The sequence below is a fragment of the Legionella drozanskii LLAP-1 genome (assembly GCF_001467585.1).
Classification (GTDB): Bacteria; Pseudomonadota; Gammaproteobacteria; order Legionellales; family Legionellaceae; genus Tatlockia; species Tatlockia drozanskii.
Map to the genome: position 1 here is coordinate 664904 of NZ_LNXY01000020.1, position 57671 is coordinate 722574.

A 57671-nucleotide genomic window follows, 5' to 3' on the forward strand; every position below is an offset into this window, starting at 1 on the left:
ATTTTAATGGAAATCTCATCAATGTCATGGTGTTATTTTTGGGGGATAGGTCAGAGCAATGGGCTAATAAAAATCAGATCCAGTTGGTTTTTATTCAACCAGGAAATCCACAGCAAAATGCTTATATTGAACGCTATAACCGAACGGTTCGATATGATTGGCTAAGCCAATATTTATTTGAATCTATTGCAGAAGTTCAACTTCATGCAACACAATGGCTATGGACATACAACAATGAACGTCCTAATACTGCTATTGGAGGGATTCCTCCAAGGCAAAAATTGGCTCTAGCGGCCTAATCCTCTACTTTTAGATTCAGTTAAAAATGGGGGGATTACCCAAATACTGGTTTATTTGTGTTTTAATTTTAATGATGTTGTGTTTAATAGGGATGTTTCTACGATCTCGTCAAAGATTACCATGATTGCTACACCCCTATTTCTGCTTAAATTATTCATTAATATATTACTATGCATTTCATAATAGATTTAAAAATTCCTTGTCACTTAAATACTTCTTTTGCAACCAACATGGCATTATTTGCAGAAGGAAATCCTGCATAAATAGCCAGCTGCTCGATTAATGCAATAATTTCTCTTTTGGTAGCGCCAACATTCAGTGCTGCTTCTATATGAGCTTTAATTTGTGCTGACAGACCATTCTGACTGACTAGACTTGCAATAATGGTGAGTTCCCTCGTTTTCAAATCAAGCGCGTTATCTTGCATAATATCGCCAAACACCCATTCAATACCCATGGTTGTCAATTTTGGAGATATTTCCCCTACGTTATCCATAAGCGCTTTACCCGTATGCTTACCATGTAGTTTGTTTAGAAGGGTCATTCCCGTTTCGTATTGTGTTGTCATTTTTTTCTCCGAATGATAAATAACAAACACATTATAATTTACACTGATTCAATATATAATATTTAAGAATATCAAAATACTATTGCATTAAATGCAATAATAGGAGTAATGGAATTGCTGGAAGACATAGAGGTATTTTGTTTGATTGCCAAACATAAAAGCTTTTCAAAAGCTGCACTTGAATTACATATCTCCCCATCCATTGCTACAAGACGTCTTGCAAGACTTGAGAAAAAACTGGATGTTCGTTTAATGAATCGAACTACTCGTCTAGTAACGCTGACGGAAGCAGGCCAACTTTATTATGATGAGGTCAGGACGCTTTTAGAAGCCTTGGAACTTTCCCATAAAAATATCAAAAGCTTAAAAAAAGAGATTAATGGTGTTTTAAAAATCGGGCTTCCTGTTTCCATTAGTCATTTTTATGTTACTCCCCAATTGCATGAGTTTTTAAACAGGTTCCCTGGACTTAAAATTCATATTGTGCACGGAAATCATCTACTGGGTTTACTAGGCAATGGCTTTGACCTGGTGATGCATTGTGGTGAATTACCTGACTCCAGTTTTCATTTTAAAAAATTAGGGATGTGGGAAAAAATAATTTGTGCTTCTCCCCGATATTTAGAAAAAAATGGAGTACCACTTCATCCAAATGATCTTAAACATCATAATTGTCTGGATCATGTTGATAATTATGATTTCACATGGCTGTTTCAAGAAAAAGGAAAGGTAAAAAAGATTCCCATTACTGGGAATGCCCGTATAAACTCTAGCATCGATTTATGCAATCTGGCGGTAAGTGGTTTGGGCATAGTTTATTTACCAGCCTTTACCGTGAAGCAAAAACTCGAAACCGATGAACTTGTTTCAATTCTAGATTGTTATCGACCACCTTCACTGCCGATGTATTTGGTTTATCCAACCGATCAATATTTGAGTCAAAAAGCACGGGTTTTTATAGATTTTATGACTAAGCTGCTCTAAATTACCTATAGATAGAAACACAGGATGTATTTTCAAATAGCCGCAAATACATCTGTGTTTTTTTTGGAAATAAGCCTGACGTAGCTCATTAATCTTATACTAGGTTGAAAGACGAGTCTGAAGATCTTTATTGAATTTCTCAAAAGCAACCAGAGTATTTTTAGCAATAAATGGCCATAATAATGGCAACAATATTCCGGTAAATGTTTCACCATGAATCAATTCAACCCGGTTAGCATCCAACATACGCAATTTAAAATAATGTTCACCTACAAAAAAATATTGGCTATTAAATAATTTGCCCATCCATTTGAGTTCAGATTCAGCTTCAAATGTAATAATAGTTGGCTTAAATTGCATGGTTTTGCTTTTTTTTATCTGAATGGATACTAGTAAGTTTGCTCCCAGCATGGGGCTACCTTCAATATTAATTACAGGACTCATTCATGATAAAGAGAAAAATTTGTCAACGCAGCCCATGCATCTTTGATTGAACCATTAAGAATGATTCTCGTCTTAATTGCTTTCATACAACATCCCCTTTATTAAGTACCTATCGCAGATCATAAAACAGCTTGGTTGCGCTCATTAAAAGAATCACTCAAGAAATAAAATTAAACTTATCCAATAAGCCTACCACCAATGATCTTTCCATGAATTTTTACACTCTTATCACAATAGACTTCCCCATTACCTGAATTAAAAATGATATCACCCGCAATGACAGTGTTATTAATTAACTTAACACGCTGCACAATATTTTTGCTTGGTAATTCTTTGATAATGAGATTTTTTGTTTTGCAATTATCAAAAACAGATTTATCAGAAAGAATTTCAATAGGATTTAATAATTCTGAATCTTTGGCATCCAAATTTCCCCTGAATTTTGCATTTCCGGCTAATTTTGTTCCATTTAAGGTGGTGGTGCCATTTACCGTTAAATCAGATTCAAAACTTACATCTTGTGTTATCAATCGACCGTTTACAGTCATATTGTTTTGAACAATTACATCTTTATTTAATATTGCCTGCCCATTTATGCATAGATTTCTACTTATTTGAGTATTTTTTACATTATATGATCCATTAATAACTTCATCGTAGTTATTCATATCGTCCTTTTTTACGTACTCTTTTACTTTCATGATATTTTGAAAATAGTCAGTAATCATTTCTATCATAGTGCATCTCCTGTAGCTTTATATGTAACTGTAAAACTCTGCGTTTGATTTGCTTTAATTAGGCGATTAATTAATTGAATACAACCGTAAAGTATTCCCATCATGATTCCAAAACGTAAACCAGTAGCGCCAAAATGCAATGGAAAAGCAAAAAAGATCGCAAGAGGAAGGCCAATGACCCAACATGAAACCAGCCCTGTCCACATACTGGTTTTGGTATCTCCATAGCCTCGAAGTAAGCCGCCAGATATGTTTCTTATTGAATCAAAAAATTGTGTGAAGGCTGCAATAATCAGCAATTCTTTCGCGATCAAGGATATTTCATGGAGAGAAGGATTATTAATATCCAAGTAAAATGAAATAAAATAATCTGAAAAAAGCCAATACGATAAGCCCATGATTAGCATCAAAAGCGCGCCAAATAGTATCGTTGTCTTGCAAATAATAGATTTGTTTAATTTTGAATCTTTTCCCATGTTATGACTGATGAGAATTGAACCTGCCTGGGAAATACCCATTATTATCATGATTGATACCATGGAGCATTGAAGTGTAATTTGTTGCCCAGCCAAAGCGTCGGTACCAATGACTCCCATTAAATAGGTTATCGTAGAAAAGGCTAAGAGTTCCGTTGAATATTGAATGGAAATCGGAAAGCCGACTTTAAAAAGTACCTTACAATATCCAAGATTGAAAAAAGAATTCATCCTAATCTTATATTTATGAAATTCAGGGTTTGATGAAACATAAATTAATACTAAGGCCAGAAGAATAAACGCTGTAATCGATGAAGCCAACCCTGCTCCAAAAAAACCTAAGGGTTTTATGGAGTCATGCCCAAAGATAAGGAAGTAACTTATTATACTATTTATTAATGCCCCAATAATTGTGAAGTAGAGAGTAACTTTTGTTTTTGCTAAACCTAAAAAAAACTGTGTAAAAACAGCACCAATCAGGCTAGGAAACAAACCATAAGCAAGACCTTGGAAATAGTCCCCTGTCATTTGGCTTACTTTTATGGGTTGGTGAAGAAACTGTAAAATAGGGGCTATGTTTAAGTAAATAACCATTAGAGGAATACTAATAATAAAGGCTATAGTAATACCTGAAGAAATAATATCACCGATTTCGTGATCACGACCTCCTCCTTTGCTATGCCCAATCAGGATAATTACGGAATATAAAATGGATATAACCATCATAATTAAAAACCCATAAGTACTGGTAATTATCGCTCCTGCTGCAAGAGCGTCTGAATTGATTTTAGCAAGTAAGAACATGCTAATCAGGCTTGAGGAAGCACTGATTAAGTTTGAAAAAATTATTGGTATTGCCAAAAATAATATTTCTTTAAAAGTTATTTTATATTGAGTCATATTCAGCTCACATTTTTATCTTAGGTAACACTTCATTAATGAATAGCGAGAGGGAATTCATCATGGATTTCAATTTTTGTCCTCCAAAATCAATTTGCCATAAAATCTGATCTACCTTTGTCACTGCGGCTATTTCACTTATTTTTTTAGCGACAAAATCAGGGGTGCCAATAACTGCCTGATTAGTATTCCTCATGTTTTGGGGTGTATTTTGACGTAAGGCATATGACATGCCTGTATATCCAGGGTAGTTTGTAGATGATGAGTTGTTCCAGGAGTCCGCTGCATCAGCCCAAACTCGTATGTACTCCGATAGATAATTATCCCCATTTATTTCTGCTTCACACTGATCATTAGCCACAAATAAAGGCAAACTAAGTGCTATTTGAGATTTATTGTTTACTTCGTTTGGAATAAATTCTTCACGATAAATATCTAATTTATCGACTAAATCACTTAATCCCGTTAGAGGGGGAGTCACCAATAAATTAAAACCTTGCTCTCCTAGCCAGGCAAAGCTCTGTCAGGAATTAACCGCAGCGCCCCATAATGGTGGATATGGATTCTGGGTTGGTCTTGGTAATGAGTTTGCTTGATTAAAATTGAAAAAATTTGAATTAATGTTAACGTTTTTTTCAATCCATAATTGTTTCACAGCTGAGATAGTTTCTTGATATTTTTCGCGGCTTGAATCCATATCAACTTCAAAGGCAGAAAATTCATAAGGAAGATAGGCTCTTGCGAAACCGACATCTAAACGACCAGAACTTATTGCATCTAACATAGCAGCATTTGCTGCAATTTGAAGTGGATGATTAAACACCGGAAGAATGCAGCCGGACATTAGCCTGATATTATTTGTTATAGCTGCCACACTGGCTAAAAACATTAATGGACTTGGACAATAACCACCATATGAATGCAGATAATGTTCAGTCATTTTAATTGTTTTAAAACCTGCCTCGTCAGCCATCTTTGAAAGCATGAGTGCACTCTGAAAATACTCAGCAGCGGTATAACTCTCTTCGGCAATATCTGGTAAAAACGATAATCCATAGTCCATTGCAACACACCCTTATTAGAGAATTGTAAAAATAAAAAACGTTAAATGCGATAAAATTAAAGGCACGATCGATGGGCTCTCCAAGTATATTAACCCATGAGTTATTCCCATAACAGTTGCGCCAATGACAGGAAACATCGCGCTTGTTTTAGATGGCATATGTAGTGTTTGCATATAAATAAACAGAAAAATCGAAACCATTAAAGCAATTTTGGCTCCTTAGGGTATAAAGATATGCGTCAGCACTACTCTAAAAATAACCTCTTCTGATCCAATTTGTAGCGTGATAATTAATAAAGCCAGATAAAACGGTAAAACTTTAATCGTATGTTTGTGATGACGAATCCATCCGGCGTTCGCTACAGCCATCCAACCATCTAAGGATTTTGGTGCTTTTTCAGGCGCAATCATTTCCAAGGCTTTCATACCAACAGAACATAGTAGTATAGAGACACCAACTGAACCAATGCCAATTAATATCCCATATAAACAAGTTAGGAAAGTTGTGTTTCTAAAAATTGAGACCAAGTCGATTTTATAAAGTGCTACGAGTAAAAGACAAAAAAATACATGGCACAAAGCTACAACTGATAGTTCAATAACACCTACTATCTGGTTAAGAGGGTATCGCTCAATTACTGAATTTTTCATAGCAATAGTTGGTGAAAATCGGAAAATTATTTTTTTTCCATAATTATAAAAAGAAAGGAGTATGACCGTTGTTAATATTAATTGAAAAGCCATGCTGCTCGTCAATATCGGAATCAAATCAAGCATAAGATTCCCTTATTTTTTTGACCGCTAGTAAATTAAAAGTTGTATGAATTGCAATTGCCATACAAATACAACCTAAGAATAAAAATGAAATTAAACAGATAAATCCTAATACAAATTTTGTGAGTACATGCAAGTAACCCAAATTAATATGGCAAAATGCAAAAGCCAGATTTACTAAAAAGAGGCAACTAATAGCCGCTATAAAATTAGATAAATCCAAACAAAGAATTGTAATGGGGATGAGCCGAAAGTGTCCAGATTTTTCATATCGGTACCAAAACTGGTACCAAAAAATTGATTACTAGCTATAGTTTAGTCGCAACCCCTTGATTTAACTGGTCGGGACGGAAGGATTTGAACCTTCGACCACTAGCACCCCATGCTGTTTCCTGACGTTTTCAAATGATTCCATAAATTTCCAAATAATGGCTTCATCCATTGATATATAAAGCTTATATCTATATCATCGTTTCCAATTATTACCAAATGATTTCATGTCGATCCAAAATAATTTGGATCGTTATTTGGATCGACTTGGATCGAAGAGAATTAAGTTAATATGAAGAAAACTATATTTAGAGATCCTTACATCAACGGATTAAAATCCAAAGACAAGACTTATCGTGAAACTGAAGGAAATGGCTTTTATATTCGAGTAACGCCTCAAGGGAAGAAAGCTTGGCTATATCGTTATTACTACTCAGAAAAGGATCACAGCATCACCCTAGGCTATTACCCTACAATGACCCTAGATCAAGCAAGAGCAGCATACCAAACGCTCTATGACCTTTGGCAATCAGGTGTAGATCCTAAAGCTCATTTGGCCAAACTTGATGATGCTAAAACTAACACCGTTAAAAAACTTGTCCTAGGATGGTACGAAAATTACATCGAAAAGGAGCGCAAACAACCTCAACAGATCAAGCAACTCATCGATGCGGATATTATGCCGTTGCTTGGGGATATTGAATTAGCCAAACTCTCCCCTGCCCTAGTAACAACCGCGCTTGATAAAATTGTAAAACGAGGTGCGCGAGTCCATGCTAATAAAGTTTTGTCAGCATTAAAACAGGCCTTTAACTATGGGGTAAGACGTGGAGCTTTAAAAGAAAATCCAGCCATATTATTACAAGGACGGGATATTGGCGGCATTGAAAAACCAAGAGATCGCTACTTAACAACAGATGAGATTAAAACCTTGTTATTATTTTTAGACAGCTATAATAGCCGCATGTCACTACAAACAAAACTTGCCATAAAAATTATCTTACATACAGGCATTCGCTCCGGTGAACTGCGGCTCGCTACGTGGTCTGAAATTGATTATCAAAACTCACTCTGGACGATACCCAAAGAACATACGAAGCAAGATGAAATAATGCGGATCCATTTAACCGAACCTGTGAAAACAATGTTTAGGGAGCTTCAATACAGCTGCAAATCTGATTTTGTATTATCTGCCAAGGAAGACGTACCACTAAGTCCCAAAGCGCTCTCAAGAGCCATTAACCGTATTCAAGAGCGCGTAGGCATCCCTCACTGGACAGCACACGACTTAAGACGTAGCTTTTGCACACAGCTTGGCGAAGCACTACATATTGATCCAGTGGTTATTGAAAAATGCCTAGGCCATAAAATGCCTAAGATTATGGCTACTTATAATAGAAATGAGATGCTTGTTCAGCGTAAAGAAGCATTAATTAAATGGAGTCATTACCTTGAGAATTTATTACAAGACAATGTAGTACCAATTTCCATTAAGCAAACAGCGATGTAGTAAAAAGATGTGATCCTGACAATTTGTCACGAACTGAAATATAGATAATTAATTGGAAGGAATTATGGAGCAGAAATCTCAAATTATTATTTACCAAACAGAAAATGGACATACCAAAATTGATGTTCGTTTGGAAAATGAAACTGTTTGGCTGTCACAAAAACACATGGCCGAGTTATTTCAGAGCAGTAAACAAAACATCAGCCATCACATCAGTAGTATTTTTGATGAAGGAGAATTATATCCAGAGGCAACTGTCAAAAATTATTTGACAGTTCAAACTGAAGGTAAGCGCAATGTTACTCGTGATATTGAATTTTACAATCTGGATATGGTCATTTCTGTTGGGTACCGAGTAAAATCTCATGTGGCTACGCGTTTCAGACAATGGGCTACGCAACGAATTCATGAATATATCATTAAAGGCTTTGTGTTAGACGATGAACGACTAAAAAATCCAGATCAACCGTTTGACTATTTCGAAGAATTAATTCGCCGCATTCAGGATATCCGCACTTCAGAAAAACGTTTTTATAGGAAAATCACTGATATTTACGCTACCAGTGTAGACTATGATCCAACGCTAGATATCAGCATAAAATTCTTTACAACTGTTCAAAATAAACTGCATTGGGCTATTACAGGCCAAACAGCAGCGGAGATTGTCAAAACAAGAGCAAACAGCTCTAAACCTAATATGGGACTCACGAATTGGCGAGGCAATGTACCAAGAAAACAGGATGTAAGCATTGCTAAAAATTACCTAAATGAAGCCGAATTAACCGCGTTAAATAACTTAGTTGAACAATATCTTGTATTTGCTGAAGGCCAAGCAATGCGTCGCATTCCAATGACGATGGCTGATTGGATAAAAAAATTAGATGGGTTTTTGACCTTAAATGATCGTGAAATATTATCTCATGCTGGAAAGATTTCGCATGACTTAGCCAAGCAATTTTCTGAACAAGAATACGAATTATTTCATCAAAAACAAATAGAGGCTTCAGCAGATGGTGATAGCGACTTTGAGAAAACGATTAAAACAATTGCACATGCAAAAAAGGACAAATCCGAATAATAGTAAAAATATTGATTGCCGAATAATACCTACATGGCAATTAAAGGAAGAAAAAATTAGGAATAAAAAGGGATAAGATTAGGAATAAATCCATCAAAAACCATTAAAAATAAAAGAGTTAAATATTATAAAAACAATTAACTTAAGGAAAAATTCCTTATTCACTCTAGATGAACTATTTCCATTTTAGAAACAGTTCAAAATGAGAGCGTAAAAATTAATGAATGAACTAAAAATAGCACAAGTTCCATTTTGGAACTTGTGAGTGAAAACATAATTAAGCTTAAAAAAGATAATACGTAGTTGCCGTCCGTACACAAATAGAGGACGCTCAACCGTATCGATGAGCGTAAAAAAGACTCCTAAAAATCAAAATTTGCTGTCATGCAGATAAAGGGCAGGGACAATTTGTCCCTATCCTTTCATATAGCAATTTACTTCATCATCAGCTCAATAAGTTACAGCTAAAGTCAATTAGTCTTGCTAAAGATCAGTAAGTGTTTTTTTATATTTAGAAGTGCCTATAAAATTAACTCTTAAGGATTGACAATAAGTAACTTAAATCGTATTTTTTCTAAAAATCTTAATTAATGGAATATTTAATGAAAAAAATCATACTATCGTTAGCTTTATTCGGGGCAATGACAAATGTTAGTGCTGAAATGGTTGCACCAGGAGTTGAGATGACTTCGCATCAAACTTGGACAACCGGAAATGCTTCAGGACATGTAGAGGATAGCAACGATGTTTTTTTTTCTTCAGCAAGTGCTCGAGCATCAGTGAGTTCTTTTTATGGGAAAATTTATCAAAATATATACATGAATGGACACCACTCCTTTTCAATGCAGAATACATCAAAGGTAACAAAACAGTTCAATGTTGCGATGAAGTTGTGCGCAGACAGTAGTAACTGTATATATGATTCTAGATCCTACAATGTAAATTCAGGTGGTTCATATTACAATGATACCAACTTATATTTAACATCTTCATTTTCTAATGTAGGAACTTACAGTTTGACAGCTAATACAACTATATCTGGAGAATCATCTTCCAGCGATACCAGTAGTGCTAGTATATATGTTAGCAAATAATCAGAGAGTGACTGTTCTAGCTATAAAAACTTTACAAATTGACGCGTAGATGTAGGATAAAATCACGAATAAAGACCTTTAAAATCAATAATAAAACATATAGATTGTTAATCTCAACTGTTGCAAGAATTGCAACAGTTCAAATATATAGATAATTCGGAATTTCCGAATTATCTATTCAACAATATCGCTGCATCGTGTAATTCCTTAGCCAAGCTATCCCGACGGGGAGAACAAAGGGTTTCATCACCTCTGCTTGGCACCCTCTGTGATGATTTTACTTTGATGGAGTAATAAGTATGATTAATGAGTCGTTGCCTGAGTTTAAGAAAAAAATAAGTTTATGTCTCAAAAAATGTGCTCCGACCCCATATGATATCAATTTAGAACGATTAGCAGATTTATTTCCATTAACCATAAGAGAGATTGCTTGGCTAATTGCCATTTGCGAGAACGATTACTCCTATCCCAATATTCCGTGGGAATTTCCAGTATTGAAAGGCCATGTTGATGGATTAGAAAGCGTTTTTATAGAGCAAATAAATCTAGATATTAAAGAATATTCAGAAAGCGTAGAAATAACCTCATTGGTAAATGGGGCTCAGATGGATACCATATATAACTTCATGGATATACAGCAAGAAATACGCATTGATGACAGAAAACAAGAAATCTTCACCTATAAAGTTTATTCACTGGTTAACACAAGACTACTAAACATCACACTCAGGAGGACTTCGCTGCTGCCGCACAATTAGGCCGGAGTTACGCAGGACGGGTTGAGCGTGGGGAACAGAATATTTCTATGCAGAGCCTGATTCAAATTGCTCTTACGCTAGAAGTTGAAGTAGGAGAAATCTTCCCTCCTTTAATAGAATTGCAGACTCCGTATAGAAAAAGGTTGGATAAAGAAATAATTGAAAAATAACTTTAGTCCAGAAATAATTAACCCCAGCAAGCTGTCTTCACTATAAACTCATTATAATCTAAAGAGCATTCGGGCATTAAAGCTTGAAAGTTTGAAAGTTTGAAAGTTTGAAAGTTTGGCTTGATAACGTATTGTTATTAAGTGTTCCAATACTCACGAGAATTATGACCTACCTGAGGATAAAGCGGTTGATGCACATTAAATTTAGGATCTTCATCAACTGCCACTAAAATCTGAACTTGAATAGAAAGATCCAAGTTTTTTATCATTTCCTTTACACCAGATATAAATTCTTTTGCTGCTTGAATATCTTCCTCATTATCGCCCCAAGTTTCAAAAGCCAAAAGTGCTATGTCAGGCCTTATTCTCTTACTTCAATAAACTTGCTTATATCCTCTTGCTTAGCAAGATATTGGGAAACGGTTTTTTTAACTTCACCAACATATAACTTTCCGTCAATAACACATAGCAAATCTACTTCTATCGTCGGTGCTTTAGCACGTGCATCATTAAATAACTGTACTTCTGGTAAATAAAAAAAGTCATCCCGTAGGTTTTCATGTAAAAATCCGATTGTCCATAAAACTGATAATCCATTATTACTCTTGCACAAGGCATTCCAAACGAATTCATTTAATCTATATTTCCATTCAAAATTTATGGGTAAGTTGTACTGTTCCATGCAAATTTTGCAATGATTAATATTTTTCAAATTATCTATGGAAACAACATTAGATTTACCACAAAACTCACATCGCCATTGATAAATACGGCTGAAAACATTCCTATGAACAAGGTACTCTAAAGAATCCTCAAAGTTGGCTTTAATATATTTTTTCGCCAATTTCTCGCTCTCAAAGCGATATTCACTGACAAGTTTTTCTTTAATACTTTGATCCTTATCGAGCACAGAATAAAGCTCATTAAATGTAAATATATTTTTAGATACTTCTTCCGAATTAGATATTGTATTAACTAACTGCTTTCTTCTAAGCACCTCTCTCCAAAATTTTCCTGTTAGACATTCATAAGCAATATCAAGATGCCCTAACATTGAGATGACACCCCTCAAGTATTGACCTTTGTCAGAGATTTTCCATTTTTGATAAGGATTAGGTTTAAAAACTAAACGTAGATCATAATGATTTAAATTTTTCCAACTTCCATAAAGTACAGAATTAAAAAAATGCTCATCTTTTGGAATGCGTAAGTCATACCCCATTTTACTGCCATTACTAAGTCGCGAAGGGGTTTTATTTATAGGGATAATTGAAATTAAATTATTTTGACTCTACTGAACTGGTCAGTGAAGATTCTAGTTACATCTGGACGCTTCGGAATTCTCCATACATCCGGTGAATTTATAACCCTAGATAAATTATTTTCTCGTTCAATTTCTATATCTATAACCCATTGCCCATCAGAAAGAGAGACATATCTATTAGGAATATTTAAAAGATGAGTAGGCTTACTTGCTTCAATATTTTTATTTAGAGTTTCATTTAACTTAAAAGTATGACTTAAAATATCAAATGAGGCAGTATAATGACCTCTTGAAATCTGCTTAGGTAGCATCAAGGATTGTGGGTTTACTGACAATGAAACATAATTATGAGTTACTTGCTGAATAGAACTTTGAATTTCTTTAAGTTCTGACTCTTCTAAGCTAAAACTTCTGATTTCCACAACTGGCGCACCACCACCAGAACAAAGAAAATTATTCTTGTTAAGAAAATGTCCTAAAGCCTGATTGAAATCACTATCATGTAGTGACTCAGGACTAATGATAATCGCCCCAAACCCGCTAGAGGTTAAAAGTCGAGAATTCCAAAAATTAATTCTATCTAAGCCTGTATCTCCTATAAATAACTTAAATTTGTCTGAATAATCTGACCAATAGTTCCTAGGATGATTTTCTGCATAGACAGCAGATAATTCATACATTGTAGTCAGTTCATTATCACTAATTTTTGTAAACACTTCTACATGAGAGTTTGTCGTAAATGTAGCATCCAAAGAAACCTTATTTTCTGGGTCGTATAATAAAGTTTCATAAAGCCCTCCTAATGGTCGAGTATAACCATCAGTTTTATGTCTTATACCGAAATTGTCAGAAAAAAATCTTTGCTCCTCATAAACTTGCATCTGAGTCACAAGTACAATCTTCTTATCAAAAGGTACTTGAGCTAACATCTGGATAATAGTAGATATAGAGGATAATGGCTGTAAAGAAAGCTCGCGATTCCAATCCACTATGTAACTCTTATATCCATCAACCCTGTTGTTCCTTTGGTGCTTAAAAAAGATTAAAGGATTGCAAGCATCAGAAATTTGTTTAACGGTATCTTCCGTTAAATCTGAGTAAGAACAAATTATGTCCGGATCATAATGAGCTAACCAGTCCAAATAACTAGTATTAAATAAATTATTAACTAAAGTAGGTATAAATAAAGTCAGTGCCCCACACCACCGAGTATAAGACTCAAAGAAAGCGGCATCGAGAATGCAATGAGTATCAATGTTATTTTCAGATGGTACGATATAAGCTATTTTTATTGGTCGTGCCTTTTCATTGACCTGAATGGATCTTTTTAGTGGTTCATTCATATATATCAAAACATAATTCCTTTATTCTAATAATTAAAAATGCCGTATATTGTTGAAGGATACATAGTCTGATTGAGGCATACATTGTCTTTTTTTCTCCTCATTCTCTCTATATAGGCTTGGACAATAAACATAATCTCTATTGTCTATGTGAAAATTAAAAAATGCCAACCACAGCAAGCCAATAAAACAAAACCATATTAATTCGTGAGAACCTAAGTAATTTAATATAAAGAGCGAAATGGAGCTTTTTTGGCCGTAATTAAAATAATTAATTGATAAGAGAATTAAGCAATAAAGTGACCTTGACGCCAATTTTTCAATAAAACTCTCTCTTTCTGATTTTGTTTTTTCATAAGAATTATATATGTCGAGCAAAAATTTATCCTTAGCCATATAAGCAGCTTCTCTAAGCTCATATGCGGAAACATGGTCACGTGGCATTTCAGAACTGCAATCAAAATGAAAAAACTTCTCAACTTTTTGATATAAGAACTCTAAATATATTTGATTTATACAATAAGACAAAAAAGGAAGGATTATTGAACTCGCAAATGAAAATGTCACAAAAACAAGAAGTAAGGTTAATGGTAAATTTATATTTTTTTATTCTTGGGTACTAATCAGTTCGATAATTCCAGGTTTATGCAAGCATAAAAAAACATTATCAGTCCAAAGAATAAATGTTATAACTAAAAAAAAGAATTTCACTTCTGAGGCTGCTTCAAGCACTGAAAACATACCTAAACTTTTTACTGAAGTTTGATTTACATCACTCATTGATTGTCCTTATCTCCAGAGAGAATCTCCTAATAATAATTTCTCACAAAAACTAGCATTCTTACATTGCGCGTATCTATGGGGTTAATTAGGTTAGCAGAAGTACAATCACAATTTTGGATCGTTTTTTGGATCGAATCTAATTTTTTGAATTGGGGGGATTTCGTAAAACCCTTACTGGGCTTGGTCGGGACGGAAGGATTTGAACCTTCGACCACTAGCACCCCATGCTAGTACGCTACCAGGCTGCGCTACGCCCCGAAGTTGGATGGGGATAATAACTTGTCTGTTTTGAAAAGACAAGAAGTGTATAAGTTGGTTTTATTGCATAGTACTCAGATTAATTAGATTGACCGGCTCTGGATCACTACACGCTTTATTTAATCCTAACGAAACCGATAAACATGATTGATTGTTTTTTTATCTCAGGGTATAATAATTGAACACAAAAGCGTTGTCTATTATTTTGATAATTTTTACTTAATATTTCTTAAGTATCACTGATTTTTAGCAGCTTTAGAATCTAGAGGTAGATAAATGTTTAGGTATTATAGCGTTGATATGGGCGGCCAACAGGTTATTTATAAATTCGATGCAGAGAATGTGGAGAGGGGTTTTTTTCAACTTGATATCAAGAATAGGGTATGGGCTCCGTTTAAAATAGAATCACCAACAACATCTGATAACTTTCGTGAATATAAACTTGCGCAAGATGGTACTTCTTTAAAGATTACACTAAAAGAATCTCGGCTTGACACTAGCATGTACACTCAAAATTTGCTAATGGAAATAGTAGACTGCTCTCAAACTATTCCTTCTTCAACCACGTGGGTATTAGTCCCGTTTGAACCCGGTCAAGAATTAAAATCACGCTTTGAATTAATGTCTGACCTAGAGTACGTTTCTGCTAAGTCTAAAAAAGAAGAGCCAGTTAAATCTACTGGACGCACTAAAACGGGTAGGTCTAATTCAAGCTCCTCTACATTTTTTCATAACGCACAAAATTCCTCGGAGCAACCTAGAGTATACGAGAATTACACGTTAACTGAAGAGCAACGTAGTAAGTTGAAAGAACATAAGACCTATTTAGAAAATCGTTGGACTGAATATAGTCTTCTAAGCTACATCTGTGTGTTATTTTGTTGCTTTAGTCAGGGCATTTCTAAGACTGCTAAAATTGAAGAAATTGGCCGATTGCTTAGAATTGGGGTAGCAGATCCTGATATTGTACAGCAGGGATACACTGGCAGCATATTAGGTATGCAACCTAAATAACTTAAGAACTGTTTCAAAGCGTCATTTCGCTGCTTTGAAACAGTTTCTTTTCTCCAATTAACCAAATGCATTGATTCCGGTGATATGCCGTCCTAAGACCAGGGTATGTACATTGTCAGTCCCTTCGTAGGTAAATACAGACTCCAAATTCAGCATGTGACGAATGACGTGATATTCTAGGCTGATTCCATTTCCACCCAGTAAATTACGACAATTACGAGCGATTTTTAAGGCTTCTCTGCAGGCATTTCCTTTGGCTAAAGAAATCATCGTTGGCGTTTCGCGCTTCTGATCTTTTAAGCGACCGATTTGTAAATTCATCCATTGCGCTTTAACAATTTCGGTATACATTTTGGCTAAATCTTTTTGAATGAGCTGGAAAGAAGCAAGCGGTTTGTTGAATTGTTGACGCTCAAGCAAGTAATCGCGGGTGATGTCAAAACAAGCCATTGCAGCACCCATTGCTCCCCATGCGATTCCATAGCGTGCTTGACTTAAGCAACTGAGCGCGGCACCTAAGCCTTTATCGCTTTTAGGCAATAAATTTTCCTCAGGCACGAAAACATCTTCAAAGACCAGTTCGCCAGTAATTGATGCGCGCAAGGACATTTTTTGTTTAATTTCAGGACTGCTAAAACCCTTGAAATCTCTTTCAACAATAAAACCTCGGATCCCATCATCTGTTTTAGCCCAGACGATAGCAAGATCAGCAATCGGGGCGTTGGTGATCCACATTTTTGCTCCATTTAAGCGCCATCCGCCGTCTACCTTTTTGGCATGAGTGCGCATACTTGCTGGATCGGAGCCTGAATCCGGTTCGGTAAGCCCGAAGCAGCCAATGAGTTCCCCTGCTGCCATCGCGGGAAGAAAACGCATTTTCTGCTCTTCGCTGCCATAACGAAAAATCGGGTACATGCACAGAGAACTTTGCACAGACACAAAGCTGCGCAATCCACTATCACCTCGCTCTAACTCCTGACAAACTAGGCCATAGGCAACATAAGAAGCCTCAGCGCCGCCATATTGTGTAGGTAAAGTGAGGCCTAATAATCCTAGGTCCGCTGATTTTTTGATAAGCTGTTTTGGAAATTGAGCATGCTCAAATGATTCAGCCATGAGTGGAATTACATCATGACTAACAAAACGCGCGACGCTATCGCGGATCATACGTTCATCATCATGTAATTGTTCATCAAGAAATAACAAGTCGTCCACGATCTTTCTCCCTTTTAACTGAATTTAAAGCTATTACAGCCTCAACAATAGAATCACGACTAGGCAATAAATATTGCCAGGCAGTACCTAATGGAATGAAACAATCTTCACCCGTAATCCGTTTTATTTTCAGGCGGTTTGATGCCTGCTCAACCAACATTGTCACTAATCCTTCACTCAGGGAACCACTTTGACGGCCTTCGTCAACAATTAATACACGTTTTGCTTTAGCAATTTCACGTAGAATTGCTTCAGTGGGTAAGGGGCTTAGCCAACGTAAATCGACTACTTTGACCGCAATATCGTGTTTTTCTTCAAGAAGTTTCGCAGCCTGTCGCGATAAATAGTAACCATTAGCATAGCTTAGGATGACGGTCTCTCCCTCGCCATAAACCCCCACCTCTCCCGGTTCAATCATTTGTTCGACGGGTGGATAGTCAAAAAGCCAACCGTTGTCACTTGTTTCATGTAAGTCTTTTGTCATGTATAAAGCGATGGGCTCAAGAAACACTACAATGCGCCCTTCTTCCTGGGCAATCCGTACGCAGGAACGCAGCATTTTCGCCGCGTCAGGACCATTTGAGGGGCAAGCCACAATCACTCCTGGTAAATCCCGTAGTACAGCAATCGAATTATCATTATGAAAATGGCCGCCAAACCCTTTTTGGTAAGCTAAAGAAGCAATGCGAATAACCATTGGATTTTGATATTGGCCGTTGGAGAAAAAAGATAAGGTCGATGCTTCGCCACGCAACTGGTCTTCAGCGTTATGTAAATAAGCTAAAAATTGAATTTCGGGCACAGGCAAAAATCCATTATGAGCTAAACCAATTGCCGTCCCCAAAATGGTGGTTTCATCCAGCAGAGAATCAAACACACGGCGTTGACCGAAACGAGCTTGTAAATCGGCAGTCACCCGATAAACGCCCCCTTTTTTAGCAACATCTTCGCCAAAAACCAACATGTTGGGATGTTGCATCATCAGATCAGTCAAGGCGAAGTTGATATGCTGGCAGAGATTACGTTTTAAAGACAATTGGTTAAAAGAACTCCCAAATACCTGCGCACGCTGCGCGTTAGCTGGCGGTAAATAAATGCCCTTTTTGCGCATTTTTGGCAATAAAGAAGACATAATCTCTTTTGCACTTGCAAGCTTAGGCAAGCGAATTGCTTCCATCGCCTTCGCTTGAATCAGCGTTTTATTATCTTGATATAAATCCAATATGGCCTGAGTCGTCATCCAGCCTTCACGACATAACAAACTTGCGGAATGTAACAAGGGATCATTTGCTTCACGCCTTTCAATCTCAGCATTCGAGTTATATTGTGATTCAATATCAGAACCAGCATGGCCTAATAGCCGTACACATTTCATGTGTAAGAAAACGGGTTGTTTCTTAATTCTTGCAAGATATTCCGCCTGTTGGGCTTTTAAATAGACATCGGCAAGGTTTAAACCATCGCAAGCAAGATAATGCCAACCCGGACGTTGTCTGACTGAGGTTTCTATCCAATTGGTGGGTGTGGGAACTGAGATTCCAATCCCATTATCTTCACAAATAAAAACCAACGGTAGGGGGTATTGCTGGCTAGCAATCCAGGAACAAGCATTTAAGGTTGTCTGCGCCGAAGCATGATTCGTTGAAGCATCGCCAAAAGAACAGAGAATTACCGAATCGGCTGGTAATTTTGAGTGGATCTCTAATTCCTTCGCTCGTGTGATGGAAATTGCAGCTCCAAGCGCTTTAGGTAAATGAGAGGCGATGGTGGACGTTTGAGGAGGGATACTCAGGGGCACACTACCAAACACTTTGTGACGTCCGCCAGCAATGGGATCCGCGGCTGCAGCGACTAGCGATAGCAAAATATCCCGAGCGCCATCGCAACCCTGCACTTGTTTCGCCCGCTGTAAATAAAACGCACCGCTGCGATAATGTAGAAAAGCCATATCACTGGCGCGAAATACCTGGCCAAATACAGCATTGCCCTCATGGCCACTACTACCAATCGTGTAGTAAGACAAGCCTTTTTCTTTGAGTTGGCGCGCAATAAGATCTAAGAGGCGGGATTTAATTTGGGAATCAAACAATTCAATGGTAACTTTTTTATCCATTTTAGCCTGTGCTGGGCTGGTTGAACTTAGTACTGGAGGGAAATTCGCTTGGCTCACACAATTAATAAACTGTTCATCGACAACGCTAGCTCTGTCTAACATCATTAATACACCCTGTTCATGAAGTCTTAGCAGACTTCTTAGTCCTTTTAACAGCGATAGGTTTAAGTTAACCACCACATCGGCCGATATAATGGGAATCAGTATAGTGAAATGGCTTTATAAATGACAAGCAAATTAAAGGAATAATGCGATGCCTGTTGATCTTTCAAACACTCCGAGTATTCGACTCAATCCAACCCAAGAACTTAAATTGACCAAACCTGATACCGAACTGTACGTGGGCCAGGTTTTAAAAGCGGTCGTTGTCAAACAACTCGCTGAAAATCAGGTACTTATCAATATCAATGGCGAAAATATTAATGCACAAACTTCGCAGCATTTAGAACCTGGTGATTTACTGCAGGTTAAGGTCATGAAAACCGATGAAGGAACAATTATTTTACAAGTATTACGTGAATCACCCCCGTTAACTCCGATGGAAGCCGCTCTAGCCAAAACCTTGCCTAGACAAGCGCCGGCGACTCATTTTTTTGCAACCCTGGCTGCTCTTGAAAACATCAATTTACCCCCAGTAGTTAGGCAACGAATAAATGAATTATTCATGAGCATTACGTCTATCACTGAATTTCCGCAACAATTAAGTCAAGGGATCGCCAATAGCGGACTTTTTTGGGAAGCTGCTTTGTTGAATTGGCGACGCAATATCAGCTCGGCTAATCCACAAAACGATTTTAAGGGTCAATGTTTACGTTTGCTGAATACGCTCATTAATGAAGGAGCTAAAGCTGCGTCTAGCGCAGCTTTGCCTGCCAATTCCCGAGAATCCTTGCCCCTTCCCGGCGCAATACCACAGCCTATGCACCAATTACTTGCTCATTCGTTTGCAGAAAAATCAATGGGAACCATTTTAAATGTTCTCCGTGAACAGACCGAGCAAGTCTTGGCAAGAATTAAAACCACCCAATTGACCAATTTACTTCAGCCGGCGGATCAACCTTTTACCTTGATGCTCGATCTCCCCTTACGCACTAATTCGGGCGTGGATATTATTCCCATACAAATTAGAGAGCATCGCCAAGAAGCGACGGAAACCTCAAGTTGGTCCATTAGTTTTGCTGTAAGCTTGGCTGATTTAGGCGATATTCAAGCTCAATTAAAAATGCAAGATATGGCCATTGATATTCAAATTAATGCGGAAAAGCAAAATACCATTGAGCTTTTAAATACCCACCAAAAAGCCTTTGACGATCTATTAACAAATCTTGGTCTAACCTTACGTTTATGGAATGTACATTTGGGCTTAGAAGAACGAGATATTGATACCTGCAATTTACGCCTACTGGATATACGGATATGAAAAAAGATAAAACGCAAGCAATCGCGCTTCATTATAATGGAAAATCAGCGCCTAGAGTGACTGCGAAAGGCGAGGGAATGATTGCAGAACAGATTATAAGCGCCGCTAAAAAACACGGCGTTCCTTTACAAAAAAACGAAGAATTAACTGCTTTACTTTCTGAAGTTCAATTAAGCGCTGAAATTCCTCCCAAACTTTATCTGGCAGTCGCTCAACTTTTGGCTTTTCTTTATTATCTGAATAATAAGCCCTCTTCCGAAGATTAAGTCAAATGCAGACCTCTTACCAAAATCTACTGTTTGCAATGATTAGGTTTACTTAGCGATTAAAAATAGTGATGTTAGCATGATCATCATTAATAAGCTGCGCATTTGAACTATACATTTTAAAACTGGTCGAGTTGTCAAAGTAATCAACAGTTATTCCAGAATACCCATCAGTAAATACGAGAGTACCGCAGATATGATACTTTCCATTTCCACCATAGACGACTTGAGTAATTTGTCCTGGGGGTAATATACAGAAACCCTGGTTGACTAAGCTACCTTGTTCGCAGACTTTAGGCTCAGAGCGGTCAAATTTAACGTATACCTCACGTCTCGAGCAAGGTTGATTTACAATAAACCAAGTTTTAGCGGTTTCATTCCGAATTGTCCTTTCCCTTTTATTAGCATAGCTGTTTGATGAAACTAAGAAAAAAATAACGCTTAAAACGGAGAGAAAAGGTAATAACAGCTTTTTCATAAGTAAACCTTATCAACAGGAAGGTGAAAAATTATACATGGATGTTAAACAGTTAACAATAATTTGAACAAAGAAAATAAACTGGAGAATACTGAACAAATAATCTACAATTTGACCTGAGAATAACATTTTTGAGGTTAATTATGAAATGGATAGCCCTAGCCCCAATGATTGTTTTTCTAGCAGCCTGTGGCTGTTGTACAAGTCCCGGAGTCTTAGAATATCGCTCTGTGACTTATACACCCACAGTAGTAGCAGCTCCCGCGGTCATTGCACGACCACGAGCTGTTGTTGTAAGACCTATCTATTATGATCCAGTCACCATCATTGATTCCGACCCTATTGATGTGACCACAACGACTATTGATTATTATTAAGGTCCTTCAAATTAGGCTAAAAGTTCTGTACTCATTTGAGAGCTTTCTAGCCTAATTCTCTTCAAATATTTATTCACCATTAAAATAATAGTAAAATAGACGATTATCGCTTTTATAGCACAATCTATGTCGGTAAAACTGCCCAGCAGTACCTCAATTAAACGGTGTGATTAGGTAAAAAAATGAAACCATATGTAATTGTAACTTTTTATAAATTTGTTTCTCTTAGTGATTATGAATTAATGAGAGACCCACTATTAAAAGCAATGAAAGACAATCAAGTTAAAGGGACTATCATCTTAGCAAGTGAAGGAATAAACGGCAGTTTTTGTGGCAAAGAAGAAGAAATAGGGCCATTAATGTCTTACATAAAAACCTATGAGAATTTACAAGATTTAGCATTTAGACCGACTTATAACGACTTCAATCCTTTTGCAAAAGCCAAGGTCAAATTGCGCAAAGAAATTGTCTCTTTAGGGGTGGAAAATATTAACCCACAAGATGTTTGTGGCGTACATTTAGATTCAAAAGAATGGAATGAGTTACTAGCGGATCCCGAAGTAGTTGTTATTGACACTAGAAATGACTATGAAGTTGAACTTGGAACGTTTAAAAATGCAATCAATCCTAATACTGAAAATTTTAGAGATTTCCCCGAGTATGTGCAAACGCATTTAATCGAGAAAAAGGACAAAAAAATAGCCATGTTTTGTACAGGAGGTATTCGATGTGAAAAATCTACCGCTTATCTTAAAAAACTAGGGTTCAACGAAGTCTATCAATTGAATGGCGGAATATTAAATTATTTGGAATCTGTTCCGGCAGAAAATTCACTTTGGGAAGGCAGTTGTTTTGTCTTCGATGACCGCGTTGCACTTGATCAAGAGTTAAAGGGTTTTGAAAAAGGAACTATTGATACCGAATGGAAAAATAAGCACAAGAAAAAACAAGCGTAGTCTTGATGCAGCGAAAGCTGCATCAAGACTACGTATTACTCATTGCAATTAAAACATCGTATTACATGAATTCTTTATATGTTGCTTATCTTTCATTTTGCGTATTTCTTTTTCTGTTAGCGGTTTAGCTGTCCTTTCCCCTTTATTTAAGCCACTAAATAAGGTAGAGCCTCTTTTTTTCTCGTGGTTGTTTTCTGCCATTCTATCTTCGGATTTAGCTGGTCGCTCCCCTTTTTTGGCGCTAAATAATAAACTACCGTAACTATTCCAGACGGATCTACCACCACCACTCTTATTTTTACGCCAAACAGAGGATAAGCTTTGCTGGCATTCTAATTCATGATATTCCTTTTTATTTTCAAGATATTTTTCCGTAGTCATTATAATAAGTTCGAGTAGCTCTTTAATTTTATCTGGCTTGTTAATACCATTTTTTTCAAAAATTTCCTCATATTTTTTTATCATTTCATGAGAAAATTCCTTTATGTTATATTCATTTAACATGGCTTTTTTAATGGGGAAAAGAAGCACTTGTAAAACTTCATTTACTTCCTTAATAAAACAATCAAGGGTCAGTCCTCTTTCTCGGACATGATCTCCGTTCTTTGTTATCAACGTCCTAATTTGCTCACCACTAAGAGGCAATACGCGTTGTTTCCGTTTTTTAATGTCATTAAGTTCTTTTTCAAATTGCTCAAGATTATTAATGGTGACTTTTTCAGCCGTTCCATCTGATTTAATATAATACAGCTGTTTTGTTTCACCATTTCTCAAATAAATATAACTCTCTTTATATTCTGCAAAGTCTTGAGGTAATTTAGACCTCACAAAGAGCTCACACCCTATTTCTTCGTATATAAACAGGTATAGCTGCTTAAGCGCTATTGCAATATTTTCCATACTTTCTTCAATTCTTTCTAAGCTCTGGTTTTTTAATTTTTGTTTTTTTGTGTTTAGTTTTTTAGCCTTTTGATTTTTTAATTCTTCAATTTCCATCAACCTTTCATATTCTTGTTGGTGTGTTTTTTGTGGAGAAAATTCTATTCCTTCAGGGTGAAAACTGTAAGATATTTCATATAGATCCGTATCAACTATAGATAGTCCTGCTTCTTTTTCGGTTGAATCATTTTCATTATCTAGTGGAGAACAACCATAAAAATCGCTGTCTATTTCAGTTCTATATTTGTTGGTATTATCATTTAATATATCGAGTAAAAGTTGTTTTATCTGTAGATCAACTAAAAGGCTTGTCATCTTATGAATACTGCCGTGACGTCTTTCTTGAGTATTTCTAATTTTCTCTTCTCTTTTTATATCTAATTCATCTGATTTTTCTTCTGGATTATTGAGTTCCTTTATACTGTCATCACATCCTTGTACTACTTCTTTAGCCAAAGTAATTTGGTTTTGATAAGCCCCTAGGTAAGGAATGCCATATTCTTTAAACAATTGTTTCTTATTTTTATTAGATGAATTTTCATTTGCCTCTCTCACCTTGCTCATAATTTGTAGCGCTCTGTCGGATAATCCTTTGTTTAGTCGGCAAATAGGTACTTGTTCGAGGGCTGCAGAGATTGCTAAACACGACTGGTAATCACCTAGCGCCCAGCTTTTAGCCAGAATTAAAGCCCAACGTTCCATAATCAAAATACGTTCAGCGTAACTTTTGGTTTGCAGTATTTCTTGGGTAATGCGCTCAGTGATTGCATTATAAGAATTTGTAGATTTTTGGACATCTGGTATCTCGTTAAAGTCCTTTATTTCTATGTCTCTAAAATGACAAAATGCGTGAGCAGCTAGCTCTTTCGATACAATTGAGGCAAGTGCATCGTATTTAACAAATATTTCCTGAGCAACCTCCTCTAAAATATGTTTAGGTAGGTATAATTGCAAGTTTTCAATATTCTTAAAAGGATTTATGTTGGCTTGATGTAATTTTGTAGAATTGCTAATTATTTCTCTTACTTGCTCAACATCCATTTTTTCAATTAAGTATTTTTCAATTAGATCTGATTTATCTTTTTCAATTTTCGCCTGCATTTCAAACTTCCTTCGTGTAAATTCACGTATATAAATTGTTAGTTTACCTTAATAAAAACAAAGTGATTATCGTTTATTCTCTGTGGTCATTTTTGGCACTTTATTATTTTTGAATAAATTTTGCAAGAAGTATATCTTTTGGATAGTAAAATCATTTTAGAATATTGAAATTTTTTCCCTACATTCAGCAAAAAAATAGTGATTGAGAATAAACATAAAAATAGACATTTTTTTGGAAAAACCTTGCTTATCGGGAACTACTTTCACGAACTCATCCTTCCAATTATTTCTATGCATGATATATTGCTAAAAAGGATGATTCGTATAAAATCTCGGAAGTCATCTTTCTTGCTTAAAAAGCATCTCATGCGTGTAAGTTTACTGAAAGTATTCCTTTTTTTAGAGTAAAAATATGTTCGGAACGGTTTTCGATAGGCTGATTTCTTTGTTCGCTCCTAAAGAACAACGATCAGATAAAAACATTAGGACCTCAGGGTGGACAGAAGAAACCAGGTACCAATTTCATCCTGGTGATCTTATTGCTGCCATGAGGCTTGATAGTGCTAAATACTCTCCTCACGGCACAATAAGTTTAATCGAGCTTGCTAGTCATACTACTGGCAAGGGTAGAGAATATTTTCAATCAAATTTAACAACGGAGGGTGGGATTCGAGGATTTAATCTTATTATTCTTCCTCTATTGGTGCTGATTCGACCCTATTTAATCGAATCATATCCTGAGATCGCTAAGTTTGCTGAATCATTGTCAAAACGTGATTTAAAAAACAGATTTAAATCGCCAGAAGAAACCAAGCGTTTCATTGAAGAAATTGAAGAAAAATTAGGTAAAACGATCTCTGTTCAACCCTTAAATATACCTAAAAAAGTCCTAGATCATTTTGTTATAAAATTGCAACAAAGATTAATTTTTAAAGTATCAACATCTCCATTGTTCGGATTACCTGAACCACAAGAAGAACAACAGTGTAAGTTATGATAGTGCTGTTTGATAATTCGTTCTTTAATGAAGTTGCTCCCATTATAATTGATTTCGATGAATTCAAATATAGAGATAAATTACAGAAACGAAGCAAAAATTGTACAGATTTGACAAGCATAAAATTAAAATCTAGCATACATCTGTTTGTTAGATGGCGCGGGGTGTCGTAAATAGACTGAGAGTTACCCGTCGAACTTGAACTGAGTCATATCAGCGTAAGGACGCCTTCAAAAAATCCATGCCATGTTTCTATGTGGCACGGTTCCCTTTTTGCCATCTCCAATATTATTCATACATTAATACAAGGAGTCATGGTCATGTCATCACTAAAATCTAGAATTAGTTTATTACTCAATTGGTACACAAATCCTTATCACGCGCCCATTCTTGCGGCACATCAATTAGGGTTTTATTTACAGGAAGACATTAAACTTGCCATTTTAGAACCAGCTGATCCTAGTGATGTTACGGAATTGGTTGGGTTAGGAACAGTAGACTTTGGTGTAAAGGCTATGATTCATACTGTCGCAGCTGTTGCTAAAGGATATCCTGTGACATCAATAGGTACCCTACTGGATGAACCACCCACCGGTTTGATTGCATTGAAATCGAGTGGTATTAATTCGTTTGATGACATTGTTGGCAAACGAGTGGGATATATTGGCGAATTTGGTAAGAAAATTATCGATGATTTAGCGAAGCTTGCAGGTATTGATCCAAGCAGTTACCAAACAATTCGTATTGGGATGAATGTCACGGATGCAATTTGCCGAGATATCATTGATACGGGTATTGGCTTCATGAATTTTCAACTAGTTGAATTAGAACATCTACGAGGTGAAACTCAATTTTTGCGAATTGATCAATTAGCAGGACTCGGGTGTTGTTGCTTTTGCTCGATTCAATTTATTGTGCCAGAACATACACTGCAAAAACCTGAATTGATTCAGGGGTTTCTCAGAGCAACACAGCGAGGAGCCGCATTCACAACGGAGCATCCTGAAGAGGCATATGAATTATTGTGCCAAGCTAAACCGCAGTTGCGTACACCTATGTATCAAAAGATTTTCATTCGCACGTTGCCCTTTTTTTCACGTACATTACTTAATGTCGACAGGGATTGGGAAAAAGTTGGACGCTATACTAAACATTTAAATATTATTGATGAAACCTTTGATCTATCGCAATGCTATACCAATCGTTTTTTACCGGAAACGCCTTATTCTGATTTAAAACCAATCGCTTGTTGTCTAAGCTAATCATGCAAGCCGGCATTGGTATGTATGTGAGAGACCTTGCCGGTATTGCAATTTTCTTGAAATGATTGAGATAGTTAATGAAATTATTGCATATAATTGTCAAGAGATAATTAATTTTTCTATCTCAAGTCCTTTTCAGTTTTATAAAATTACCATAGCCATCACCCAGGATTTTTTTACACCCTTTTTAACAGTATTTCAAAGATCCTGATTTGCATGCATTTTCTGAAGGTTCGATAAGGACTGGCTCAGAAACCACAATGGGGAAAGGTTTGGAACCAGCAATTTCATGTGATAATGAAGCTGATCTTTTCTGGAAATATTTTTCATAATCCATTGATTTGTTATATTTTCCTACACGTAACACTGCTAATAATTTAAATAAATTTCGGTCTTCTTCATCTTCTGTTTTTAAGATCAAATTATCGACAATATAACCCTCAATTTCTGGCTCTTTAGTCCCTGCAGTTCCCGTACTATTTTCTGCCAGGTTATGCTTTGCCACTGTACTGCCATATTTTTCGCGAAAAGCTAATTTTTTCTCATGATTATCATTAAAACTAACAATCTGCCCTTCACTTATAAGTTGTTTTTTCAAAGCGGCACGAAACTCTGCAATTTCGCCATAACGGTCAACGGCACTCATACATCCACCCGTCAACATACCCATTGATTCCGCCAACAATCCTTCATAAGCACTTAAAAAAATATTTTCCCGATCATACCAGTGGCGGGAAAGATAAATAAAATGAGGGATAATGAATGGTAATTTGACTAGCTGGGCGGCCACTGTGAGGATGCCCCTGATTCCCCAATCGACTAAATGACCGAAACCCAAAAAATACCATTCCCGTAAATGATTACGACTCCAATTAGAAATATGACGCCTTGCAGATCCTGCCCAAGTTTCGTGGACCATGCACTTTAATTCAACCGCAGCTTGTAAGCCTAGTGTTAAATGACGACGAGTTTTGCCGGGAAGTGTATAAAAAGGATAACTCCCCTCAATGAGCGCTCGACTCAGTTTTTCTAGCGCCGCCTTAACTTGTGGACCTCGCGATTTATATGGCGTGAACCAGGCATGATCGGCCGAAGTTAAAAAATCGACTAAGATATTTAAATCATCGTTTGGATAGCGACTAGCCACTTGTTGATAAATACTTACGGACTGGTTAATAAGAGCGCGGCTATGACTAATATCATGATTACGAACTCGAGCTCTATTTTGCCACATATTAATGCAATGATTCGTTTCCAACAGTTTGATATTAACTCGCAAAAAATCAGGAGGAATTGGTTCAGGTCCTGCAATTTTTTTTAGTTCACCGCGGCTGGGATGGAAATAAAAAGCTTCATCCGCAAAATTATGGCTCAACTTCCTATTGGCTTTGTATTTACTATCAATAACGCTGCCGCCCAATTTTGTGGCCCTTGCTTTTTGTTGATCAGGTGTAAAACTCACCTCATCACCAATTAAAGTTTGATGCAAAATAGTAAAAGGAATTGGACCTTCTTGGTAAAAATCACCCCAAATAGACATAAAATACGCTAACTGCTCTCTCATTTGCGGAATTATCAATTCCGAATGGTTCCAGTTAGTAATCGCTTGCCTCGCTTGGGCATTGGGCACATCCAAAGGCTCAGTGATCGCTGCTCGTAGATGTTGACCAAACACCGATATCTCGTCCTCTTTGACATAAATATCCGTTATCGCTGCAGCATTCGCAGGATTAGGTGCTAAACGTGTCATTGGCGTGCTGGAGAGCCTAGACCAAGTTAATCCATGCTGCTCGATAAACTCATCGAACCAGGGTTCCTGTGCAAATTCTGTACGTAAATCTATAAGCCATTTTTGCTCATGCAAATTTTCCCAGGGAGATTTTGTCGTTGTTCCTGCACTAAATGTTAGGGGTTGGACATAGCGGATAAAAAATTCATCTTGATTTAAACGTTCTACTACACAATGCTCTCTAACAAAATCACGCTGCCACAAAAAATCACGTACAAAACAAAGCGCCTCAAAAATTTGATGGGGTTTTCGTTTTTGAAAAACCTTCTTTTCCAATAAGTTAACTAAAGCGCCATGAAAATCATTCGTTTCTTGTACTGCTTGCGCGATTGTTGCAATTTGTTGCATTTGGCGAAGATACACTTTGATAACTTCAACCAATGGCTCATTTTCTTTCTGGCTTAGTCTTAAGATCTCAGCGGCTGCACGCGCCATGTCAATACCCCGTGCCGTAACATCAGCTACCGAACTCCCTTTTTTTTCACAGACCCGAATTGGTTTTTCATTGAGTAAAGCGATGCCATATTTGTTCGCTAAATGCGATTCACGCCAATTTTTCAGCCAAGGTTCTACAGTGTCAGCCCTTAACTTAGTCAAATCAGCGGCAACAATATCCTGTGGAGAAGAAAATTGCATCTGACTAATAGCAATCCAAAGCGCTTTTGCTTGTTCATCGGTCAACATTTCTCATACCTTGATAAAAACAACTATAAAAAAATGGCAATTATATCAAAATATACTCACCTCAGTATAAATACTTCCCTCAAGGATAAAAGACAAGTTAAGATGTAAAATCAGCTCATTGATTGTAAACCTAATATGCAACGCATACTGGCTCTTATAATTCTTTATAGTGTTAGCTTTATCGCTTATGCTCTTCCTCAAGGTTTTATCTACTTACACGATCTTGCTCCCAGCATTATCCAAGACCTGCGTTATACAACCAGTAATAATTTTATCGGTCATCCAATACCGGGTTACAAAGCCAGTCGGTGCATCCTTACTTTGGCTGCAGCCAATCAATTAGCCAAAATACAGAAAGCCGCAATTAAAATGGGATATAGTCTCAAAGTTTATGATTGCTATCGGCCGCAACAGGCGGTCAACAGCTTTTACCAATGGAGCCAAAATCCACAAGACAATCGTATGAAAGCCCTTTTTTATCCACGCGAAGATAAAAAATACTTATTTGCCAAAGGCTATATTGCAGAACACTCAGGCCATACCAGAGGGAGTACAGTTGATCTGACTCTAGTAAAAATTGGTGCAACTTATCCTCATTCTAAATCAGTTACTACCCCTTGTTTTGGCAAAACACCTAATTATCGAAACGATGATTCAATAGATACCGGCACACGTTTTGATTGCCTAGATGCCAGTGCAAATGTTTTTTATCCTGATTTAAGTCAACCGCAAAAAGCGAATCGATCTCTGTTACGTCATTTGATGCTGACCAATGGTTTTAAACCTTATCCCCAAGAATGGTGGCATTTCACTCTCAGGAATGAACCTTACCCTAAAACTTATTTTGATTTTCCAGTAAGATAAATGGTGCTTGCCGCACCTTGGCCCAGCTTTCTATACTAGCTAATGGATGAGCAAATAGTTTTACAAACTTCCACATCTTTGCCTGTCTCTCTTGATTCCTAGCCAAAGCTGGCCTACTTTTATTTTGGGAGACCAATATGAAGCTGCCTTTGCTATTCAAAGTTTATCGTCGCACATTAGCCCTTACCAGCTATGTTCTGCCGAGCTATGTAGGCGTTTTAAATGCGAAGCGTTTTATGACCCCAACTCGGCATCAACGACCCGAATGGGAAAAAAAAATTATTGCCGGAAGTGAGGAAAAAACGTTAACTTCTCAGGTCAAATCCTGGCATTGGGGATCTTCAGGGCCAAAAATTTTGCTTGTTCATGGCTGGGATGGTCGTGGAAGCCAGCTTGGCTTTTTTGTAGCACCACTTGTCGCTGCCGGTTTTCATGTCATTGCAATTGATGGACCTGCCCATGGCGACTCTCCAGGAAATAGAACCAATTTGCGGGAATTTGCAGAGAAAATGCTGGCAACTCAACAAGAACTGGGCCAATTATATGGTATAATTGCCCATTCTTTTGGCTGTGCAGCCACTGCTTTGGCAGCGGATAACGGGCTTATTACTCAAAAAATTGTTCTTATTTCCTCCCCCTGTGATTTACAAAATATCTTTGATCGTTTTAGCAACTTTATGCAGCTTTCACCCAAATCAAAATATTATTTTCAACATTTTGTGGAAACTGAAGCTCGACTCAACGTCAAAGAGACAAGGATCCATGAATTGATTGCTCGCATACCCCATCCAATAATGGTCATTCATGATCAAGATGACCCGGAAATACCTTATAGCGATGCGCTAAAATTAACTCAAAATCTAGCTCATGTGAAGTTTGTTGCCACCAAAGGCTTGGGACATCGGCGTATTTTAAAATCTAGTCAGGTCGTGGAACAGGTGATTCATTTCATGGGAGAAAACTCATGTGGGTAACCTTTGCCATCATTGCCGCTATTTTGTGGGGATTAAACTATACTTTGGCAGAAAAAATACTTAATAGCATTTCACCAGTCAGCTTATTGGCTTTAGAAATGTTAGGCGGTGCCATTATGTTTACCATCCTTTCCTACTTCACTACCATGAAAAAAGATTTTGAGATAATCGTGACTCAACCTAATGTCCGTTGGCTAATTTTAGCTGAAATTATTGTAGTTTTGCTGGCTAGTTTTTTTATTGTTGCATCCATCCGCCTTAAAAATGCCACTGTAGCTGGCATTCTTGAATTAATGTATCCCCTATTTACCATTCTGTTTACCTGGCTCTTATTTCATCAAACGCATGTCAATATTCCGGTTATCATAGGCGGCATTTTAATTTTCATTGGTGTCGTTATTATCAGCCTTGCTTAAAATAGCATTAGCGCTTGACATTTAATTTAATTTAAACGCATACTGTACAAAATTTTAATTAGATTGATTTAAATGAAACAGATTGATTTACAAAAAATGATGATGCGCAACCTGGGCACTGTTGTCCAGGTTGGGACATTCGTTTGTGAATCGGCGTTAGACAAATCACTCTCCCCAATACCAGTGCTCAGGATACCAAAGAGGTTCTTTCCAGGAACCCAACTTAAACGCTAATAACGAATTAAATCTCAGAGAAAGCAAGCTCTGAATTTAAAATTTAAGTTCGAGGTATTTATGGCTACTCCAGCAAAAGACGTACAAGCAGGACTTGTGCATATTCCCTTAATTTTAAAATCATATATTCAGAAAAACATCCAAGCCGTCACGGCAAAATATCTTTATATTGGCGAAAGAGGAATTAATCCGGCTTTTCAATCCCTTGCAGAGGTCAATTCGCGATTGCAACCGAATGAAAAACGTATTTTTGCATTTCGTAGCGATTTTGTTATTGCGACTGGGGTTAAAAATGCCTATCAGGAATATAATTATCATGGTTTGGAAAAGGTCATTGCTCCTTCGCTACATCAATATGTGAATTGGAAGGATCGTTATGGTCATCCCTCAATTACACAAGCGGATGATAACTATAATGGAGAAGTCTATTACGCAGGTTTTGTTTGTCAAAGAGAAGGCTATTTGGAAGTGTTTTTATCGTCAGGTCGTTTTAATCGAGCTGATAGAGTGGATGAGGGGATTCTGCCTTTATCTAAAGAGCAAATTCATATTATCGAGTCTTATCTAAGCTTAGAATTCTGTAGAGCTTACGGCAATCAAAACATTGTTTTTTACGACACTCTTCCAGGAAAACAGGATGACGAAGATTCTGCACTTTTTTTCACTGACAAGCCCTTTTCAGCGAAGAAAGAAGGTCGCTCTTATACTGCAGAATCGCTCGCTCTCGCTGTAACTCATGCGGAAACTGCACTAAATTACAACGAAGCGCAGCATTTCATTCAAACGCAGATTAAACCCGTCATCCCTAAATATTCTTATCCGGGAGAAAAGAGCATCAATCCTGCGTTTCAAAACATTGAACAAGTCAGCTCCCCCTTACTACCGTTAGAAAAGCGAATTTGGGCATTGCGCTCAGATTTGCAATTGGTCACAGGCGTTAAAAATGCTTATGAAGAAGAATACGGCTACCAGGGACTAGCTGATACTTTTAGTCCATCCAATCTGATATTTTTAAATCGCAAAGATCGCTACGGTCATCCCTCTTTAACCATTCCGGAAGGAGATTACGATGGCTCTGCTTTTTATGCGGGCTATCTTTGTCAACGGCAAGGTTATTTACAAGTTTACTTAGCTTCTGGTCGTTTTGATCGCAATGATCTGGACCAGCAGCAAGTCGCTATTTTAGAGGCTTATATAGCAGCCCATTTCCAGGCTGCTTATGGCCAACAAGAGATTGTTTTTGATTACGCTGATCCGGATAACAGCTACTACCATAGGACTTTTTTCAGTCACGGCAGTTTTAAAGAGGATAATCCACAACGACGTTATGACGCAGCAAAAATCAGAGAAATCCTCACAAGCATTTCATCTGAAAAATGCCTTGAGGAAGACATCAGAGCTTGCGGCTTGCAGCAAGGTATAGGGTAGTCAGCCCCGTCTGAGTTATCCCTTGCCTCCGCGAAGGCAAAGGATACCTCAGAGCCCTTGTTGGCTAGACAACAGCCTCACGAATAATCCATATTCGTTGGGCAGGGCCAAGTGAGTCAACAGACTGAGTCCATAATACCAACGGCTTATCTCCGGTTGCAGCGGGCATTGATTGAGCAAATAGCGCAACGGCAAAAGCATATCTTTTCCTCAACGCTTGCAGTGCATTTAATACTCGAGCTGCATCGGGTTGATTATCTTTCAGTACAAGCTCATTTCCGCGGTAAATAACCGTAACTGCCTGCCCTTTGAGCGATTGTTTTACCACCGTTTCTAAACGTCGCCATCGAGCCTGTCTACCGCGCTGAAGTTCGGCTTGAGTTGGGTTTTGTTGGAATTTGATTCGTTTATTTGAAGAAAACACTCTGGATAATATGTTATTCCCCGGTTTTTGTTGTAAAAAATAAGTACATAAGGAATCAATCAAAGAACGATAACGACCAGAAATAGAAGGGCTTGTTCCAGGTCGGTTATTAATAAATATGGCAAAGGCTAAAGTATGTGCATTGGCCGTATATAAATAACCTGAGAGGCTAACAACGCCGGTCATTGTACCTGTTTTAGCACGAACCAAATCTTGCTGATTCGGTTTTTTAAACCGTCGTTGAAGGGTCCCATCTCGTCCTGAAACAGGCAAAGCAGCAATATATTCATAGGACAGTGGGAAGCGCTCATATAAAAAACGTAATAAACTGACCGTCTGGTTGGGGGTTAGCAGATCATGGCGCGATAAGCCTGAACCATCCGTTAATACCGCATTACCTAGCTCAATACCGGTTTGTTGCTGAATGAATTTCTTCACGATGAACTGAGCATCTCCCCAATCGACGGGCGAGCCATTTAATTTTTCTGCAGCGTGCAAAAACAAACTGTCTGCATACAAATTATCGGAAGGTTTCAAAGTATCAGCCATTAATTGAGAAATGGGTTTTGAGGTTTCTGTTGCAATCAGTAGCGATCCAGAAGGCGCTTTACCAAGCATTACCTCACCTTCAAATGCAATATTGGCTTCACTCAGTTGTCGTCTAACTAAACCTTGTGCATAGCTGAGCGGATTGCGGATTGCCATCTTCTGCATGACGGCCCATTGGCCGACACCGACACAACCGCGGACAGTCAGGTGGTTATCCTTATCCATTGAAAAATCCACACCACAATGCGCCGAAGTGGCCTTGGTGTTTACCTGATTGTTGATCGTAATACTGCCGCTGGCATCATCCGTTTCAATAACCGCTGGATCGCCTGGTTTACCCGCGGGATTAACCGTGACCATTAGACGATTGGTATCAATGATTAGAGGAGCAGCAGGCGCTCCATAGCTATAGACTAAATCCGTCGCCATCCAACCAGGGGGATAGGGACTCGCTACAGCATGACTGCTATCGATATATACATTGCCTTGAATATGATTAATGTGCCAAGCCTTCAGGCCCGCAATAAGCGTCGCAAGTCGTTCATGACTAAATGAAGGATCACCTGATAGATGGAGGTACAATGAACCCTTCAACGCCCCTTGCTGCAACTGCGTGGCATTCGTACTAAGCTGATTTCTAAAACGATAATCAGGTCCTAATACCATTAACGCTGCGGCATCCGAAAAGAGCTTCATGTTTGAGGCGGGAATAAACGTGCGTGATTGATTGCGGCTAAAAAGCGTTGCACCGGTTGTTACATCAACGACCTCTATACCGATATTCATTGTTGGGTCGATTGCATCAATTAACCGATCTGCACCACTTTTAATACTGGCATGTGAGGATACCGACAAAAAAGCACACACTAATCCCGACAACATCCTTTTCATCGATTTGGGTTCCTTAGTTTAAAAGTAATAATAAAAGCCCCAAAGCGACTTGGGAAAAAGCTTAATCATAACGCAAGCCCATCCTCTCCAAAAGCCCTGCCAGGGTATCATTATCAAAAAATTTTACTTGTAACCAACCACCTTCACGGTTGTCGTTAATAATTTGTACAGGCGCTCCGATTTGTTCAGCTAGTTTTATTTGTAAACGTTCGATATCCCGATCTTTTCTTGCATCCGCTTTCAGGGGATCATTTGTTTTTAATTCCTTCACCTTTTTTTCTAACTGCCTGACGGACCACTCATTTTGCTCTATTTGTTCTGCTAATAATCTTTGTTGGCTTGGGTGCAGTCCAACCAACATACGCGCATGTCCAAGTGAAAGTTGTTCATTTCTTAATCGCTGCTGCACTGATTCACAAAGAGTCAATAAACGCAAAATATTAGCGATATGGCTGCGCGATTTACCGACTAAATGAGCTATTTCTTCTTGGTGAAAATGAAACTCATCAAGCAACCGTCGATAACCAGTGGCTTCTTCGATTAGATTTAAATTTTGGCGTTGAATATTTTCAATCAAAGTCACCGCTGCGGCTTGCTCATCGCTGTAGTTACCAATAAGACAAGGTAACTCCGCTAAACTGATAAGCATCGCAGCCCGCCAACGCCGTTCGCCAGCAATGATTTCATACCGCTCTTTAGCTAGCTCTCTAACGACTAAAGGTTCAATGAGTCCTTGCGTAGCAATCGATTGCGCCAACTCCTGCAGTGCGTTCGCCTCAAAATTAACTCTGGGTTGGTAGCGGCCAGGTTGTAGCCATTCGATTGGAATCGATTTAAATTCTGTTTTCATAAAAACGATTTAAGGCAAAGATGAGCTATTGTTTCATAAGCGGTTCTGACTAAGCAAATAAAAGCTCTGTCGAAGTTAGGCTGCTGGGGCTGCAGAATTTTGCAAGTTGGGTTGATCCATTTCTCGCGCTCTGGGATCTTGAGCAAAAAGACCGAAGGCGGATTTACCGATTCCTTTTGGCATTTGCCGTTGTACTTCAGCGTCTAATAAGCGGTTGCGCTCCATTAAGGCTTCAGCCTCAGATTTTATATAACTGTCTCCAGAAGCTAAAATTTTAACGATATATTGCGCCGCTTTCTGCAAACCAGAGACTTTTCCATTTGCAGCATAGTCTCGACTTAAAACTAACATCGCGTTAGTAAAGCCCTGTTTCGCAGAAGCCTGCATCAAGTTTAAATAGGTATCAGACTTTTTGTGAAAGAGCTGGGCTAATTGATATTGAGCCATTTTATCGCCCTGAGTAGCCAACATTTTTACTTGCTTCATTAAGGCTAAGGTTTCAGTCTTAGTGTAATAATTATCAGGATTTTCAGTGAGTGCTTTAACTAAATTGGCTAATTCACTCATCAATAAATTCGGTGTCATTGGGATACTAATGCTCAAAAAGAATACTTAGAAACTACAGATTATATGAGTAAAATTAAGACAAGATTAAATGTCGTTTGGTTTACATTATTTTTACGCTTTATCGTACAGAGACCAACCAAGATGAAATAACATATGTGAAACTATGGCAGCCAATAAACCGTATTGCCAAAAAAGCCAACCAAACAGAATTCCTTGCCAAAGATTTAGTAGCAAAGTGACATAAATGAAACGACGACTGGGTTGGCAACCTGCAGCTAAATAAGTCGGCAATTGTCCAAATCCGAAGAATAATCCACTTAGAAAAATAGACCCCCATAGGAGTATCGGCGTGCTGCGGCCCAAAAATAAAATTGAAAAAAACACGAGGACGTTCATCAATCCCCAGCGAGCTAGCACTTCTTCAACTACCCCCCCATAAAGAATACATCCATCGGGACGCAATACCGAACGAATTTTCCTCATTGTATTTAAGGTTTGTTCATCGAGAATAGATTCAACAACTGCATAATATAAAATCAAAAAAACAAATAATCCGCCGAGAGTATAAAGGAAAACAGGTAAGATTAGATTCTGTATCGCATTCAGCGCTGGCTGACCAAGTAATAAGGCCTCTAAAATGGGAGCCTTAAGCCCGGTACGCAAAGACAAGACTGCCCCCGCTAAACTCATCAATAAAACCATAATTAGAGTCTGAACAACAGCAAGACGACTAATTCGAGCCCTTAGTTCTTCGCTATTATTAGGCAATAATAAATGAATGAGGCGCGGGATGGCGATAAACGTTCCCGGTAAGGAGAGGCAAAATACTAAGATAACAAGTGGCCAATTAATTTGCATTTATTAAAGAGTCCCTTTTACCATTCAAAACGCTAAATTCAATTACACAACAGCGCCAACTGTGCGCAGACGTTACTGAAAAAAGTGAGGCAGAAGCAAGGTACAAATTTAAGTTAAATAATTCTTTAGCTTCGAAACCCTGATTTGTCTCGTCGCCACGCTTCTTCCAATGACGGTACAGAAGAGCAACTAGGTAACACCAGTTAAGCGCCGCGGGGAAGATTGTGTCTTTCCACAAATTACAACTTACGCAGAACGCTATAAAAAAATCCGTCCCCATTTACTTCGCTAGGAAATATTTGCCAGCCATGTCCTGTCGCCTGCCCCCAAGGTTTATTACCCATGACGAATTGGCAATCCGATTGGTTTGCAACGAAACGAGCGATCTGCTGCTCATTTTCTTGTTTCATTACTGAGCAAGTTGCATAGACAAGTAACCCATTAGGCGTTAATAACTGCCATAGAGATTGCAATAATTGGAGTTGTAATTCAACTATCCTACTAATTTCGCCTTCAGTGCGTAAGATTCGTATATCGGGTTGACGCCTAATAACTCCTGTTGCCGAACAAGGTGCATCGAGAAGAATACGATCAAAAGGTTTACCATCCCACCAGGTTTCTGGTTGAAGGGCATCGCCTTTCAATAGATTCGCTTTTAAATTTAGGCGTGATAAATTTTCCGCAACTCGTTGTAAGCGCTTTTCATCCACATCCAGGGCCACACATTCAGCAAGTTGAGATTCTGCTTCTAAAATATGACAAGTTTTGCCACCAGGTGCACAGCAGGCATCAAGCAAACGAAGACCAGGTTGTAATTCTAGAAGAGATACTGCGAGTTGCGCGGATTCATCTTGCACTGAAACCTCTCCTGCAGCAAAACCAGGTAAATCACGCACATCGCAAGGAACGTCCAACGTCAAACCAAGGCTAGAATAAGGATGGGGCTTCGCTTGAATATTAAGTTGCTCCAATTGCTGGAGATATTGCTCTCTTGAAAGCTGACGCTGATTAACACGCAAACTCATGGGCGGATGGCTATCATTCGCTTTCAATATACTTTGCCAGTCATGCGGCCAATCCACTTGTAATCGCTTAATAAGCCAGCCAGGATGGCCATAAATAAAATCTTCATTCGCTTCTAAGCCAGATAAAAATATAGCTTGCTCCCTGCAGAATGCTCTAAGCACCGCATTCACCAGCCCCTTTGCCCAACTCTTTTTTAATTGCTCAAGCAAAGCAACGGTTTCTTTTACGACAGCATAATCAGGCTTTTGCATGTAATGTAACTGATACAAACCAATGAGTATGACAATCCAAACCTCCTGTACTTTGGGGCGTTTATTCATCAAGCAATCGGCTAAGGCCTGTAAGCGGTAATAATGGCGACAAACACCGAAGCAGATTTCCTTTGAGAGCGGGGATAAATCTTCTTCTGAATGCATCAGATGAGATAAAGGAATTTTGTCTTGAACTAACTTTAATAAAATGCGTAGTGCCTTTAAACGCTCATTTTTTTTCATTGTAAGACCAAATTAACATGAAGTTGTGAGCGACCAGCATTTAACCAGTCAGCTACTGTCATTACTCTTGAACCAGAAAATTGAATTGTTTCCACCATGATTGCCTGTTTAGCTGTCGCGACCAACATTCCCCTTTTATCGAGAGCGAGGATAGTTCCAGGTGCCTTAGAGCTGGTGATATCGACAATATAAGCACGGTGAATACGTAATAACTCTTCGCCAGCTTGCGTGTAGGCAATAGGCCAGGGATTAAAAGCTCGAATTTGTCGATCGATTTCAATCGCTGTTTTTTGCCAATTAATGGCTGCATCTTCTTTTTTGATTTTGGCTGCGTAAGTCGCTAGATTATTATCTTGAACCTGTGGTTTTGCTGTTCCGGTTGCTAAAGCATCAATTGTTTTAAGCAAAGGGGCCACAGCTAGTTCAGCTAATTTGTCATGCAAACTGCCAGCGGTATCATGATCAGTGATTGGACAACTCACTTCAGCTAGTTTATCGCCGGTATCCATACCAATATCCATTTGCATGATCGTTACCCCAGTCTCTCGATCACCACTGAATATTGCTTGCTGGATAGGCGCAGCCCCTCGCCAACGTGGCAGCAACGAAGCATGAACATTAATACAACCTAAACGAGGAAGGGTTAAGATTCGTTGTGGCAAAATAAGGCCATAGGCAATCACCACCAATAAATCTGGTTTCAATGCCGCCAATTCGGCGACAGCCTCTTCGGTCTTAAAGTTGAGTGGTTGATAGATCGGTACTTGATGGTTTATTGCCCAACTCTTCACTGCGGAAGCTTGTAGCTTTCTACCGCGGCCTGCTGGTCTATCAGGTTGAGTGTATACAGCGAGCAACTCATAGGTGGACGCAGCCAAGGCATCGAGACAAGGCAGAGTGAACTCTGGGGTACCCGCAAAGACTATGTGCAACTGACTCATGGCTTCCGTAAATGTTGACGCTTAAATTTATCAAGTTTTCGACGAGCGATTGCACGTTTCAATGGAGACAATAAATCCACAAACAGCTTGCCGTTTAGATGATCGATTTCATGTTGGAAGCACTCTCCCAAAATACCATCGCCACTCATTTCATACTCTTTTCCATGACGATCTAAAGCGCGAATGGTCACTTTATTTGCACGCATCACTTTGTCATAAGCGCCGGGTACAGATAAGCAACCTTCTTCATATTCAGTCTCACCTTCTCTAGCTATAATCTCAGGATTGATCAACACGAGCTGATGTTTTTTATCACCAGAAATATCGATCACAGAAAGGCGCAAGCTGATTCCGATTTGGGGTGCTGCAAGCCCAACTCCTCTTGCGTGATACATAGTTTCAAACATATCATCAATCAAAGTTTGTAGTTCATCGTCAAAATGTTCTACTGGTTTTGCAACCTGTCGTAACCGTTCATCAGGCAAATAAATAATTTTACGAATTGCCATAAACACCTATTTTATTGCGAATATTGCATGCTATTATCGCCAATACCTCGCAAAGCTGCAAGATGTCAATATTTAGCTCAATGAAAATAAGCTTTCATCTTGTATCTATGGATAGCATTATGGATAATAAATATTATTTTCTTGCTCTTAACAGAGTCAAGCAGATCGGCCCCAGAACGATCTTAAAACTCCTGGCACATTGGCCCAATCTTGAGGAAATGTTTCAACTAACCTCTAAACAATTACAACAAGCGGGGCTTTCTGAGCAGCTTGCCGAATCAATTAAACAATTCAATCTTGCTGACGTAGAAGCAGACTTACTCTGGCAAGAATCAAACAATCACCATTTACTGAGCTGGGATGACCCCGAATACCCTTTCTTGCTAAAAGAAATCTACGACCCACCCCCTATTTTGTATTTACGCGGCGAATTGTCTTGTTTACAACAAGCAACAATTGCCATCGTAGGGAGTCGCAAACCTTCTATTACAGGTACGGAAACTGCTTGGCATTTAGCATTTGAATTAGCCTCCACAGGGCTTACTATTGTAAGTGGTTTAGCATTAGGGGTAGATGCGCAAGCTCATAAAGGTTGTTTGGAAGCAAAGGGGCAAACCATCGCCGTATTAGGTACGGGAATAGATTATATTTATCCACGCCAACATCTTCATTTAGCTCATAAAATTTGCGAAAAAGGCTTGTTAATTAGTGAATTTCCCTTGAAAGCAGTGCCCAATGCTGGACATTTCCCCCGTAGAAATCGTATAATAAGTGGTTTATCATTGGCCACATTGGTTGTTGAGGCAGCAGTTCAAAGCGGTTCATTGATTACAGCGCGACTCGCATTGGAGCAAAATCGCGACGTTTTCGCAGTACCAGGCTCTATTCACAATCCGCAAGCGCGTGGATGTCATCATCTACTACAGCAAGGAGCCAAATTAGTAACTTCAGGGCAAGAGGTGCTCGAAGAACTAGGGTTAGATCTGACAATAAAGCAAACTAATACTACGCAATCCCTTGCCAGAGATAACAAAAACCTAGTAAAGTGCATTGGCTTTGAAATAACAACAGTAGATCAAATTGTTAAGCGAAGTGGTTTAAGTGTTGAAGAGGTAGCTTGTGGCTTGGCTACATTAGAAATCGAGGGCACAATTAAAGCAGTCCCCGGCGGTTACATGAGGTGTTCATATGAAAGATAGCTTGTTTGAAATGTTAATGCATTTTTTTGAAAAAAGTTTATCTCAATTAAAAGAAAGTGATAAAAAAAATGCTCAAAATGACCAGGAGGACCCTGATCTTTATGATGCCTCTACACTTGAAAGTCGAACTCTTATCCTTAAATCCGCAAAGCAAACTGCTATACGCGTATTCACTGATGATGAAAAACAAAAATTTACAAAAGCGAGTTATCAATTTTTAACGCGCTTGATGCTTTGGGGTATTTTGGCCCCTGAAACCTTAGAATTGATTATTAATCAGTTGCTTTTCTCAGAATCGCGTTTTGTTACTTTGCAAGAAACGAAATGGACTATTCGCAATACACTTGCTGAAAATCTAGATGCTGCTCAACTTGCTTTTCTTGATCTTGTGCTATACCAAAAAGAAGATAAGTTACCATTGCATTGAGCAACCAAAGGAAAGTCAATGAGCAAACACCTGGTTATCGTAGAGTCTCCTGCGAAAGCTAAAACTATACAAAAGTATTTGGGCAAAGATTACGATGTACTGGCTTCCTATGGCCACGTGCGCGATCTGCCTCCACGCAAAGGCTCAGTGAAACCTGACAAAGAATTTGCAATGATTTATAGTCCGATTGAAAAGAATGCTCGTCATATTGAGTCTATTGCAAAAGCTTTAAAAACTTCCGATTCGCTCTTGTTAGCAACCGACCCTGATCGCGAGGGCGAAGCGATATCTTGGCATGTTTATGAGCTAATGAAAGAGCGGAATTTGCTAAAAGATAAAGAAGTACACCGTATTTTTTTCAATGAGATAACCAAATCAGCGATCCAAGACGCGATAAAAAATCCCCGAACGATTTCAATGGATTTAGTCAATGCTCAACAAGCAAGACGGGCATTGGATTATTTGGTGGGTTTTAATCTTTCACCCTTGCTATGGAAAAAAATTCGCCGAGGTCTCTCCGCGGGTAGAGTACAAAGTCCGGCTTTACGCTTAATTGTTGAGCGCGAAGAAGAAATTGAACAATTTGTTTCACAAGAATATTGGCGAATAATCGCGCAATGTCAACATGATAATCAGCCCTTTGAAGCGCGACTTACTTATTTTCAACAAGAAAAATTACAGCAATTTTCTGTGACTGAGGCTGAACATGCTCATCGCGTTAGAGATAGCTTGCTCAAACAAGCTCAAGGTTACTTAGTCGTTAATAATATCGAAAAGAAACAGCGCAAACGTAACCCGGCTGCTCCATTTATTACTTCCACTTTACAACAAGAAGCGGCGCGAAAATTAGGCTTTACAGCTCGTAAAACCATGATGGTAGCCCAGCAACTCTATGAGGGAATCGATATTGGTACAGGCACTACGGGATTAATTTCTTATATGCGTACTGACTCTGTCAATCTAGCTGCTGAAGCAATTGAAGAAATTCGCTCCTATATTATTCAGCGTTATGGGGAAGATAATTGCCCTAAAAGTCCTCGTGTCTATAAAACCAAGTCAAAAAACGCACAAGAAGCCCATGAAGCAATTCGCCCAACGTCCATTAAGCGAACACCAGAAATGGTGCAGCAAGCGCTTACGGCTGATCAATTTAAGCTGTACAGCTTAATTTGGAAACGTACTGTTGCTTGCCAAATGGCTGAAGCATTGATAGATACGGTTGCAGTCGATTTAACTTGTGGTGAAGGCAATATGTTTCGAGCAAATGGCTCGACCATCGCTTTCCCAGGCTTCCTGAATGTTTACGAAGAAGGTCATGATGATTCGAAGGATGAAGAGGGTGCTGGTTTATTACCCTCTTTAAGCGTTGGAGAAAAAATTAAATTGCAGGACATTCTTGCGAACCAACATTTTACTGAACCACCCCCGCGGTACTCCGAGGCTTCACTTGTTAAAGCATTAGAAGAATACGATATTGGACGCCCTTCTACCTATGCCTCTATTATTCACACCTTACAACAGCGTGAGTATGTCATTGTTGATAAAAAGCGTTTTGTGCCAACTGACGTCGGTCGAATCGTCAACCGATTTCTCACTGGCCACTTTACTCGCTACGTTGATTACAAATTTACGGCGCAACTTGAGGACACTCTGGATGCGATCTCACGTGGAGAAAGGGAGTGGATTCCTGTTTTAGATGAGTTTTGGCAACCTTTTATTCAACAAATTCAAATAACAGACGAACAAGTACAACGGAAGGACGTAACAACTGAAACACTTGATGAGGAATGCCCTAAATGTAGCAAACCCTTGGCAATTCGCTTAGGAAAGCGTGGTCGATTTATTGGCTGTACTGGCTATCCTGAATGTGATTATACCCAAGATCTTAATAATGAAGGTGAAAAAGTAGAAGCTGAAGTGGTTGAAGGACGCACTTGCTCAGACTGCGGAAGTCCTTTACATATCAAATCAGGGCGTTATGGACGTTTTATAGGCTGTAGCAATTACCCACAATGTAAACATATGGAACCGCTGGAAAAACCGGCTGACACAGGCGTTGAATGCCCTAAATGCCAAAGCGCTAAGATTCTCCAGCGCAAATCCCGCAAAGGTAAAATATTTTACTCCTGCGGCAATTATCCGAAATGTGATTATGCTTTATGGAACGAACCTATTGATAAACCTTGCCCACAATGCGCATGGCCCTTACTAACTGTTAAAGAAACAAAACGCTCTGGTCGTCAAATTATTTGCCCAAATGAAAGTTGTAACTATACTTCAAAGGAAGAAGAAAAAGAAGAATCCAAATAAATTGATAACTGTCATTTAGTTAGCAATTACTAGACTTGGAAGAAGTCACAGTTGAGTGCAAATGATTTTAAAGAAATGCAGCTAACAAAAGGGAATTTAGCTATGTATCTACTCTTTGATTTTGATGGAACCTTAGTTGATAGTTTTAATTGCGTCGTTGAAAAAATGAATCAATTAGCTGAGGTATTTCACTTCAGAAAAATTGAGGAACATGAAATCGAACAGTTACGAGAAATGTCCACTAAAGAATTAATTAAATTTTTAAAAATCCCCTTCTATAAAATACCAATACTCATTCGTCAAATAAGAAAACTTTTGCACAAAGAAATGCCTAGAATCAATCCGGTTGCCAATATTAGTCCTATCTTAGAAAAACTATATCATGCCGAATTTTCTCTTGGTATTTTAACCTCTAATTCAATTGAGAATGTAATGTCATGGCTTGAAACCCATCAAATGAGCCATCTCTTCAAATTTATTCATAATGAATCTAATTTTGTTTCTAAAAAATATTTATTAAGAAGAACCATTAAAAAATATAATATTGACAAATCAAGCCTGTTTTATATTTGCGATGAAACTCGAGATATCGAAGCAGCAATGAAAAATAATGTTAAGTCTGTAGCAGTCACTTGGGGTTATAACTCCGAAAAAATTCTTTCTCAATACCAGCCCACTTTCCTCGCACAAAAGCCCGAGGATTTATTACTGATTTGCGGCTTGCCACAATAGGTTTTTATTTGGATATGGTTGTATTTATGAGTGAGATTTTGGAGTTTATACTTTCATTAAATTAAATCAATATGCATGAAAATTGCAGTGGTTTTAATTAAAATAATAAAATATATTCTATTTTTTAACGTAATAAATAATAATATTATAATTGCGAAACTTTATTTTTTCTAAGCGGGAATACATTTGAAGAAAATAACAATTTTTTTAATTTTTTCCCCGAATACAAATGCTTAATAAAGGTCTGCATTGCTTCTTCCGAGGTCATATATAGAACCGTATCCTCAGCTTCGTGTAAATGACAATTAAAAGTAGCGTAAGAACTCGTAGACACGCCAATTTTCTTTAAAAAATCAATAATGATCTTGAGGTTTCCATGACATGCACAAATTATACTCGCATTATGACGTCTTTCATCGCTCCAAATTGAATAAAATTTATTAGCTACAAAAATATCAACTAGCTTATCTTTATTATCATCTTTGTAAGTTAGTTCATCATCAATATTCAGATCGCTATCTTCAAAATTCTCAAAGACTAAAAATTTATGACCAAATAATTCAAATAGCTTCCTCTCAATTTGAATTTTTCTCATTACATCCTCTTAAATTTTTCAAATCAGGATCAGTTTATAAAATCGGCATTAAAAATGAAAGAAATGAAATGTGGTAAAATTGTAAATATTCCCTTAATTATTCACTAGAAAACTATAAATTTATAGATGATATATCCAAATGAAAAACAGTTGAACACTAAGTTTTAATACAATCAAAATCAACTCATTCTTTTGAGAAAATAGGATCAAACTTGTCTGCAAAAAAATCTTATTACTGGAAAATGAATCAATCAACTTTCTACCTACGCTTTCTGCTGTTAAATTGGACTTTAGTTAAAATATTCTGTTTATATTTTTATTTCTTTATTAATAAAAATATAAGTCCCTTAGATTATTTTGATGATCAAGCCGGATATAGTTGCGAATCCCCGTGGTTTGACCACGGGGTCCATTTTCAATAGGGACCAGAAAGCTGAGCGAGCTAGATCCCGTGCCCCCTCGGGCAGAGCCGCGGGGATTCGCTTTGATAGATAGACGATATTCTAAAGACAGTTGCTACGATGCAATTCGCCTATGCAACAATGCCAGTCAAGACAGATTAATTTGTGTAGCTTACTTCACATAAAACGATTTCACTTGCTTAACCACTTCCACTATCTCATCACGAGATATATCCAAATGGGTTACACATCGTACTTTGCCCGCCTTATTAGGCTGTTTAGCCAACAAAATACCTCGTTGAAGTAAATAATCTCGCAAAGCAAAATAATCTCCTTGCACGTGGATAAATAAAATATTAGTTTGCAAGGAGGCCAGATCCACTTCGATTTCATCAATTTCTGCCAAAGCCTGAGCAAGATAGGCGGCATTCTCATGATCTTCGCTCAAACGCTCAATATTATGCTGTAAAGCATAAATACCTGCGGCCGCTAAAATACCTGCTTGACGCATTCCACCACCGAGGACTTTTCGCCAGCGCCTTGCTCTTTCAATTAACTCATCTGAACCACATAATATTGATCCCACGGGCGTTCCTAGCCCCTTAGATAAACAAATAGAAATCGAATCAAACTGACTGCTAATCTCACTGAGATTTACACCTAATTTTACCGCCGCATTAAATACTCTGGCGCCATCGAGATGATTATTCAGCTTATTCTGCTTACAAAAATTCTTTACCTGTCTTAAATAATTAAGGGGCAAAACTCGGCCTGCTGTTGTATTTTCCAAACAAAGTAATTTTGTCCTAGGATGATGATAATCGAGCGGTTTAATTGCCATAGCTACTTTTTCAAGTGGTAAGCTGCCATCTTGTGCAAAATCGAGGGGTTGAGGTTGAATACTCCCTAAAACAGCAGCTCCACCCCCTTCCCACATATAAGTATGTGCTGTTTGACCTACAATATACTCATCGCCACGCTCACAATGTGCCATCAAAGCCATGAGGTTGGATTGAGTGCCCGATGGTGCGAATACAGCTGCCTCCATACCGGCCTTTTCTGCAATCATGCTTTCCAAGCGTTTTACGGTCGGATCCTCGCCGTAAACATCATCACCTGTTTCCGCACTCATCATTGCGCTCAACATTTCTTTACTAGGCTTAGTGACGGTATCAGATCGTAAATCAATTAATTTCATATCGTTATTCTCTAATAGAATTGCTAAAAAAAGACTGACAATTGGAATATATTTTCTGCATTTCCGGAAGATTTTCCCTGATAAATTCAATGAGCTCGAGAGTATATTTCGCCTCTTCTAACCAATTTTGCTGCAAACAATAGCTATACCAAAGAAGCCAAGTATGAAAACTGAGCATCCATAATTTGGAATCTATTGGGGGCAATTTTCTAGTGCTCTGCCCATAACCCATTAATGTGGCACGGAAGCGCTGCGCTTGAAAATCGCCATAAGCAAGGCCTGCACAGTTTTCAGCAAGTCCGATCAGTTCAATAGCCGGATGAATAAGCCCTGCGCTTTCCCAATCAAGCAGATGTGGTGTTTTTTTTCCACGCCAAACAATGTTCTCAGCATGAATATCACGATGACTAAACACCCAGTTTTCTGCTTGATAATGTGAATTGTCATTACAAAAACTAATGAGTTCTCGTGCCCATACAGGAGAATGAGAATCATGGTTTCCTGGCAGCAGTATTGCGGGAAATGGTTGGGCATTTTTTTGCGAGAAATGGGGTAAATGTAATTGCGCTAAGACCCCACCCAATATTAGTGCTTGCTCTTTATTAATTGCCTCTATCACTTGTCCTTCGCAGTAGGGGCGTATGATTGCTTTAACGCCTTCTATTGTGAAAACAAACTTATCATTTTTCCTGTAGGCAGCAAAAGTAATTCCTAGCTCGACAGCTATTTGTGCGGCTAGCTCTTCCGTTAACTCAAGGTTGGACTCCTCGACCTTACCCAACCAGGTTTGTGAATAAAATTTCTTACAAACCCATTTGCTTTGATCGCTAAGCTCAATTAATTCAAGAGAATGCTGTCTTCCCTCACCTAAAGAAGACAGCGATATCATTTTTTGCTTGAAAATAGCGTTAGACCAATGCTCATTGTTCATGCATAAGCTGCTCGATATAACGTCTACAAGTCAGTGGTTTTTCCAGAAAATTTATCATATGGCGGGTTCCACCTGTACCAGTAATAATGAGTGTACCGTAGCGAAAGATACTCCCTAGCACTGATTGTCTGATATCGATTGTTTCGATTTTAGCCAAAGGAATATCGATGGTCTGCCTTACTAAGATCCCGGTGCGCAAAATAACCTGTTTTTTCTTGATCGTGAGAGAAGAGAAATGATAATTAACCCAATTCATAATTCCCCAAATCAGAGCAAACAATACAAAAAATAGCGCCACTTCTTTGAGTTGATGAATTTCTATGCCAATTAACATTGCAATGCAAGCAAGTACAATCGGCCAAATAAACAGAACCCAATGAAGTCTTGCCAAATATACCACATTGCTTTCTGTCATCTTTATCCTCTCATCTAAAAAACCGGTTTCGACCATTTTAAACCTGAAACTTGAAGTCCCATGAGTATATTGCAGATGCTATAAATTTGCTATGCTAGGCGTTTGCGGTATCAAACCAATTATTATGATTCGACCTATCAATCGTTGTTTAAATGCGCAGTTACTGAATATCTGTCAACAAGCAGTTCAATTAGATGAATTGAATCGTAAGCTCAAAGAACATTTGTTTTCGCCTTTAGGCGATCATTGCCTGGTGGGTTCGTTTAATAAGGGTTGTTTATTAATCACTACTACCAATTCCTCTTGGGCGACGGAACTTCGGTATGCTGTTCCTGATTTGCGAGACAAATTAAGAAAAGAAGGCCTGTATCAATTAACATCGATCAAGATTGCTGTCATTGACCAAGTTGATCAAATGATTACCGATAAACAAGCTAATCAAATGGAACTTTCCTCATCTGCTCGGGATAATATTCGTACTGCCAGTGAACTTTGCACTTATCCGCCATTAAAAACCGCATTGAGCCATCTGGCTAGGGATAAGGATGAATAATGACAATCGGCATTAGGAAGTAATGTCTAGAGAGGGGCTTTCTATGGCTCAGCGAATCCTCATGGCTTTGACCGCGGGGATTCGCCAGATTTCAAACGGTAAACCTGTACTGTAGCAACACAGAGAATCTGAAGGATTTAAGCCTCAGCAGGGAGCATATCCGCAAAGAAAGTAGGCTGATAATTTTCTGCATCAAAGTAGGTATATTCCCACGCATCCTGGCGTACCATCAACTCACGTAATAAGCGATTATTGAGTCCATGGCCTGACTTGTGGCCCTCAAAGGCACCAATTAAACCGCAACCTAAGAGATAAATATCTCCAATTGCATCAAGTACTTTATGCGTAACAAATTCGCTTTCAAAGCGTAAACCGTCTTCATTTAACACGCGGTACTCATCCACAACAATGGCATTGTCTAAACTACCACCTTTTGCGAGATCACATTCTCTTAATTTTTCATAATCAGACAGAAAACCAAAGGTTCTTGCCCGACATACCTCTTTTACATAAGACGTGGTTGAAAAATCAAAAGTAGCTGTTTGAGGTTTATCATTAAAAACGGGGTGATCAAAATCTATCGTAAACGAAACCTTACAACCGTTATAGGGCAAAAATTGTACGTATTTGCCATTATCTTCCACACGGATAGGTTTTAAAATTCGAATGAATCGCTTCGCAGCACTTTGCTCGCGAATACCAGCTGATTGAATGAGGAATACAAAAGGCGCAGCACTTCCATCCATAATAGGAAGCTCTGCAGCATTGACATCCACATAGGCATTGTCAATTCCTAATCCTGCGAAAGCAGAAAGTAAATGCTCGACAGTAGCTACTTTTACTCCATCTTTTTGTAGAGAGGTGCACAACATAGTATCGCCAACCTGATCATACAAAGCAGGAATTTCAATCACTGGATCTAAATCAGTACGTCTAAAAATGATGCCGGTATTAATGGGAGCAGGTCGTAAGGTCAGATAGACCTTATCTCCGGAGTGTAAACCAACCCCTGTTGCTTGAATGACTTTCTTAGGAGTTCTTTGTTTTATCATTCAGTTTTCACCTTTTCAGATATCCCATATTTTAAGCGCAATAAACCGCCGAATCATAGCAGCAATTTATTGAGCTGTCTAATTTTCTCATGCTACCTAAACAAGCTAAGTGCATACTTATTCAAATAAAACCGAACTGACTTCTTTGCAAACGAAGTGAAGCAATTTAAGTTGATACTTCATTAAAACGACGTCGACTATCTGTTACAGTTTATCTGTACTACCCAAGAACGGATGGAACCGTTCTTAGGTCACTCTACTTGTTCTTCTTGGCGCCGCAAGAAAGCTGGGATATCCAGATAATCAACATCAGGAATTGAAAATTCACTGGCTGATTTTGCTGGTGCAGCGGCTTGTTTACGCATCACAGCTGGTCTATCAAGCTGCTGATAATCAAGAGAACCGTCGCTACGTGTTGACTCCATCATACGAGCTTTAGCTAATGTCGTGTGCTGTTGACCACGAACTCGTGCGTCCCCCAAACCAGTAACAATAACGGTCACTCGCATTTCATCAGTCATATTTGGATCGATAACCGTACCCACGACAACTGTTGCATCATCAGAAATAAACTCTTTTACCACATCACCGACTTCTTCAAACTCACCGATAGACATATCTAGGCCAGCGGTGATATTGACTAAAATGCCACGCGCACCGGAGAAATTGACATCTTCCAACAAAGGAGAAGCAATTGCGGCTTCTGCCGCTTGGCGTGCTCTTTGTTCTCCAGTAGCACTACCAGTTCCCATCATTGCCATACCCATTTCTGACATAACAGTGCGAACATCGGCGAAATCTACGTTGATTAAACCAGGACGTGTAATCAAATCGGAAATACCTTTTACTGCGCCCAAAAGCACGTTATTTGCCGCTTTAAACGCATTAACGAGGCTAATATTTTTACCGAGGACGCTTAATAATTTGTTATTAGGTATAGTAATTAAAGAATCTACACTTTCCGCCAGGCGTCGAATTCCCTCTTCCGCAGCTAGGGCGCGTTGCTTTCCTTCAAAAGAAAAGGGCTTAGTAACCACTGCAACCGTGAGGATACCTAATTCTTTTGCTACTTCTGCAAAAACAGGCGCAGCCCCTGTACCTGTTCCACCGCCCATACCCGCAGTAATAAAAACCATATCAGCGCCTGAGAGCACGTCTCGAATTCTATCTCGATCTTCCTCTGCAGCTTCACGTCCAATCTTAGGGTTCGCGCCAGCACCTAAGCCTTTGGTTAATTCGTCGCCTAATTGGATATGAATTTTCGCATTCGAATTTTTTAGGGCTTGAGCGTCTGTATTAGCACAAATAAATTCAACAAAATCAATTTTTTCTGCCACCATATGTTCAACAGCATTGCCGCCGCCACCACCAACACCAACGACCTTAATCACGGCATTGTCTTGTTGACTTTCCGTTAATTCAAACATTAGACCTCTCCACTAAAATTCTGCAATTAGATAAAACTAAAAATTACCGTGAAACCATTCTTTCATTCGCGCCCACATGCCTTTGCTATTATCGCTCATGTTTGAACCATTGTAACCACCTTCGTACTGTTGTTGATAGCCATGAAGCAATAAACCTACTCCTGTCGCTAATGAAGGATTTGTCGTTGCATCAACTAAACCTGAAACATGATGAGCACAGCCTTGACGAACTGGCATTTCAAAACACATCTCGGCTAATTCAATTGCACCTTTAATGCATGAACCGCCCCCAGTCATCACCATTCCTGCTGCGATTCGTTGTTCAAAACCACTGCGTCTTAATTCATTGCGGACTAAAGAAAATAATTCTTCATAACGAGCGGAAACAACTTCGGAAAGTACCTTAGCTGAAATTTTTCGCCCTGGCCTCTCGCTCACACTTAAAACTTCTAGCATTTCACTAGCACTTGCTAATTCTGGCATTGCAAAAGCATGAGAAATTTTAATAGCTTCTGCTGCCTTGGTAGGAGTGCGTAAAGCCATTGCGATATCATTAGTGACTTGATCCCCAGCAATTGGAATAACCGTTGTATATTGAATAGCACCTTCAGCAAATATGGCAATATCCGTTGTTCCGCCACCAATATCAATCAAGCAAACACCAAGTTCTTTTTCATCCTCGGTAAGCACAGCATGGCTTGCAGCAAGCTGCTCGAGAATAATATCATTTACTTCCAAGCCGCAGCGACGAACGCATTTAGCAATATTTTGCGCAGCACTGACTGCACCTGTCACGATATGTACTCTCGCTTCTAAACGAACCCCAGCCATACCAATAGGCTCACGAATACTTCCTTGGTTATCAATAATAAATTCTTGCGGTAAGATATGAAGAATTTTTTGATCAGCCGGAATTGCGACTGCTTTAGCCGCATCGATGACCCGTTCCACATCCGCTTGAGATACTTCCAGATCCCGAATCGCTACAATACCGTGAGAATTCAAACTCCGTATATGACTACCGGCAATACCAGCGTAGACGGTGTGCACCTCACAACCGGCTTTAAGCTCCGCCTCTTGAACTGCTCGCTGAATTGTATTGACTGTTGCCTCAATATCGACAACGACACCTCGTTTTAATCCGCGGGAAGGATGACTTCCTATACCAATAATTTCTATTGCACCATCTGCAGTTACTTCACCAATGAGTGCAACAACTTTGGAAGTTCCAATATCTAAACCGGTGATGATATTTTTTTCTAATTTTTTTGCCATTATCTTCCCGTTCAGTCATTTTTAATAAGTGTTAACTTGTTTTATTTTTCCATTGCACCGCCATGCCTCGCGGATACCGTAAATCAACACTTGCTAATTGATCTGCTCGCTCTGCAAATACAGCAGGATAAGCTTTGCAGAATCGTATTATTCGCGTATCTAAATCCCGTTTACCTAAACGCAACTGCAAACCATTTGCCAGAATAAGTTCCCAGGCATGATTATTTCGCCATTCTAATGCCGCTGCGTGTAATCCATAGATTGATAATATCTTACTCATTTTTTTGTAAACTTGTAAGACTTCTTTCTGCTGATTAATAGGTCCCGTTAAATGAGGCAATGATGAATCGGATAATGCCCCACCTTTATTAAAGATTTCACCCTCTTCAGTCATCATTGCATCGTTCCAAGTTGCGACTGGATTTTTCTCAACTAGAGTAATTTTTAGAGCATCTGGCCATATGCGCTCAATTTGAACTTGATCTGCCCAATCAAGAGCGGCCAAATCGGCATATAAGCGATGTACTGAAAGAGTAAAAAAACTGGAACTTAAATAGCCTGCTAAAATAGATTCAAGCTGTTTATGAGTGACGTGTTGATAACTTGCTACAATTTTAACAGTATTAATAGGAAATCGCTGTGGGTCTGCCGCATAGGAATAGAGCAGCCGTGCGGCCAAAATAAATGCCGCAGCCACTAAGATCATTAAAAAGCCTGTGTAGCGTAAGCGCCCAGTCTCAGCACCCATCCATTCCTTTCCCTATCTCTATTTCTACTGATAACTAGTGATCAATTGCTGACGACAACGCTGATGCGTCATTGCTAAGCTTATCAATTCATCTAATAGTTCTGGATATTTTAAACCGCTAGCTTGCCACAATTTTGGATACATGCTAATCGACGTGAATCCTGGTAAGGTATTGATTTCATTAAAATAAATGTTACCAGTTTGTTCATTCACAAAGAAATCAACACGCGCCATTCCTCTACATTTCAACCGTGTAAAAATTTCAGCAGCAATTTCTTGTAATTGTTTTGTCATCCCTTCATTAAGCGTTGCCGGAACATGCAATTCAGTTTGATTGCTTTCCAAATATTTTGCCGTATAAGAATAAAATCCATCGGCATGATTAACACAAATTTCACCCGCTAAACTTACTCTAGGTACAGAAAAAGGTACCGTACCTTCAAGGACGGCTAATTCAATTTCTCGTCCTGAAATATATTCTTCCACTAAAATAGTTTCATCATAACGTAATGCATCCTCAATAGCTCTAGCAAGCTCTTCATTGTTTTTTACTTTATGAATACCAACGCTCGAACCCAATGAGCAAGGTTTAACAAATAATGGCCAACCCAACTCGGCAACTACCTGCTGACAAAATTGTTGTTTTTCTTGCGCTGAACTATGCCAAGATAACAGGCGATAACGTGCTGAACGTATTCCATCGCTGCAGGCAAGACGTCGTGCCATATCTTTATCCATTCCAATCGCAGAAGAGAGCACATCGCAGCCCACATAAGAGACACCGGCTAATTCCAAGATCCCTTGTAAACAGCCGTCTTCATAAAGAGGGCCATGGACGACTGGGAAAACTACTTCTGCATCAACAGCAAGATGACCATCAACTAATAGGCCTGCGAGTGGACGTGAGCGCGGAGTTACAACGGGAAGACTCTCTTTAAATGCCAGCAGCTCTTGGTAATCGTTTTGATAAAAGCGCCCCTCTTTATCCATTCCAACAGGAACAATCTGATATTTATTAGCATCCAAATGCGCTAATACTGACGCTGCAGAAATTAATGAAATTTCGTGTTCACCAGACTTGCCACCATAGAGCAAAACTAGTTTTATTTTTGACATTAAAGATCTCCAATGATGTGCACTTCACGAATTAAATCGATATTCGTCGCCTTATGCACAGTATCACGCACTAATTCAATGAGGGATTCAATATCGCTCGCTGAGGCGCCACCTTGTTGATTAATTATAAAATTGGCATGTTTTGTGGAGACCACAGCACCGCCTAGTTGCTTGCCTTTTAATCCGCAGGATTCAATAAGACGCGCCGCAAAATTACCCGGAGGATTTCTAAAAACAGAGCCACAATTATATTCGCTAGTTGGTTGAGTCTCAGCACGATGCGCTAATAATTCTTTAATAAGTTGCAGCGATTTTTCTTTTTGCCCCTGAGCCAAGCGGCAAGTTGCTGCGATAAACCATTCATTTTCTAGCCCAGAAACATGACGATAGGCAATGTCGAACTCTTCTGGTTTACGCACTCTAATTTCACCATCACGTGTCATGGTTTTCACTTCAACCACTGTTTGCCAAGTTTCGCCACCAAAACAGCCAGCATTCATCCGCAGCGCACCACCCATCGTACCAGGAATTCCAGCCCAAAATTCGCCGCCTGCAAGATTCGCTCGTGCACAATAACGCGCCATCGTAGCGCAAGAAACACCAGCCTCAACATAGACTAACTCCTCGTCTAGTAGACTGATTTCTTTCAGACATCCTTGCGTTAATACCACTGTTCCAGAAAAACCAACATCTCGAATCAGGGAATTAGAACCTAAACCTAACCATAATAGCGGCTCTTCTATAGGCAGCTGTTTAATAAACAGAGCTAAATCAGCAATGCCTGCGGGTTTATAGAGCTTTTTTGCTCTTCCACCTACACGCCAGGTAGTATAATCAGCTAAAAGCTCATTGAAAAGTAGCTGTCCTTGATAAGAGCCTCGGCTTAAAGTTATTTCTTCTGAAGTGTTCACGCTGATTCTCTCATTGTCTGCATCAGATTAAGTGCCATTTGACCGATACTACCGGCGCCCTGCATTAAAATAACGTTTCCATCTCTAATTAACTCATTGAGTATCTCGGTAAGATTTTGTGAAGTAACTAACCGAGCATTGGGCCGTTTTTGGCTAATTTGCTGTAACAAGGTCTCACTTGTCAACCCAGGAATTGCCTGTTCTCCTGCTGAATAAATATCTAATAACAGTAACTCGTCAGCTAAACAGAGTACATTCACAAATTGCTCAAATAATGATTGCGTGCGGCTATAACGATGCGGTTGAAACACATGAATCAAACGTTTGTCAGGCCAAACACGACGGAAAGCATCAATAGTTGTTCTGATTTCTTGTGGATGATGTCCATAATCATCGACCACAATTGCCGAACCATGTTCAAAACGTTTCTCTCCAAGCATTTGAAAACGTCTACCTACACCTTCGAATTTAAACAATCCATTGACAATGGCCTCATCGCTCACACCAAGCTCGGTTGCGATAACAATGGCAGCTAAAGCGTTAAGTACATTATGGCGTCCTGGCCAGTTAAATTGAATAGTTAGAGGAGCATGCGGTGCTGGGCGTTGTACTTTAAATTCGCTTAACAACCCCTTTTGAGTCCATTCGAGAGCACGATAATGAGCATCTTCTCTGAATCCATAGGTTTGTATTGGTCGCTGTACTGAGGGCATAATATTGCGAACTTCTTCGTCTTCAAGACAAAGCACTGCCAATCCGTAAAAGGGTAAATGATGTAAAAACTCAATAAAGGTATTGCGTAATTTATCAAAATTATCATCATAGGTACCCATATGATCGGCATCAATATTGGTTACTACTGCCATCATGGGTTTTAAGAATAAAAATGAGGCGTCACTTTCGTCGGCTTCTGCCACAAAATACGCTGATTTGCCTAGCTGAGCGTTGGAGCCGCAGCTATTCAGTTTCCCCCCGATAACAAAACTGGGATCTAAACCGCCTTCGGCTAAGATACTACTAACAAGACTCGTTGTTGTTGTTTTACCATGCGTACCAGCAATAGCAATGCCGTGGCGAAAACGCATTAACTCCGCAAGCATCGCTGCGCGAGGAATAACGGGAATTGATTTCTCTTGAGCCGCAATAATTTCAGGGTTGTCCGCTTCGACGGCTGTGGATCTCACAACCACATCGGCACCCTCTATATTCTCAACTTGATGCCCGATATAGACTTTAATCCCTAAGGACTGTAAGTGTTGCACTACACGGCTGTCACTCAGATCAGAACCTGTGATCCGATAGCCTTGATTATGTAATACTTCCGCGATGCCGCACATACCAGCACCACCTATACCAACAAAATGAATCTGCTCAACTCGCCCCATCCTTGGTGACAAGAACTGTTCTACATTGTTCACAAAGTTCCCCTATTCGTTATCCTAGAAAAGTAGAAGCATCTTTCATACCTACTTTTAAGGATTATGATGTCGGCGACCTCAATCCTAGAGCATGCCAACGATTTTCATGATCAATGCGAAGAAGAAGGGCAATGACCACACAATTCACAACCATGCTAGCTCCACCATAACTCAACATGGGCAAGGTTAAACCTTTTGTAGGCAATAATCCTGAGTTGACCCCCATATTGATGGCTGCTTGCAATCCTAACCAAAACGTCAAACCATAAGCAGTGAAAGCTGCAAATAATCGTTCTTGGCTATGCGCTGTGAAACCAATCATTAGCCCTCTTACAACTAGTATACTATAAAGAATCAGTACCAGAGTCACACCTAGCAACCCTAGTTCTTCTGCAAGTACAGCAAACAGAAAATCCGTATGCGCTTCCGGTAAATAGAACAACTTTTGGACACTATCGCCCAGTCCTACACCTAACCAACCACCGCGTCCAAATGCGATGAGCGACTGAGTAAGTTGATAGCCAGAATTAAATTGGTCAGCCCAAGGATCGAG

The 57671-nt window shown here is 38.8% G+C and carries 57 protein-coding genes, 1 tRNA gene, 1 pseudogene and 1 riboswitch (1 of these 60 cut by a window edge); of the genes and pseudogenes, 23 read left to right on the top strand and 36 right to left on the bottom strand.

Translation table 11 applies throughout. The features are described 5' to 3' along the window. Positions 1 to 299: integrase core domain-containing protein (locus Ldro_RS07315; protein WP_157066480.1), on the top strand; the 299-nt coding region annotated here is incomplete at its 5' end. Positions 300 to 502: 203 nt separating this feature from the next. Here the strand turns inward: Ldro_RS07315 and Ldro_RS07320 are convergent. Further along, on the bottom strand, positions 503 to 868 hold the full coding sequence (locus Ldro_RS07320) for a carboxymuconolactone decarboxylase family protein (RefSeq protein WP_058495746.1): 366 nt from the start codon (positions 866 to 868) through the stop codon (positions 503 to 505). Between the two features lie 108 nt (positions 869 to 976). Between Ldro_RS07320 and Ldro_RS07325 the strand changes: the two genes are divergently transcribed. Next, complete coding sequence (locus Ldro_RS07325; RefSeq protein WP_058495747.1) at positions 977 to 1852, top strand: LysR family transcriptional regulator; 876 nt, start codon at positions 977 to 979, stop codon at positions 1850 to 1852. A 99-nt stretch (positions 1853 to 1951) separates the two neighbouring features. Here Ldro_RS07325 and Ldro_RS07330 read toward each other — a convergent pair whose 3' ends face one another. From Ldro_RS07330 to Ldro_RS07355, 6 genes are all read right to left on the bottom strand, one after another. Beyond that, positions 1952 to 2296: an SRPBCC domain-containing protein gene (locus Ldro_RS07330; RefSeq protein WP_058495748.1), complete on the bottom strand. Its 345-nt coding sequence runs from the start codon at positions 2294 to 2296 to the stop codon at positions 1952 to 1954. Between the two features lie 176 nt (positions 2297 to 2472). After that, positions 2473 to 3033: an LptA/OstA family protein gene (locus tag Ldro_RS07335; RefSeq protein ID WP_058495749.1), complete on the bottom strand. Its 561-nt coding sequence runs from the start codon at positions 3031 to 3033 to the stop codon at positions 2473 to 2475. Continuing rightward, a complete protein-coding gene (locus Ldro_RS07340) occupies positions 3030 to 4409 on the bottom strand; it encodes an MATE family efflux transporter (RefSeq protein ID WP_058495750.1) in 1380 nt (459 codons plus the stop codon). Before Ldro_RS07340 ends, Ldro_RS07335 begins: the two co-directional genes overlap by 4 nt. A gap of 7 nt (positions 4410 to 4416) precedes the next feature. After that, positions 4417 to 4893 carry a hypothetical protein gene (locus Ldro_RS16050; protein ID WP_157066472.1) on the bottom strand — a complete coding sequence of 159 codons (477 nt, stop codon included), beginning with the start codon at positions 4891 to 4893 and terminating at the stop codon, positions 4417 to 4419. A 39-nt stretch (positions 4894 to 4932) separates the two neighbouring features. After that, a complete protein-coding gene (locus tag Ldro_RS16055; protein ID WP_058495752.1) occupies positions 4933 to 5472 on the bottom strand; it encodes an LLM class flavin-dependent oxidoreductase in 540 nt (179 codons plus the stop codon). A 219-nt stretch (positions 5473 to 5691) separates the two neighbouring features. Then, entirely contained in the window at positions 5692 to 6249 is a 558-nt protein-coding gene (locus Ldro_RS07355) for a hypothetical protein (protein ID WP_058495753.1), read from the bottom strand. A gap of 559 nt (positions 6250 to 6808) precedes the next feature. Here Ldro_RS07355 and Ldro_RS07365 point away from each other — a divergent pair. From Ldro_RS07365 to Ldro_RS16060, 5 genes and pseudogenes are all read left to right on the top strand, one after another. Then, positions 6809 to 8026 (top strand): tyrosine-type recombinase/integrase, encoded by a 1218-nt coding sequence (locus Ldro_RS07365; protein WP_058495755.1) that lies wholly within the window; start codon positions 6809 to 6811, stop codon positions 8024 to 8026. A 64-nt stretch (positions 8027 to 8090) separates the two neighbouring features. Further along, positions 8091 to 9104, top strand: a complete 1014-nt coding sequence (locus Ldro_RS07370) for a virulence RhuM family protein (RefSeq protein ID WP_058495756.1) — start codon at positions 8091 to 8093, stop codon at positions 9102 to 9104. 602 nt (positions 9105 to 9706) lie between these two features. Beyond that, entirely contained in the window at positions 9707 to 10198 is a 492-nt protein-coding gene (locus Ldro_RS07375; RefSeq protein ID WP_058495757.1) for a hypothetical protein, read from the top strand. A gap of 299 nt (positions 10199 to 10497) precedes the next feature. Beyond that, a complete protein-coding gene (locus tag Ldro_RS07380) occupies positions 10498 to 10956 on the top strand; it encodes a hypothetical protein (RefSeq protein WP_058495758.1) in 459 nt (152 codons plus the stop codon). Positions 10957 to 10976: 20 nt separating this feature from the next. Beyond that, positions 10977 to 11126: pseudogene (locus Ldro_RS16060) on the top strand (hypothetical protein); the annotation flags it as partial. A gap of 137 nt (positions 11127 to 11263) precedes the next feature. Here the strand turns inward: Ldro_RS16060 and Ldro_RS07385 are convergent. From Ldro_RS07385 to Ldro_RS07405, 5 genes are all read right to left on the bottom strand, one after another. Then, entirely contained in the window at positions 11264 to 11470 is a 207-nt protein-coding gene (locus Ldro_RS07385) for a hypothetical protein (RefSeq protein WP_058495759.1), read from the bottom strand. Between the two features lie 17 nt (positions 11471 to 11487). After that, positions 11488 to 12348 carry a hypothetical protein gene (locus tag Ldro_RS07390; RefSeq protein WP_058495760.1) on the bottom strand — a complete coding sequence of 287 codons (861 nt, stop codon included), beginning with the start codon at positions 12346 to 12348 and terminating at the stop codon, positions 11488 to 11490. Positions 12349 to 12401: 53 nt separating this feature from the next. Continuing rightward, on the bottom strand, positions 12402 to 13733 hold the full coding sequence (locus Ldro_RS07395) for a hypothetical protein (protein ID WP_058495761.1): 1332 nt from the start codon (positions 13731 to 13733) through the stop codon (positions 12402 to 12404). A 606-nt stretch (positions 13734 to 14339) separates the two neighbouring features. After that, positions 14340 to 14513 carry a hypothetical protein gene (locus Ldro_RS16315; protein ID WP_157066473.1) on the bottom strand — a complete coding sequence of 58 codons (174 nt, stop codon included), beginning with the start codon at positions 14511 to 14513 and terminating at the stop codon, positions 14340 to 14342. Between the two features lie 184 nt (positions 14514 to 14697). Next, positions 14698 to 14774: transfer RNA gene (locus Ldro_RS07405), tRNA-Pro, on the bottom strand. Between the two features lie 276 nt (positions 14775 to 15050). Here Ldro_RS07405 and Ldro_RS07410 point away from each other — a divergent pair. Further along, positions 15051 to 15788 (top strand): hypothetical protein, encoded by a 738-nt coding sequence (locus Ldro_RS07410; RefSeq protein ID WP_058495763.1) that lies wholly within the window; start codon positions 15051 to 15053, stop codon positions 15786 to 15788. Positions 15789 to 15845: 57 nt separating this feature from the next. Here the strand turns inward: Ldro_RS07410 and Ldro_RS07415 are convergent, their stop codons facing one another. Together Ldro_RS07415 and Ldro_RS07420 are read right to left on the bottom strand one after the other, a co-directional pair. Continuing rightward, complete coding sequence (locus tag Ldro_RS07415) at positions 15846 to 17003, bottom strand: acyl-CoA dehydrogenase family protein (RefSeq protein WP_058495764.1); 1158 nt, start codon at positions 17001 to 17003, stop codon at positions 15846 to 15848. Continuing rightward, positions 16981 to 19218, bottom strand: coding sequence for a thiamine pyrophosphate-dependent enzyme (locus tag Ldro_RS07420; RefSeq protein WP_058496086.1), 2238 nt, complete (start codon positions 19216 to 19218; stop codon positions 16981 to 16983). Before Ldro_RS07420 ends, Ldro_RS07415 begins: the two co-directional genes overlap by 23 nt. A 151-nt stretch (positions 19219 to 19369) precedes the next feature. On the opposite strand from Ldro_RS07420, the gene fliK reads away from it, so the two are divergent. Together fliK and Ldro_RS07430 are read left to right on the top strand one after the other, a co-directional pair. Further along, a complete protein-coding gene (gene fliK, locus Ldro_RS07425) occupies positions 19370 to 20536 on the top strand; it encodes a flagellar hook-length control protein FliK (protein WP_058495765.1) in 1167 nt (388 codons plus the stop codon). Further along, complete coding sequence (locus Ldro_RS07430) at positions 20533 to 20802, top strand: EscU/YscU/HrcU family type III secretion system export apparatus switch protein (RefSeq protein WP_058495766.1); 270 nt, start codon at positions 20533 to 20535, stop codon at positions 20800 to 20802. Before fliK ends, Ldro_RS07430 begins: the two co-directional genes overlap by 4 nt. Before the next feature lie 52 nt (positions 20803 to 20854). On the opposite strand, the gene Ldro_RS07435 is transcribed toward Ldro_RS07430, so the two are convergent. Further along, positions 20855 to 21280, bottom strand: coding sequence for a hypothetical protein (locus Ldro_RS07435; protein WP_058495767.1), 426 nt, complete (start codon positions 21278 to 21280; stop codon positions 20855 to 20857). A 143-nt stretch (positions 21281 to 21423) separates the two neighbouring features. On the opposite strand from Ldro_RS07435, the gene Ldro_RS07440 reads away from it, so the two are divergent. Continuing rightward, entirely contained in the window at positions 21424 to 21657 is a 234-nt protein-coding gene (locus Ldro_RS07440) for a hypothetical protein (protein ID WP_058495768.1), read from the top strand. Between the two features lie 182 nt (positions 21658 to 21839). Further along, complete coding sequence (trhO, locus tag Ldro_RS07445; protein ID WP_058495769.1) at positions 21840 to 22613, top strand: oxygen-dependent tRNA uridine(34) hydroxylase TrhO; 774 nt, start codon at positions 21840 to 21842, stop codon at positions 22611 to 22613. Positions 22614 to 22661: 48 nt separating this feature from the next. Here the strand turns inward: trhO and Ldro_RS07450 are convergent, their stop codons facing one another. Continuing rightward, the gene (locus Ldro_RS07450) at positions 22662 to 24653 is read right to left on the bottom strand and encodes a RasGEF domain-containing protein (protein WP_058495770.1); all 1992 of its coding nucleotides are present in this window, start codon (positions 24651 to 24653) and stop codon (positions 22662 to 22664) included. Positions 24654 to 25065: 412 nt separating this feature from the next. Between Ldro_RS07450 and Ldro_RS07455 the strand changes: the two genes are divergently transcribed. Beyond that, on the top strand, positions 25066 to 25650 hold the full coding sequence (locus tag Ldro_RS07455) for a hypothetical protein (RefSeq protein ID WP_058495771.1): 585 nt from the start codon (positions 25066 to 25068) through the stop codon (positions 25648 to 25650). Positions 25651 to 25800: 150 nt separating this feature from the next. Then, positions 25801 to 25892, top strand: a riboswitch (TPP riboswitch). Positions 25893 to 25970: 78 nt separating this feature from the next. Then, positions 25971 to 26912, top strand: coding sequence for an ABC transporter substrate-binding protein (locus tag Ldro_RS07460; RefSeq protein ID WP_058495772.1), 942 nt, complete (start codon positions 25971 to 25973; stop codon positions 26910 to 26912). A gap of 187 nt (positions 26913 to 27099) precedes the next feature. Here the strand turns inward: Ldro_RS07460 and Ldro_RS07465 are convergent, their stop codons facing one another. Beyond that, a complete protein-coding gene (locus Ldro_RS07465) occupies positions 27100 to 29385 on the bottom strand; it encodes a hypothetical protein (protein ID WP_058495773.1) in 2286 nt (761 codons plus the stop codon). A 135-nt stretch (positions 29386 to 29520) separates the two neighbouring features. On the opposite strand from Ldro_RS07465, the gene Ldro_RS07470 reads away from it, so the two are divergent. From Ldro_RS07470 to Ldro_RS07485, 4 genes are all read left to right on the top strand, one after another. Beyond that, the gene (locus tag Ldro_RS07470; protein WP_058495774.1) at positions 29521 to 30249 is read left to right on the top strand and encodes a M15 family metallopeptidase; all 729 of its coding nucleotides are present in this window, start codon (positions 29521 to 29523) and stop codon (positions 30247 to 30249) included. Between the two features lie 137 nt (positions 30250 to 30386). Continuing rightward, positions 30387 to 31223, top strand: a complete 837-nt coding sequence (locus tag Ldro_RS07475) for an alpha/beta hydrolase (RefSeq protein ID WP_058495775.1) — start codon at positions 30387 to 30389, stop codon at positions 31221 to 31223. Next, positions 31214 to 31639 (top strand): DMT family transporter, encoded by a 426-nt coding sequence (locus tag Ldro_RS07480; RefSeq protein ID WP_058495776.1) that lies wholly within the window; start codon positions 31214 to 31216, stop codon positions 31637 to 31639. The genes Ldro_RS07475 and Ldro_RS07480 overlap by 10 nt, the downstream gene beginning before the upstream one ends. A gap of 294 nt (positions 31640 to 31933) precedes the next feature. Continuing rightward, the gene (locus Ldro_RS07485; protein WP_058495777.1) at positions 31934 to 33301 is read left to right on the top strand and encodes a hypothetical protein; all 1368 of its coding nucleotides are present in this window, start codon (positions 31934 to 31936) and stop codon (positions 33299 to 33301) included. A gap of 64 nt (positions 33302 to 33365) precedes the next feature. On the opposite strand, the gene dacB is transcribed toward Ldro_RS07485, so the two are convergent. From dacB to def, 7 genes are all read right to left on the bottom strand, one after another. Further along, positions 33366 to 35165: a D-alanyl-D-alanine carboxypeptidase/D-alanyl-D-alanine endopeptidase gene (gene dacB / locus Ldro_RS07490; protein ID WP_058495778.1), complete on the bottom strand. Its 1800-nt coding sequence runs from the start codon at positions 35163 to 35165 to the stop codon at positions 33366 to 33368. Positions 35166 to 35226: 61 nt separating this feature from the next. After that, complete coding sequence (locus Ldro_RS07495) at positions 35227 to 36015, bottom strand: ParB/RepB/Spo0J family partition protein (RefSeq protein WP_058495779.1); 789 nt, start codon at positions 36013 to 36015, stop codon at positions 35227 to 35229. Between the two features lie 75 nt (positions 36016 to 36090). Then, positions 36091 to 36600, bottom strand: coding sequence for a hypothetical protein (locus Ldro_RS07500; protein WP_058495780.1), 510 nt, complete (start codon positions 36598 to 36600; stop codon positions 36091 to 36093). Between the two features lie 93 nt (positions 36601 to 36693). Then, positions 36694 to 37440 carry a CPBP family glutamic-type intramembrane protease gene (locus Ldro_RS07505; RefSeq protein ID WP_058495781.1) on the bottom strand — a complete coding sequence of 249 codons (747 nt, stop codon included), beginning with the start codon at positions 37438 to 37440 and terminating at the stop codon, positions 36694 to 36696. Between the two features lie 239 nt (positions 37441 to 37679). Next, entirely contained in the window at positions 37680 to 38960 is a 1281-nt protein-coding gene (gene rsmB / locus Ldro_RS07510) for a 16S rRNA (cytosine(967)-C(5))-methyltransferase RsmB (RefSeq protein ID WP_058495782.1), read from the bottom strand. Further along, complete coding sequence (gene fmt, locus Ldro_RS07515) at positions 38957 to 39901, bottom strand: methionyl-tRNA formyltransferase (protein WP_058495783.1); 945 nt, start codon at positions 39899 to 39901, stop codon at positions 38957 to 38959. The genes rsmB and fmt overlap by 4 nt, the downstream gene beginning before the upstream one ends. Beyond that, positions 39898 to 40410, bottom strand: coding sequence for a peptide deformylase (gene def, locus Ldro_RS07520; protein WP_058495784.1), 513 nt, complete (start codon positions 40408 to 40410; stop codon positions 39898 to 39900). Before def ends, fmt begins: the two co-directional genes overlap by 4 nt. Before the next feature lie 119 nt (positions 40411 to 40529). Here def and dprA point away from each other — a divergent pair, with 119 nt between their 5' ends. From dprA to Ldro_RS07540, 4 genes are read left to right on the top strand one after another with little or no spacing between them, the layout of a single operon-like run. Beyond that, entirely contained in the window at positions 40530 to 41609 is a 1080-nt protein-coding gene (gene dprA, locus Ldro_RS07525) for a DNA-processing protein DprA (RefSeq protein ID WP_058495785.1), read from the top strand. Beyond that, positions 41599 to 42036 (top strand): DUF494 family protein, encoded by a 438-nt coding sequence (locus Ldro_RS07530; RefSeq protein ID WP_058495786.1) that lies wholly within the window; start codon positions 41599 to 41601, stop codon positions 42034 to 42036. The genes dprA and Ldro_RS07530 overlap by 11 nt, the downstream gene beginning before the upstream one ends. An 18-nt stretch (positions 42037 to 42054) precedes the next feature. Further along, on the top strand, positions 42055 to 44346 hold the full coding sequence (gene topA / locus Ldro_RS07535; protein ID WP_058495787.1) for a type I DNA topoisomerase: 2292 nt from the start codon (positions 42055 to 42057) through the stop codon (positions 44344 to 44346). Positions 44347 to 44397: 51 nt separating this feature from the next. Then, on the top strand, positions 44398 to 45078 hold the full coding sequence (locus Ldro_RS07540; protein WP_238583988.1) for an HAD hydrolase-like protein: 681 nt from the start codon (positions 44398 to 44400) through the stop codon (positions 45076 to 45078). A 145-nt stretch (positions 45079 to 45223) separates the two neighbouring features. Here the strand turns inward: Ldro_RS07540 and Ldro_RS07545 are convergent, their stop codons facing one another. From Ldro_RS07545 to Ldro_RS07560, 4 genes are all read right to left on the bottom strand, one after another. Then, on the bottom strand, positions 45224 to 45673 hold the full coding sequence (locus Ldro_RS07545) for a hypothetical protein (RefSeq protein ID WP_058495788.1): 450 nt from the start codon (positions 45671 to 45673) through the stop codon (positions 45224 to 45226). A gap of 573 nt (positions 45674 to 46246) precedes the next feature. After that, complete coding sequence (gene ltaE, locus Ldro_RS07550; protein WP_058495789.1) at positions 46247 to 47272, bottom strand: low-specificity L-threonine aldolase; 1026 nt, start codon at positions 47270 to 47272, stop codon at positions 46247 to 46249. Between the two features lie 4 nt (positions 47273 to 47276). Next, complete coding sequence (locus Ldro_RS07555; protein ID WP_058495790.1) at positions 47277 to 48203, bottom strand: phosphotransferase enzyme family protein; 927 nt, start codon at positions 48201 to 48203, stop codon at positions 47277 to 47279. Beyond that, the gene (locus Ldro_RS07560) at positions 48193 to 48618 is read right to left on the bottom strand and encodes a PH domain-containing protein (protein ID WP_058495791.1); all 426 of its coding nucleotides are present in this window, start codon (positions 48616 to 48618) and stop codon (positions 48193 to 48195) included. Before Ldro_RS07560 ends, Ldro_RS07555 begins: the two co-directional genes overlap by 11 nt. A 124-nt stretch (positions 48619 to 48742) precedes the next feature. On the opposite strand from Ldro_RS07560, the gene Ldro_RS07565 reads away from it, so the two are divergent. Continuing rightward, positions 48743 to 49171 carry a DciA family protein gene (locus tag Ldro_RS07565; RefSeq protein ID WP_238583989.1) on the top strand — a complete coding sequence of 143 codons (429 nt, stop codon included), beginning with the start codon at positions 48743 to 48745 and terminating at the stop codon, positions 49169 to 49171. A gap of 137 nt (positions 49172 to 49308) precedes the next feature. Here Ldro_RS07565 and lpxC read toward each other — a convergent pair whose 3' ends face one another. The 8 genes from lpxC to ftsW all read right to left on the bottom strand — a co-directional run. Next, the gene (gene lpxC / locus Ldro_RS07570) at positions 49309 to 50223 is read right to left on the bottom strand and encodes a UDP-3-O-acyl-N-acetylglucosamine deacetylase (RefSeq protein ID WP_058495792.1); all 915 of its coding nucleotides are present in this window, start codon (positions 50221 to 50223) and stop codon (positions 49309 to 49311) included. A 251-nt stretch (positions 50224 to 50474) separates the two neighbouring features. Continuing rightward, positions 50475 to 51650, bottom strand: coding sequence for a cell division protein FtsZ (ftsZ, locus tag Ldro_RS07575; protein ID WP_058495793.1), 1176 nt, complete (start codon positions 51648 to 51650; stop codon positions 50475 to 50477). A 36-nt stretch (positions 51651 to 51686) separates the two neighbouring features. Further along, the gene (ftsA, locus tag Ldro_RS07580; RefSeq protein WP_058495794.1) at positions 51687 to 52925 is read right to left on the bottom strand and encodes a cell division protein FtsA; all 1239 of its coding nucleotides are present in this window, start codon (positions 52923 to 52925) and stop codon (positions 51687 to 51689) included. Positions 52926 to 52956: 31 nt separating this feature from the next. Next, positions 52957 to 53673 (bottom strand): cell division protein FtsQ/DivIB, encoded by a 717-nt coding sequence (locus Ldro_RS07585; RefSeq protein WP_058495795.1) that lies wholly within the window; start codon positions 53671 to 53673, stop codon positions 52957 to 52959. Between the two features lie 24 nt (positions 53674 to 53697). Further along, entirely contained in the window at positions 53698 to 54789 is a 1092-nt protein-coding gene (locus Ldro_RS07590) for a D-alanine--D-alanine ligase family protein (protein WP_058495796.1), read from the bottom strand. Beyond that, a complete protein-coding gene (gene murB, locus Ldro_RS07595) occupies positions 54789 to 55700 on the bottom strand; it encodes a UDP-N-acetylmuramate dehydrogenase (protein ID WP_058495797.1) in 912 nt (303 codons plus the stop codon). The genes Ldro_RS07590 and murB overlap by 1 nt, the downstream gene beginning before the upstream one ends. Then, on the bottom strand, positions 55697 to 57118 hold the full coding sequence (gene murC / locus Ldro_RS07600; protein ID WP_058495798.1) for a UDP-N-acetylmuramate--L-alanine ligase: 1422 nt from the start codon (positions 57116 to 57118) through the stop codon (positions 55697 to 55699). Before murC ends, murB begins: the two co-directional genes overlap by 4 nt. Before the next feature lie 61 nt (positions 57119 to 57179). Then, on the bottom strand, positions 57180 to 57671 hold the end of the coding sequence (gene ftsW / locus Ldro_RS07605; RefSeq protein ID WP_058495799.1) for a putative lipid II flippase FtsW. It continues 684 nt past the right edge of the window; the window shows 492 of its 1176 coding nt (coding positions 685-1176); its start codon lies beyond the right edge, outside the window — the gene reads right to left on this strand; it ends in the stop codon at positions 57180 to 57182.

Excerpts from the sequence above, each read along its gene's own strand:
- Ldro_RS07320 (WP_058495746.1), bottom strand. The coding sequence starts at position 868 with ATGACAACACAATACGAAACGGGAATGACCCTTCTAAACAAACTACAT.
- Ldro_RS07325 (WP_058495747.1), top strand. The coding sequence starts at position 977 with ATGGAATTGCTGGAAGACATAGAGGTATTTTGTTTGATTGCCAAACAT.
- Ldro_RS07330 (WP_058495748.1), bottom strand. The coding sequence starts at position 2,296 with ATGAGTCCTGTAATTAATATTGAAGGTAGCCCCATGCTGGGAGCAAAC.
- Ldro_RS07335 (WP_058495749.1), bottom strand. The coding sequence starts at position 3,033 with ATGATAGAAATGATTACTGACTATTTTCAAAATATCATGAAAGTAAAA.
- Ldro_RS07340 (WP_058495750.1), bottom strand. The coding sequence starts at position 4,409 with ATGACTCAATATAAAATAACTTTTAAAGAAATATTATTTTTGGCAATA.
- Ldro_RS16055 (WP_058495752.1), bottom strand. The coding sequence starts at position 5,472 with ATGGACTATGGATTATCGTTTTTACCAGATATTGCCGAAGAGAGTTAT.
- Ldro_RS07355 (WP_058495753.1), bottom strand. The coding sequence starts at position 6,249 with ATGCTTGATTTGATTCCGATATTGACGAGCAGCATGGCTTTTCAATTA.
- Ldro_RS07365 (WP_058495755.1), top strand. The coding sequence starts at position 6,809 with ATGAAGAAAACTATATTTAGAGATCCTTACATCAACGGATTAAAATCC.
- Ldro_RS07370 (WP_058495756.1), top strand. The coding sequence starts at position 8,091 with ATGGAGCAGAAATCTCAAATTATTATTTACCAAACAGAAAATGGACAT.
- Ldro_RS07375 (WP_058495757.1), top strand. The coding sequence starts at position 9,707 with ATGAAAAAAATCATACTATCGTTAGCTTTATTCGGGGCAATGACAAAT.
- Ldro_RS07380 (WP_058495758.1), top strand. The coding sequence starts at position 10,498 with ATGATTAATGAGTCGTTGCCTGAGTTTAAGAAAAAAATAAGTTTATGT.
- Ldro_RS07390 (WP_058495760.1), bottom strand. The coding sequence starts at position 12,348 with ATGGGGTATGACTTACGCATTCCAAAAGATGAGCATTTTTTTAATTCT.
- Ldro_RS07395 (WP_058495761.1), bottom strand. The coding sequence starts at position 13,733 with ATGAATGAACCACTAAAAAGATCCATTCAGGTCAATGAAAAGGCACGA.
- Ldro_RS16315 (WP_157066473.1), bottom strand. The coding sequence starts at position 14,513 with ATGAGTGATGTAAATCAAACTTCAGTAAAAAGTTTAGGTATGTTTTCA.
- Ldro_RS07410 (WP_058495763.1), top strand. The coding sequence starts at position 15,051 with ATGTTTAGGTATTATAGCGTTGATATGGGCGGCCAACAGGTTATTTAT.
- Ldro_RS07420 (WP_058496086.1), bottom strand. The coding sequence starts at position 19,218 with ATGTTAGACAGAGCTAGCGTTGTCGATGAACAGTTTATTAATTGTGTG.
- fliK (WP_058495765.1), top strand. The coding sequence starts at position 19,370 with ATGCCTGTTGATCTTTCAAACACTCCGAGTATTCGACTCAATCCAACC.
- Ldro_RS07430 (WP_058495766.1), top strand. The coding sequence starts at position 20,533 with ATGAAAAAAGATAAAACGCAAGCAATCGCGCTTCATTATAATGGAAAA.
- Ldro_RS07435 (WP_058495767.1), bottom strand. The coding sequence starts at position 21,280 with ATGAAAAAGCTGTTATTACCTTTTCTCTCCGTTTTAAGCGTTATTTTT.
- Ldro_RS07440 (WP_058495768.1), top strand. The coding sequence starts at position 21,424 with ATGAAATGGATAGCCCTAGCCCCAATGATTGTTTTTCTAGCAGCCTGT.
- trhO (WP_058495769.1), top strand. The coding sequence starts at position 21,840 with ATGAAACCATATGTAATTGTAACTTTTTATAAATTTGTTTCTCTTAGT.
- Ldro_RS07450 (WP_058495770.1), bottom strand. The coding sequence starts at position 24,653 with ATGCAGGCGAAAATTGAAAAAGATAAATCAGATCTAATTGAAAAATAC.
- Ldro_RS07455 (WP_058495771.1), top strand. The coding sequence starts at position 25,066 with ATGTTCGGAACGGTTTTCGATAGGCTGATTTCTTTGTTCGCTCCTAAA.
- Ldro_RS07460 (WP_058495772.1), top strand. The coding sequence starts at position 25,971 with ATGTCATCACTAAAATCTAGAATTAGTTTATTACTCAATTGGTACACA.
- Ldro_RS07465 (WP_058495773.1), bottom strand. The coding sequence starts at position 29,385 with ATGTTGACCGATGAACAAGCAAAAGCGCTTTGGATTGCTATTAGTCAG.
- Ldro_RS07470 (WP_058495774.1), top strand. The coding sequence starts at position 29,521 with ATGCAACGCATACTGGCTCTTATAATTCTTTATAGTGTTAGCTTTATC.
- Ldro_RS07475 (WP_058495775.1), top strand. The coding sequence starts at position 30,387 with ATGAAGCTGCCTTTGCTATTCAAAGTTTATCGTCGCACATTAGCCCTT.
- Ldro_RS07480 (WP_058495776.1), top strand. The coding sequence starts at position 31,214 with ATGTGGGTAACCTTTGCCATCATTGCCGCTATTTTGTGGGGATTAAAC.
- Ldro_RS07485 (WP_058495777.1), top strand. The coding sequence starts at position 31,934 with ATGGCTACTCCAGCAAAAGACGTACAAGCAGGACTTGTGCATATTCCC.
- dacB (WP_058495778.1), bottom strand. The coding sequence starts at position 35,165 with ATGAAAAGGATGTTGTCGGGATTAGTGTGTGCTTTTTTGTCGGTATCC.
- Ldro_RS07495 (WP_058495779.1), bottom strand. The coding sequence starts at position 36,015 with ATGAAAACAGAATTTAAATCGATTCCAATCGAATGGCTACAACCTGGC.
- Ldro_RS07500 (WP_058495780.1), bottom strand. The coding sequence starts at position 36,600 with ATGACACCGAATTTATTGATGAGTGAATTAGCCAATTTAGTTAAAGCA.
- Ldro_RS07505 (WP_058495781.1), bottom strand. The coding sequence starts at position 37,440 with ATGCAAATTAATTGGCCACTTGTTATCTTAGTATTTTGCCTCTCCTTA.
- rsmB (WP_058495782.1), bottom strand. The coding sequence starts at position 38,960 with ATGAAAAAAAATGAGCGTTTAAAGGCACTACGCATTTTATTAAAGTTA.
- fmt (WP_058495783.1), bottom strand. The coding sequence starts at position 39,901 with ATGAGTCAGTTGCACATAGTCTTTGCGGGTACCCCAGAGTTCACTCTG.
- def (WP_058495784.1), bottom strand. The coding sequence starts at position 40,410 with ATGGCAATTCGTAAAATTATTTATTTGCCTGATGAACGGTTACGACAG.
- dprA (WP_058495785.1), top strand. The coding sequence starts at position 40,530 with ATGGATAATAAATATTATTTTCTTGCTCTTAACAGAGTCAAGCAGATC.
- Ldro_RS07530 (WP_058495786.1), top strand. The coding sequence starts at position 41,599 with ATGAAAGATAGCTTGTTTGAAATGTTAATGCATTTTTTTGAAAAAAGT.
- topA (WP_058495787.1), top strand. The coding sequence starts at position 42,055 with ATGAGCAAACACCTGGTTATCGTAGAGTCTCCTGCGAAAGCTAAAACT.
- Ldro_RS07545 (WP_058495788.1), bottom strand. The coding sequence starts at position 45,673 with ATGAGAAAAATTCAAATTGAGAGGAAGCTATTTGAATTATTTGGTCAT.
- ltaE (WP_058495789.1), bottom strand. The coding sequence starts at position 47,272 with ATGAAATTAATTGATTTACGATCTGATACCGTCACTAAGCCTAGTAAA.
- Ldro_RS07555 (WP_058495790.1), bottom strand. The coding sequence starts at position 48,203 with ATGAACAATGAGCATTGGTCTAACGCTATTTTCAAGCAAAAAATGATA.
- Ldro_RS07560 (WP_058495791.1), bottom strand. The coding sequence starts at position 48,618 with ATGACAGAAAGCAATGTGGTATATTTGGCAAGACTTCATTGGGTTCTG.
- Ldro_RS07565 (WP_238583989.1), top strand. The coding sequence starts at position 48,743 with ATGATTCGACCTATCAATCGTTGTTTAAATGCGCAGTTACTGAATATC.
- lpxC (WP_058495792.1), bottom strand. The coding sequence starts at position 50,223 with ATGATAAAACAAAGAACTCCTAAGAAAGTCATTCAAGCAACAGGGGTT.
- ftsZ (WP_058495793.1), bottom strand. The coding sequence starts at position 51,650 with ATGTTTGAATTAACGGAAAGTCAACAAGACAATGCCGTGATTAAGGTC.
- ftsA (WP_058495794.1), bottom strand. The coding sequence starts at position 52,925 with ATGGCAAAAAAATTAGAAAAAAATATCATCACCGGTTTAGATATTGGA.
- Ldro_RS07585 (WP_058495795.1), bottom strand. The coding sequence starts at position 53,673 with ATGGGTGCTGAGACTGGGCGCTTACGCTACACAGGCTTTTTAATGATC.
- Ldro_RS07590 (WP_058495796.1), bottom strand. The coding sequence starts at position 54,789 with ATGTCAAAAATAAAACTAGTTTTGCTCTATGGTGGCAAGTCTGGTGAA.